This is a genomic window from Streptomyces sp. NPDC051662 (assembly GCF_040681655.1).
Classification (GTDB): Bacteria; Actinomycetota; Actinomycetes; order Streptomycetales; family Streptomycetaceae; genus Streptomyces.
Genome location: NZ_JBFAZD010000038.1, coordinates 1 through 57,671, shown reverse-complemented (window position 1 = coordinate 57,671; position 57,671 = coordinate 1). Strand labels below are relative to the sequence as shown.

The 57,671-nt window shown below is 69.9% G+C and carries 49 protein-coding genes and 2 pseudogenes (1 of these 51 running past the window's edge); 32 read left to right on the top strand and 19 right to left on the bottom strand.

The genetic code is table 11. The annotated features are described in order from the left end of the window. Both AB0M67_RS37615 and AB0M67_RS37610 read left to right on the top strand, forming a co-directional pair. Positions 1–288, top strand: the 3' portion of a protein-coding gene (locus tag AB0M67_RS37615; RefSeq protein ID WP_365752146.1) for an STAS domain-containing protein. 81 nt of this gene lie to the left of the window's left edge; only the last 288 of its 369 coding nucleotides appear in the window; its start codon lies off the left edge, out of view; it ends in the stop codon at positions 286–288. A gap of 204 nt (positions 289–492) precedes the next feature. Continuing rightward, complete coding sequence (locus tag AB0M67_RS37610) at positions 493–981, top strand: ATP-binding protein (RefSeq protein WP_365752144.1); 489 nt, start codon at positions 493–495, stop codon at positions 979–981. Positions 982–1,083: 102 nt separating this feature from the next. On the opposite strand, the gene AB0M67_RS37605 is transcribed toward AB0M67_RS37610, so the two are convergent. After that, complete coding sequence (locus AB0M67_RS37605) at positions 1,084–2,607, bottom strand: oligopeptide:H+ symporter (protein WP_365752142.1); 1,524 nt, start codon at positions 2,605–2,607, stop codon at positions 1,084–1,086. A gap of 337 nt (positions 2,608–2,944) precedes the next feature. Between AB0M67_RS37605 and AB0M67_RS37600 the strand changes: the two genes are divergently transcribed. Together AB0M67_RS37600 and AB0M67_RS37595 are read left to right on the top strand one after the other, a co-directional pair. Further along, positions 2,945–3,622 carry a response regulator transcription factor gene (locus AB0M67_RS37600; RefSeq protein WP_030351003.1) on the top strand — a complete coding sequence of 226 codons (678 nt, stop codon included), beginning with the start codon at positions 2,945–2,947 and terminating at the stop codon, positions 3,620–3,622. Positions 3,623–3,628: 6 nt separating this feature from the next. Next, positions 3,629–4,903 carry an ATP-binding protein gene (locus tag AB0M67_RS37595; RefSeq protein WP_365752139.1) on the top strand — a complete coding sequence of 425 codons (1,275 nt, stop codon included), beginning with the start codon at positions 3,629–3,631 and terminating at the stop codon, positions 4,901–4,903. Positions 4,904–4,934: 31 nt separating this feature from the next. Here AB0M67_RS37595 and AB0M67_RS37590 read toward each other — a convergent pair whose 3' ends face one another. Next, complete coding sequence (locus tag AB0M67_RS37590) at positions 4,935–5,468, bottom strand: GtrA family protein (protein WP_365752137.1); 534 nt, start codon at positions 5,466–5,468, stop codon at positions 4,935–4,937. A gap of 191 nt (positions 5,469–5,659) precedes the next feature. On the opposite strand from AB0M67_RS37590, the gene AB0M67_RS37585 reads away from it, so the two are divergent. From AB0M67_RS37585 to AB0M67_RS37575, 3 genes are read left to right on the top strand one after another with little or no spacing between them, the layout of a single operon-like run. Then, a complete protein-coding gene (locus AB0M67_RS37585) occupies positions 5,660–6,811 on the top strand; it encodes a 5-(carboxyamino)imidazole ribonucleotide synthase (protein WP_365752135.1) in 1,152 nt (383 codons plus the stop codon). Next, complete coding sequence (gene purE / locus AB0M67_RS37580; RefSeq protein ID WP_365752134.1) at positions 6,808–7,335, top strand: 5-(carboxyamino)imidazole ribonucleotide mutase; 528 nt, start codon at positions 6,808–6,810, stop codon at positions 7,333–7,335. Before AB0M67_RS37585 ends, purE begins: the two co-directional genes overlap by 4 nt. Positions 7,336–7,346: 11 nt before the next feature. After that, complete coding sequence (locus AB0M67_RS37575; RefSeq protein WP_365752132.1) at positions 7,347–8,549, top strand: dipeptidase; 1,203 nt, start codon at positions 7,347–7,349, stop codon at positions 8,547–8,549. A 252-nt stretch (positions 8,550–8,801) separates the two neighbouring features. On the opposite strand, the gene AB0M67_RS37570 is transcribed toward AB0M67_RS37575, so the two are convergent. Further along, positions 8,802–10,148 (bottom strand): UDP-glucose/GDP-mannose dehydrogenase family protein, encoded by a 1,347-nt coding sequence (locus AB0M67_RS37570; RefSeq protein ID WP_365752131.1) that lies wholly within the window; start codon positions 10,146–10,148, stop codon positions 8,802–8,804. Positions 10,149–10,332: 184 nt separating this feature from the next. Here AB0M67_RS37570 and AB0M67_RS37565 point away from each other — a divergent pair, with 184 nt between their 5' ends. Beyond that, the gene (locus tag AB0M67_RS37565; protein WP_365752129.1) at positions 10,333–11,505 is read left to right on the top strand and encodes an acyl-CoA dehydrogenase; all 1,173 of its coding nucleotides are present in this window, start codon (positions 10,333–10,335) and stop codon (positions 11,503–11,505) included. 266 nt (positions 11,506–11,771) lie between these two features. Here AB0M67_RS37565 and AB0M67_RS37560 read toward each other — a convergent pair. Together AB0M67_RS37560 and AB0M67_RS37555 are read right to left on the bottom strand one after the other, a co-directional pair. Then, positions 11,772–12,639: pseudogene (locus AB0M67_RS37560) on the bottom strand (helix-turn-helix transcriptional regulator). Further along, entirely contained in the window at positions 12,636–13,223 is a 588-nt protein-coding gene (locus AB0M67_RS37555; protein WP_365752126.1) for a DUF6879 family protein, read from the bottom strand. The pseudogene AB0M67_RS37560 and the gene AB0M67_RS37555 overlap by 4 nt, the downstream one beginning before the upstream one ends. 220 nt (positions 13,224–13,443) lie before the next feature. Here AB0M67_RS37555 and AB0M67_RS37550 point away from each other — a divergent pair. From AB0M67_RS37550 to AB0M67_RS37525, 6 genes and pseudogenes are all read left to right on the top strand, one after another. Further along, positions 13,444–13,621: pseudogene (locus AB0M67_RS37550) on the top strand (IS5/IS1182 family transposase); the annotation flags it as partial. A 41-nt stretch (positions 13,622–13,662) separates the two neighbouring features. Next, entirely contained in the window at positions 13,663–14,109 is a 447-nt protein-coding gene (locus tag AB0M67_RS37545) for a GNAT family N-acetyltransferase (protein WP_365752124.1), read from the top strand. Positions 14,110–14,179: 70 nt separating this feature from the next. Then, complete coding sequence (locus AB0M67_RS37540; RefSeq protein ID WP_365752123.1) at positions 14,180–14,905, top strand: class I SAM-dependent methyltransferase; 726 nt, start codon at positions 14,180–14,182, stop codon at positions 14,903–14,905. Positions 14,906–15,109: 204 nt separating this feature from the next. Continuing rightward, positions 15,110–15,358, top strand: coding sequence for a hypothetical protein (locus AB0M67_RS37535; protein ID WP_365752122.1), 249 nt, complete (start codon positions 15,110–15,112; stop codon positions 15,356–15,358). A gap of 264 nt (positions 15,359–15,622) precedes the next feature. Further along, complete coding sequence (locus AB0M67_RS37530; protein WP_365752119.1) at positions 15,623–15,916, top strand: metalloregulator ArsR/SmtB family transcription factor; 294 nt, start codon at positions 15,623–15,625, stop codon at positions 15,914–15,916. Then, positions 15,913–16,299, top strand: coding sequence for a VOC family protein (locus AB0M67_RS37525; protein WP_365752117.1), 387 nt, complete (start codon positions 15,913–15,915; stop codon positions 16,297–16,299). Before AB0M67_RS37530 ends, AB0M67_RS37525 begins: the two co-directional genes overlap by 4 nt. 111 nt (positions 16,300–16,410) lie before the next feature. Here AB0M67_RS37525 and AB0M67_RS37520 read toward each other — a convergent pair whose 3' ends face one another. From AB0M67_RS37520 to AB0M67_RS37505, 4 genes are all read right to left on the bottom strand, one after another. After that, the gene (locus AB0M67_RS37520; RefSeq protein ID WP_365752115.1) at positions 16,411–17,100 is read right to left on the bottom strand and encodes a class I SAM-dependent methyltransferase; all 690 of its coding nucleotides are present in this window, start codon (positions 17,098–17,100) and stop codon (positions 16,411–16,413) included. Positions 17,101–17,324: 224 nt separating this feature from the next. Beyond that, positions 17,325–18,920 (bottom strand): hypothetical protein, encoded by a 1,596-nt coding sequence (locus AB0M67_RS37515; protein ID WP_365752114.1) that lies wholly within the window; start codon positions 18,918–18,920, stop codon positions 17,325–17,327. A gap of 92 nt (positions 18,921–19,012) precedes the next feature. Further along, a complete protein-coding gene (locus tag AB0M67_RS37510; protein ID WP_365752112.1) occupies positions 19,013–19,456 on the bottom strand; it encodes a cytidine deaminase in 444 nt (147 codons plus the stop codon). Next, complete coding sequence (locus AB0M67_RS37505) at positions 19,456–20,715, bottom strand: LCP family protein (protein ID WP_365752111.1); 1,260 nt, start codon at positions 20,713–20,715, stop codon at positions 19,456–19,458. Before AB0M67_RS37505 ends, AB0M67_RS37510 begins: the two co-directional genes overlap by 1 nt. 172 nt (positions 20,716–20,887) lie before the next feature. Between AB0M67_RS37505 and AB0M67_RS37500 the strand changes: the two genes are divergently transcribed. After that, on the top strand, positions 20,888–21,442 hold the full coding sequence (locus tag AB0M67_RS37500; protein WP_365752110.1) for an acyl-CoA thioesterase: 555 nt from the start codon (positions 20,888–20,890) through the stop codon (positions 21,440–21,442). A 73-nt stretch (positions 21,443–21,515) separates the two neighbouring features. Here AB0M67_RS37500 and AB0M67_RS37495 read toward each other — a convergent pair whose 3' ends face one another. Beyond that, positions 21,516–23,066 (bottom strand): LCP family protein, encoded by a 1,551-nt coding sequence (locus AB0M67_RS37495; protein ID WP_365752172.1) that lies wholly within the window; start codon positions 23,064–23,066, stop codon positions 21,516–21,518. 256 nt (positions 23,067–23,322) lie between these two features. On the opposite strand from AB0M67_RS37495, the gene AB0M67_RS37490 reads away from it, so the two are divergent. Then, entirely contained in the window at positions 23,323–24,357 is a 1,035-nt protein-coding gene (locus tag AB0M67_RS37490; protein WP_365752109.1) for a glycosyltransferase family 2 protein, read from the top strand. A gap of 71 nt (positions 24,358–24,428) precedes the next feature. Here the strand turns inward: AB0M67_RS37490 and AB0M67_RS37485 are convergent, their stop codons facing one another. From AB0M67_RS37485 to AB0M67_RS37470, 4 genes are all read right to left on the bottom strand, one after another. Next, complete coding sequence (locus AB0M67_RS37485) at positions 24,429–26,171, bottom strand: LCP family protein (RefSeq protein ID WP_365752107.1); 1,743 nt, start codon at positions 26,169–26,171, stop codon at positions 24,429–24,431. A gap of 45 nt (positions 26,172–26,216) precedes the next feature. Then, complete coding sequence (locus AB0M67_RS37480) at positions 26,217–28,043, bottom strand: LCP family protein (RefSeq protein ID WP_365752106.1); 1,827 nt, start codon at positions 28,041–28,043, stop codon at positions 26,217–26,219. A 222-nt stretch (positions 28,044–28,265) separates the two neighbouring features. Then, positions 28,266–29,564: an LCP family protein gene (locus AB0M67_RS37475; RefSeq protein WP_365752105.1), complete on the bottom strand. Its 1,299-nt coding sequence runs from the start codon at positions 29,562–29,564 to the stop codon at positions 28,266–28,268. Positions 29,565–29,832: 268 nt separating this feature from the next. Further along, positions 29,833–30,585, bottom strand: a complete 753-nt coding sequence (locus tag AB0M67_RS37470; RefSeq protein WP_365752104.1) for a TIGR03089 family protein — start codon at positions 30,583–30,585, stop codon at positions 29,833–29,835. Positions 30,586–30,712: 127 nt separating this feature from the next. Here AB0M67_RS37470 and AB0M67_RS37465 point away from each other — a divergent pair, with 127 nt between their 5' ends. The 3 genes from AB0M67_RS37465 (at position 30,713) to AB0M67_RS37455 (ending at position 34,359) form a co-directional block, all read left to right on the top strand. After that, positions 30,713–32,023, top strand: coding sequence for an N-acetylmuramoyl-L-alanine amidase (locus AB0M67_RS37465; protein WP_365752102.1), 1,311 nt, complete (start codon positions 30,713–30,715; stop codon positions 32,021–32,023). Positions 32,024–32,120: 97 nt separating this feature from the next. Next, positions 32,121–33,203 (top strand): NDP-sugar synthase, encoded by a 1,083-nt coding sequence (locus AB0M67_RS37460; protein WP_365752100.1) that lies wholly within the window; start codon positions 32,121–32,123, stop codon positions 33,201–33,203. Positions 33,204–33,444: 241 nt separating this feature from the next. Further along, on the top strand, positions 33,445–34,359 hold the full coding sequence (locus AB0M67_RS37455) for a DNA-3-methyladenine glycosylase 2 family protein (protein WP_365752170.1): 915 nt from the start codon (positions 33,445–33,447) through the stop codon (positions 34,357–34,359). 53 nt (positions 34,360–34,412) lie between these two features. On the opposite strand, the gene AB0M67_RS37450 is transcribed toward AB0M67_RS37455, so the two are convergent. Genes AB0M67_RS37450 through AB0M67_RS37440 form a run of 3 tightly spaced genes read right to left on the bottom strand, consistent with a single transcriptional unit; the run spans position 34,413 to position 37,172 of the window. Next, complete coding sequence (locus tag AB0M67_RS37450) at positions 34,413–35,705, bottom strand: coenzyme F420-0:L-glutamate ligase (RefSeq protein ID WP_365752099.1); 1,293 nt, start codon at positions 35,703–35,705, stop codon at positions 34,413–34,415. After that, complete coding sequence (gene cofD, locus AB0M67_RS37445; protein ID WP_365752097.1) at positions 35,702–36,658, bottom strand: 2-phospho-L-lactate transferase; 957 nt, start codon at positions 36,656–36,658, stop codon at positions 35,702–35,704. Before cofD ends, AB0M67_RS37450 begins: the two co-directional genes overlap by 4 nt. A 13-nt stretch (positions 36,659–36,671) precedes the next feature. Continuing rightward, positions 36,672–37,172, bottom strand: a complete 501-nt coding sequence (locus AB0M67_RS37440; protein WP_365752095.1) for a cysteine dioxygenase family protein — start codon at positions 37,170–37,172, stop codon at positions 36,672–36,674. Between the two features lie 708 nt (positions 37,173–37,880). On the opposite strand from AB0M67_RS37440, the gene AB0M67_RS37435 reads away from it, so the two are divergent. From AB0M67_RS37435 to AB0M67_RS37425, 3 genes are all read left to right on the top strand, one after another. After that, positions 37,881–38,144, top strand: a complete 264-nt coding sequence (locus AB0M67_RS37435; RefSeq protein WP_014046372.1) for a WhiB family transcriptional regulator — start codon at positions 37,881–37,883, stop codon at positions 38,142–38,144. 240 nt (positions 38,145–38,384) lie between these two features. Further along, positions 38,385–42,332 carry a glycosyltransferase gene (locus AB0M67_RS37430; RefSeq protein WP_365752094.1) on the top strand — a complete coding sequence of 1,316 codons (3,948 nt, stop codon included), beginning with the start codon at positions 38,385–38,387 and terminating at the stop codon, positions 42,330–42,332. Beyond that, positions 42,329–43,888, top strand: coding sequence for a DUF5719 family protein (locus AB0M67_RS37425; RefSeq protein WP_365752093.1), 1,560 nt, complete (start codon positions 42,329–42,331; stop codon positions 43,886–43,888). Before AB0M67_RS37430 ends, AB0M67_RS37425 begins: the two co-directional genes overlap by 4 nt. A 102-nt stretch (positions 43,889–43,990) precedes the next feature. Here AB0M67_RS37425 and AB0M67_RS37420 read toward each other — a convergent pair whose 3' ends face one another. Next, positions 43,991–44,419: a metallopeptidase family protein gene (locus AB0M67_RS37420; RefSeq protein WP_249952721.1), complete on the bottom strand. Its 429-nt coding sequence runs from the start codon at positions 44,417–44,419 to the stop codon at positions 43,991–43,993. 275 nt (positions 44,420–44,694) lie between these two features. Here AB0M67_RS37420 and AB0M67_RS37415 point away from each other — a divergent pair, with 275 nt between their 5' ends. The 9 genes from AB0M67_RS37415 to AB0M67_RS37375 all read left to right on the top strand — a co-directional run bounded on the left by AB0M67_RS37415 (position 44,695) and on the right by AB0M67_RS37375 (position 55,058). Next, the gene (locus tag AB0M67_RS37415) at positions 44,695–45,120 is read left to right on the top strand and encodes a DUF3499 domain-containing protein (protein WP_365752092.1); all 426 of its coding nucleotides are present in this window, start codon (positions 44,695–44,697) and stop codon (positions 45,118–45,120) included. A gap of 191 nt (positions 45,121–45,311) precedes the next feature. Then, positions 45,312–46,928, top strand: coding sequence for an L-lactate permease (locus tag AB0M67_RS37410; protein WP_365752091.1), 1,617 nt, complete (start codon positions 45,312–45,314; stop codon positions 46,926–46,928). Between the two features lie 156 nt (positions 46,929–47,084). Further along, positions 47,085–48,443 (top strand): phosphomannomutase/phosphoglucomutase, encoded by a 1,359-nt coding sequence (locus tag AB0M67_RS37405; RefSeq protein ID WP_365752090.1) that lies wholly within the window; start codon positions 47,085–47,087, stop codon positions 48,441–48,443. Positions 48,444–48,677: 234 nt separating this feature from the next. Beyond that, the gene (locus tag AB0M67_RS37400; protein ID WP_351415551.1) at positions 48,678–48,860 is read left to right on the top strand and encodes a Trm112 family protein; all 183 of its coding nucleotides are present in this window, start codon (positions 48,678–48,680) and stop codon (positions 48,858–48,860) included. A gap of 77 nt (positions 48,861–48,937) precedes the next feature. Further along, positions 48,938–50,161 (top strand): SIS domain-containing protein, encoded by a 1,224-nt coding sequence (locus AB0M67_RS37395; RefSeq protein ID WP_365752089.1) that lies wholly within the window; start codon positions 48,938–48,940, stop codon positions 50,159–50,161. Between the two features lie 150 nt (positions 50,162–50,311). After that, positions 50,312–51,481, top strand: a complete 1,170-nt coding sequence (gene manA, locus AB0M67_RS37390; protein ID WP_365752088.1) for a mannose-6-phosphate isomerase, class I — start codon at positions 50,312–50,314, stop codon at positions 51,479–51,481. A gap of 88 nt (positions 51,482–51,569) precedes the next feature. Then, positions 51,570–52,547 carry a cation diffusion facilitator family transporter gene (locus AB0M67_RS37385; RefSeq protein WP_365752087.1) on the top strand — a complete coding sequence of 326 codons (978 nt, stop codon included), beginning with the start codon at positions 51,570–51,572 and terminating at the stop codon, positions 52,545–52,547. A 282-nt stretch (positions 52,548–52,829) separates the two neighbouring features. Then, positions 52,830–54,287 carry an adenosylhomocysteinase gene (gene ahcY / locus AB0M67_RS37380; RefSeq protein ID WP_365752086.1) on the top strand — a complete coding sequence of 486 codons (1,458 nt, stop codon included), beginning with the start codon at positions 52,830–52,832 and terminating at the stop codon, positions 54,285–54,287. Between the two features lie 156 nt (positions 54,288–54,443). Next, positions 54,444–55,058: a hypothetical protein gene (locus AB0M67_RS37375; RefSeq protein WP_249952530.1), complete on the top strand. Its 615-nt coding sequence runs from the start codon at positions 54,444–54,446 to the stop codon at positions 55,056–55,058. A 19-nt stretch (positions 55,059–55,077) separates the two neighbouring features. Here the strand turns inward: AB0M67_RS37375 and AB0M67_RS37370 are convergent, their stop codons facing one another. Further along, positions 55,078–56,049 (bottom strand): RDD family protein, encoded by a 972-nt coding sequence (locus AB0M67_RS37370; protein WP_365752085.1) that lies wholly within the window; start codon positions 56,047–56,049, stop codon positions 55,078–55,080. Between the two features lie 161 nt (positions 56,050–56,210). On the opposite strand from AB0M67_RS37370, the gene AB0M67_RS37365 reads away from it, so the two are divergent. Then, positions 56,211–57,218, top strand: a complete 1,008-nt coding sequence (locus tag AB0M67_RS37365; RefSeq protein ID WP_365752084.1) for a stage II sporulation protein M — start codon at positions 56,211–56,213, stop codon at positions 57,216–57,218. The last annotated feature ends 453 nt before the right edge of the window (positions 57,219–57,671 follow it).

The window sequence follows — 57,671 nt, the reverse complement described above, 5'->3', positions numbered from 1 at the left end:
ACAGTGGCCGGTGAGTTGGATCACCACACGGCCGACCTGTTGCGGACACCTCTGGACGAAGCACTCGAACAGGGCCGGTCACGCCTCGTGATCGACTGTTCGCAATTGGAATTCTGCGATTCCACCGGACTCAACGTCCTGCTGGGCGCCCGCCTCAAGGCGGATGCCGCCGGCGGCGGGGTCCATCTCGCCGCGATGCTTCCCGTGGTGGCTCGCGTCTTCGAGATCACCGGCGCGGACGCGGTCTTCACCGTCCATGACTCCCTCGAAGACGCCCTGGCCGGCTGACTCCTGCCGCTACTCTGCACCCCGGGCCATCACCCGGACCCTCGCTCTGCCCTGTCCTGTTGCGCTCCTCACCATTTCCGGATCGGTGAAGTGGGTGTTGTCACGATTCGGAGGGGCAGAAGACCCCCGGCGGACCCAGCGGGAACCCGCACTCTCTGTAGACAAGAACTGGCTTATTCGGTGAATCGGTGAGGTGAAGCGCTGATGAGCACCACCCGGCAGCCTCCGCCGGGCGATCTCGGCCCCGAGCCGGACGGTGCGGGAACCGCTGCCGCGACGTCCGACGCGCGGGTACGGTCGCTCGCCCTGGCCGGCGCCAGCGGTGTCGTACCGCTCGCGCGCGACTTCACCCGTCAGGCGCTCTACGACTGGGGCTGGCTCCCCGCCTCGACCGCGGACCGGCGGGCGGCGGCGGAGGACGTGCTGCTGGTCGTCTCCGAGCTGGTCACCAACGCGTGTCTGCACGCGGAGGGCCCCGAGGGGCTGCGGGTCGCGCACACCGCCAAGGTGCTGCGTCTTGAGGTGACGGACCGCGGTACGGGCCAGCCGGCCCCCCGTACCCCGCACCGCGCGGGACGCCCCGGCGGCCACGGCATGTTCATCGTCCAGCGGCTCTGCCTCGACTGGGGCGTGGTCCGGGCGCCCGGCGCGGCCGGCAAAACGGTCTGGGCGGAGCTGGCCGCTCCGTCGTAACGCGCGTAGCCCACGCGAAGGGCCGCCGCGCCGTTACCCGGAGCGGCGGCCCCTTCACGTGCCGTACGGCCCTTGCGTGCTGTACGGCCCTTGCGCGCGCCGCTAGTGGATGTCGCCCATCAGCGCCCGTACCTTCCTGCGGTACATGAAGACCGCGAAGCCGGCCAGGGACGCCAGCAGCGCTTCCAGGGCCACCACGCCCGTCTTGCCCAGATCGACCCCGCCGATGGAGAGCAGACCGGTCACGGAGTCGCCCGCGGTGACCGCAAGGAACCAGACCCCCATCATCTGGCTCGCGTACTTCGCCGGCGCCATCTTCGTCGTCACCGACAGACCCACCGGGGAGACGCAGAGCTCGCCCACGGTCTGGATCAGATAGATGCCCACCAGCCACAGCGGGCTGACCAGCGTGCCGTCCGCCGCCATCGCCAGCGGGATCAGGAAGAAGAAGAACGAGACGCCGACGAAGAACAGCCCGGCGGCGAACTTCACGACCGTGCTCGGCTCCTGGCCGCGGCGGTTCAGCCAGAGCCAGAACCAGGCGAAGACCGGCGCGAGCGCCATGATGAACACGGGGTTCAGCGACTGGTACCAGGAGGACGGGAAGCCCAGCCCGAACAGCTCGCCCGAGGCCTTCGTCGTACCGAACGCCTGGACCGTGGAGCCACCCTGGTCGTAGATCATCCAGAACACGGCCGCGGCCACGAAGAACCAGATGTACCCGGACATCTTGGTCTGCTCGGTCTCCGACAGCTCCTTGTCGCGCTTGATCCGGATCAGCACGGCGGCCGGGATCGCGATGCCCGCGAGCGTCAGCGGGACCATCGCCCAGTTGAGCGTGAAGTTGCCGCTGAGACCGACGGCGCCATAGAAGACGGCGGCGATCAGCAGCCAGGTCATGCCCTTGCGCAGCCAGGTGACGCGCTCCTCGCGGGAGAGCGGGGTCGGGACGCGGCTGCTCCGCGGGCTCAGATGCTTCGTGCCGAGCAGGAACATGATCAGGCCGATGCCCATGCCGGCCGCCGCGAGGGCGAAGCCCAGATGCCAGTTGTAGGTCTCGCCGACGGTGCCGATGATCAGCGGGGCGAAGAAGGCACCGATGTTGATGCCCATGTAGAAGATGGTGAACCCGCCGTCACGGCGCGGGTCGTTGGGGCCGTCGTAGAGATGGCCGACCATCGTGGAGATATTGGCCTTCAGCAGACCCGAACCGAGCGCCACCAGCGCCAGACCGGCGAAGAAGCTCCCCGTCCCCGGCAGGGCAAGGGTGAGATGGCCCAGCATGATCGTGCAGGCCGCGATCGTGACGGTCTTGCGCGGCCCCCAGACCCTGTCGCCCAGCCAGCCACCGGGCATCGCCAGCAGATAGACCATGGACAGATAGATGGAGTAGATGGCCGTGGTGGTGGCCAGATCCATCCCGAGCCCGCCGCCCTGAAGCCCCTTCGAGGCATCGGGGCCACCGGAGATCAGATAGATGGTGAGCAGGGCTCTCATGCCGTAGAAGCTGAAGCGCTCCCACATCTCGGTCATGAAGAGCGTGGCCAGTCCGCGGGGGTGGCCGAAGAAGGTCTTCTCGGGTCCGGCGGGTGCGCTGGGCGAGTCCTTCGTCAGGCTGGACGCCATGGGTCGATCCTTGCTTGCTCGGGACGCGGCGCTGGGTCAGCGGTGACGCGCCCGGTGTGGGGGGCGGGCCGGGGAGCGGGACATGCCGTCCCCGGCGCGGAGACGCGAAGAGGAGACCCTTGGCGCTCGGCAGGCCAAAGATCTCCTAGTGGTACTACAGGCGTCTCAACACCATACGACATGACAGAGACCCATATGGAAGGACTTGAGAGATGGATCACAGGTTCTGATGGAACCAGACTCTTATATTCGAAGGTAGATCATCGGATCGCACATGAACTCGAAGGCGTTGTCGAGCAAGGCCCAAGCGCCGCCCCGTGCGGTCTACCATCACCCCATGACCCGTGTACTGCTCGCCGAGGACGACGCTTCCATCTCGGAGCCGCTGGCCCGCGCCCTGCGTCGGGAGGGTTACGAGGTCGAGGTCCGCGAAGACGGTCCGACCGCGCTGGACGCCGGCCTCCAGGGCGGTGTCGACCTGGTCGTACTCGACCTGGGCCTGCCAGGGATGGACGGCCTCGAAGTCGCCCGCCGACTGCGCGCCGAGGGCCACGCCGTGCCGATCCTGGTGCTGACCGCCCGCGCCGACGAGGTGGACACCGTGGTCGGCCTGGACGCCGGCGCCGACGACTATGTGACCAAGCCCTTCCGGCTCGCGGAGCTGCTGGCACGCGTACGGGCCCTGCTCCGGCGCGGCGCCTCGGACCCCGTGCCCGCCCCCGCCACCCATGGCGTACGGATCGATGTCGAGTCGCACCGCGCCTGGATGGGCGACGAGGAACTCCAGCTCACCGCCAAGGAGTTCGACCTGCTGCGGGTCCTCGTCCGGGACGCGGGCCGGGTCGTCACCCGCGACCAGCTGATGCGCGAGGTCTGGGACACCACCTGGTGGTCGTCGACCAAGACCCTCGACATGCATATCTCCTGGCTGCGCAAGAAGCTCGGTGACGACGCCGCCAACCCGCGCTATATCGCCACCGTGCGCGGGGTCGGCTTCCGGTTCGAGAAGAGCTAAGGCACCTTGCGCCGTCGTCTGATCAACTCCACGCTCGCCGTGGTGCTCGTCGTCATCGCCGTCTTCGGGGTATCGCTGGTCATCGTCGAGACCCGCACGATCAGCAGCAGCGCCCAGGAGAGCGTGGACTCCGAGGCGGTGCGGCTGGTGAGCATCGTCGACAGCCGCCTCCTCGGCGGCGACCACATCAGCGCCAAGGTGCTGGCCGAACAGATCAACCAGACGCGCTACGCCCGGATCGAGATCCCGGGCCGACCCGTCGTCGAGCTCGGCGAGCGGCCGACCGGCAGCGTCATCCGGGGCAAGGCGAAGGGCGAGGAGGGCGAGACCGTCATCGTCGAGGAGCCCCGCTCCTCCGTGACACGTGAGGTCGGCCGCACCCTCCTGATCATCGGCGCGGTGGCGCTGCTCGCGGTCATCGCCGCCGTACTGCTCGCCGTGCGCCAGGCCAACAAGCTGGCCTCACCGCTCACCGATCTCGCGGAGACCGCGGAGCGCCTGGGCTCCGGCGACCCGCGCCCCCGGCACAAGCGGTACGCGGTCCCCGAGCTCGACCGGGTCGCCGATGTCCTCGACTCCAGCGCCGAGCGCATCGCCCGGATGCTCACCGCCGAGCGGCGGCTCGCCGCGGACGCCTCGCATCAGCTCCGTACGCCACTGACCGCCCTCTCGATGCGGCTGGAGGAGATCTCCGCCACCGACGACCTGGAGACGGTGAAGGAGGAGGCGATGGTCGCGCTGGCGCAGGTCGAGCGACTGACCGATGTGGTGGAGCGGCTGCTCACCAACGCGCGCGACCCGCGTACCGGCTCCGCCGTCGCCTTCGATCTCGACGAGATCGTCAAACAGCAGATCGAGGAGTGGCGCCCGGCCTACCGCAGTGCCGGGCGCGCCATCGTCTGCTCGGGCCGGCAGGGGATGCGGGCCGTCGGCACGCCGGGCGCGGTCGCCCAGGTGCTGGCCGCGCTGATCGAGAACTCACTCATGCACGGGGGCGGTACGGTCGCCCTGCGCACCCGCGTCACCGGCAACCAGTCCGTCATCGAGGTGACCGACGAGGGCCCCGGCGTTCCGGCGGACCTCGGGGCGCGGATCTTCGAGCGCACCATCAGTGGCCGCAACTCCACCGGGATCGGCCTCGCCGTGGCCCGCGACCTGGCGGAGGCGGACGGCGGCCGGCTGGAGCTGCTCCAGCAGCAGCCGCCGGTCTTCGCGCTCTTCCTGAGCCGGGAGGCCGGTACCCGCAAGGCCCCGAAATCCCCGGAGCGGCCGGTCCGCTGACCGGGTGGGGCACCTCCTCCTCGGGGCTTCCTCAGCCGCGGATCCGGTGGGGCCGCGGGCGCTCGTGCTTCTCTTCCCCTTCGCCTGCCCGCTCCAGGAACGATTCGTCCGGCAGTCCCACGGCCGCGGCGGCGGGCTGGGCGCGGAACACCCAGGTGCGGTACGACCAGAAGCGGAAGAGCGTCGCGATCCCGATGCCGAGGAACTTGAACACATTGCTCTGGAGCGGGCTGTCCCAGTCGAAGCCGTACGTCGCGGCGTAGAGCACCCCGTTCTCGATGACCAGGCCGACCACGCTGAACAGCAGGAAGAGCGTCAGCTCCTTCGTGCGGCGGCTCTTGTCCCGGTCCCGGTAGGTGAAGTAGCGGAAGCCCACGTAGTTGAAGGCGATCGCGACGACGGTGGCCAGGATGCTGGCCCGCACCACGGGGAGCGTGGTCGTGTGCCGTACGAGATTGAAGACCAGCAGGTTGACCAGCAGCCCCGCGCCGCCCACCGCGCCGAACTTGACCACCTCGCGGACGAGCCGGTCCAGTCGCACGCGGAGTGCGCCCCGTTCGCTCATATGCCCGTTCAGCCCCGTCCGGTCGATGTCGGTTCCGAACCATGCTAACCAGCGGCCCCTTCGGCCGCCTGGGGGACCGTACGTCACACTCGGTCACGGTCGGTGGCGCCCGTACGGGGGACGCCCGTACGGGAGGGGGGCCCGGCCGAGCTCGGGGACGGCCACCTCCGGGCGGCGGATACCCTGGGGGCGTGACGTTCCCGGTAGTCGGCATGGTCGGCGGCGGTCAGCTCGCCCGTATGACCCACGAGGCGGGCATCCCCCTCGGCCTCAGATTCAAGCTCCTCAGTGACACCCCGCAGGACTCGGCGGCCCAGGTGGTGAGCGATGTCGTCGTCGGCGACTACCGCGACCTGGACACGCTGCGTGACTTCGCGCGCGGCTGTGATGTGATCACGTTCGATCACGAGCATGTGCCGATCGAGCATCTGCGCGCCCTGGAGGCGGACGGAATCCCCGTCAGGCCCGGTCCTGACGCGCTGGTGCACGCGCAGGACAAGGGCGTCATGCGCGCCAGGCTGACCGAGTTGGGCGCGCCCTGCCCGCGCCACCGCATCGTCACCGGCCCGGCCGACGCGGCGGCCTTCGCCGCCGAGGTCGGCGGCTTCCCGGTCATCCTCAAGACGGTGCGCGGCGGCTACGACGGCAAGGGCGTCTGGTTCGTACGGTCCGAGGAGGACGCCGAGCAGCCCTTCCGCGCCGGGGTCCCCGTACTCGCCGAGGAGAAGGTCGACTTCGTACGCGAGCTGGCCGCGAACATCGTCCGCTCCCCGCACGGCCAGGCCGTCGCGTACCCCGTGGTCGAGTCCCGGCAGGTCGACGGCGTCTGTGACACCGTCATCGCCCCCGCGCCCGGACTGTCGGACGAACTGGCGGGCGAGGCCCAGCGGCTCGCGCTGCGGATAGCCGCCGAGCTGGGGGTCGTGGGCCATCTCGCGGTGGAACTCTTCGAGACCCGTGCCGACGACGGGACCCCCGGCATTCTCGTCAACGAGCTGGCGATGCGCCCGCACAACTCCGGGCACTGGACCCAGGACGGCGCGATCACCTCGCAGTTCGCCAACCATGTGCGCGCCGTACTCGATCTGCCGCTCGGCGACCCGCGCCCGCGTGCGCCCTGGACGGTCATGTGCAATGTGCTGGGCGGCGACTATCCGGATATGTACGCGGCCTATCTGCATTGCATGGCGCGGGACCCGCGGCTGAAGATCCATATGTATGGCAAGGACGTGAAACCCGGCCGCAAGGTGGGGCATGTCAACACTTACGGCGACGACCTGGACGACGTGCTGGAGCGCGCCCGCCACGCCGCCGGCTACCTCCGAGGAACGATCACCGAATGACTGTTGCTCCCCTGGTCGGCGTCGTCATGGGCTCGGACTCCGACTGGCCCGTCATGGAGGCCGCCGCGAAGGCCCTCCACGAGTTCGAGATCCCGTACGAGGTCGATGTCGTGTCCGCGCACCGTATGCCGCGCGAGATGATCGCGTACGGCGAGGAGGCCGCCGGGCGCGGGCTCAAGGCGGTCATCGCGGGCGCGGGCGGTGCGGCGCATCTGCCGGGCATGCTCGCCTCGGTGACCCCGCTGCCGGTGATCGGCGTCCCCGTACCGCTGAAGTACCTCGACGGCATGGACTCGCTGCTGTCCATCGTCCAGATGCCCGCCGGGGTGCCGGTCGCCACCGTCTCGGTCGGCGGCGCCCGTAACGCGGGGCTGCTCGCCGCCCGTATCCTCGCCGCCCATGACCCCGAACTCCAGGCCAGGATGCGGGAGTTCCAGCAGGAGCTGAACGACCAGGCGACGACGAAGGGCAAGCGGCTGCGCGCGAAAGCCGAGGGCGCGGACCACTTCGGATTCGGAAAGTGACGGTCGCGGCCATGGACTCCACGCCCTCCACGCCCTTCCTCGACGAGGCCCGTGCCCTGCTGGCCGACTTCCCCGTGGTCGACGGACACAACGACCTGCCGTGGGCGCTGCGCGAGCATGTGCGCTACGACCTGGACCGGCTCGATATCGCGGACGATCTGTCGGGGAAGCTGCACACGGACATCCCCCGGCTGCGGCGGGGCGGCGTCGGCGGCCAGTTCTGGTCCGTGTACGTACGGTCCGACATGGCCGGTGACGACGCGGTCAGCGCGACGCTGGAGCAGATCGACGTGGTCGGCCGGCTGCTGGCCCGCTACCCGGACCACCTGTTCCGCGCCCTGACGGCGGACGACATGGAGACGGCGCGCCGGCACGGCAGGATCGCCTCCTTGATGGGCGCCGAGGGCGGCCACTCCATCAACAACTCCCTCGGCACGCTGCGGGCCCTCCATACCCTGGGTGTTCGCTATATGACGCTCACCCATAACGACAATCTCGCGTGGGCGGACTCGGCGACCGACGCCCCGGGCGTGGGCGGGCTCTCGGCCTTCGGCCGCGAGGTGGTCCGCGAGATGAACCGGACCGGCATGCTGGTCGACCTCTCGCATGTCGCCGCCACGACGATGCGCGACGCGCTCGCCACGACGGGGGCGCCGGTGATCTTCTCGCACTCGTCGGCGCGGGCGGTCTGCGACCACCCGCGCAATATCCCCGACGACGTGCTGGAGAAGCTGCCCGCGAACGGCGGCGTGGCGATGGCCACGTTCGTACCGAAGTTCATCCTCCCCGCGGCGGTGGCCTGGACCCAGGCGGCGGACGAGAACATGCGGGCCCACGGCCTGCACCCGCTGGACACCACCGCGCGCGCCATGGAGATCCACCGGGCGTTCGAGGTGTCCCACCCCCGCCCGACCGCCACGGCGGCGACGGTCGCGGACCATCTGGACCATATGCGTGAGACCGCCGGCATCGACCACATCGGCATCGGCGGCGACTTCGACGGCACGGCCTTCACCCCGGCCGGCCTGGACGATGTCTCGGGCTACCCGAACCTGATCGCGGAACTCCTGGCCCGTAACTGGTCCACCGCGGACCTGGCGAAGCTGACCTGGCAGAACGCGGTACGGGTGCTGCGCGCGGCGGAGGATGTGGCGCGGGGGCTGCGGGACGAACGCGGCCCTTCGCTGGCGACGATCGAGGAACTGGACGGCTGAGATCCGCGCTCTCCCGTAGCGCGCGCGAGGACGGCGCCCCGGTGGGCTGAAAGAGAGCGCCGTGGCGCCACCCGCGGCGCGACCTGAGACGCGCGACGCCGAGGGAGCGGACATGCCACTCGATTCCTATGTCACCCTCGGCGGCGGTGGCGCTCGCCTGGGTGCGGGGCCGCCCCGGGGCCCGGCTCGGGCGGACCGTCGGCCCGGTTCGGGCTGACCGCCGGCCCGGCTCGGGCGGACCACCGGCCCCGCTCAGGCGCGCGGGCGCCCCATCGCTCGGTACGTCCAGCCCGCCGCGCGCCACCGCGCCGGATCCAGCGCGTTACGTCCGTCCAGGATCAGCCGGCGCGACGCCGCCTCGCCCAGGGCCGCCGGGTCCAGCTCGCGGAACTCGCGCCACTCCGTCAGATGCAGGACGACATCGGCGCCACGCACCGCGTCCAGCGCGGACGGCGCGTACCGCAGCGTCGGGAAGAGCCGCTTGGCGTTCTCCATGCCCTTGGGGTCGTACACCGTCACCTGGCCGCCCTGGAGGTGGATCTGCCCCGCGACATTGAGCGCGGGGGAGTCCCGTACGTCGTCCGAGTCCGGCTTGAAGGTCGCGCCGAGCACCGCGACACGCTTCCCCAGGAACGACGAATCGCCGCCCACGGCCTCGCGCGCCAGCTCCACCATGTGCCCGCGGCGCCGCATATTGATCGAGTCGACCTCGCGCAGGAACGTCAGCGCCTGGTCCGCGCCCAGCTCGCCCGCCCGCGCCATGAAGGCCCGGATGTCCTTCGGCAGACAGCCGCCGCCGAAGCCGATCCCGGCGCGCAGGAACTTCTTCCCGATCCGCTCGTCGTACCCGAGCGCCTCCGCCAGCTTCACCACATCGCCGCCGGCCGCCTCGCAGACCTCCGCCATCGCGTTGATGAACGAGATCTTGGTGGCCAGGAAGGAGTTCGCGGAGGTCTTCACCAGCTCGGCGGTCGGGAAGTCGGTCACCACGAACGGCGACCCCTCGCCCACGGGCGTCGCGTACACCTCGCGCAGCACCCGCTCGGCGTACTCGCTGCGTACGCCCACCACGATCCGGTCGGGGTGCAGCGTGTCCTGTACGGCGAAGCCCTCGCGCAGGAACTCCGGGTTCCAGGCCAGCTCCACCTCGCCGCCCGCGGGCGCCAGTTCGACGATGCGGGCCGCGAGCCGCTCCGCGCTGCCCACGGGCACCGTCGACTTGCCGACGACCAGCGCGGGCCTGCCCAGATGCTTGGCGAGGCTCTCGATCGCGGAGTCGACGTACGACATGTCGCAGGCGTACTCACCGTGCTTCTGCGGGGTGTTCACACAGACGAAGTGCACATCGCCGAACTCCGCGATCTCCGCCCAGTCCATGGTGAACCGCAGCCGCCCGGTCGATCCCTCGATCCCGGCGACATGTTTGCGCAGCAACTCTTCCAGGCCGGGCTCGTACATCGGGACCCGGCCCGTCGAGAGCAGTTCGATCTTCTCGGGGACCACATCGAGGCCGAGGACCTCGAAGCCCAGCTCCGCCATGGCCGCGGCGTGCGTGGCGCCGAGATAGCCGGTGCCGATCACGGTGATCTTGAGGGCCATGTGAGTGCTCCAGGGGGACGCGGGCAGGTGCGGGCCCGAGCATAGCCGCGCGTAGCGGGGGCTCCGCAGGGGCACTTCTTCCCGTATGGATTCGCTGTCGGCAAACTCACCTATCCCGGCGGCGCCTCGGCCCCCTAAAATTGTGTTACTTAACGGTAGTTAGCATCCTGGGGAGTGAAAGACCGTGGCCGGATCGGCTGATTTCGACCTGTACCGCCCCTCCGAGGAGCACGACATGCTCCGCGAGACCGTGCGCGCGCTCGCGGAGGCGAAGATCGCCCCGTTCGCCGCGGCGGTGGACGAGGAGGCGCGCTTCCCGCAGGAGGCCCTGGACGCGCTGGTCGCCTCCGATCTGCACGCGGTCCATGTCCCCGAGGAGTACGGCGGCGCCGGCGCCGATGCCCTCGCCACCGTGATCGTCATCGAGGAGATCGCGCGCGTCTGCGCCTCCTCCTCACTGATCCCGGCCGTGAACAAGCTCGGCTCGCTGCCGGTGATCCTCTCCGGCTCCGAGAACCTCAAGAAGACCTATCTGGGTCCGCTGGCCAAGGGCGACGCGATGTTCTCGTACTGCCTCTCCGAGCCGGACGCGGGCTCCGACGCGGGCGGCATGAAGACCAAGGCGGTCCGGGACGGCGACCACTACGTCCTCAATGGCGTGAAGCGCTGGATCACCAACGCCGGCGTCTCCGAGTACTACACGGTCATGGCCGTCACCGCCCCGGACAAGCGGACCAAGGGCATCAGCGCGTTCGTGGTCGAGAAGGGCGACGAGGGCGTCTCCTTCGGCGCCCCGGAGAAGAAGCTGGGCATCAAGGGCTCCCCGACGCGCGAGGTCTACCTCGACAACGTCCGTATCCCCGCGGACCGGCTGATCGGCGAGGAGGGTACGGGCTTCGCCACCGCGATGAAGACCCTGGACCACACCCGCATCACGATCGCGGCCCAGGCACTCGGCATCGCGCAGGGCGCGCTCGACTACGCCAAGGGCTATGTCCAGGAGCGCAAGCAGTTCGGCAAGCCGATCGGCGACTTCCAGGGTGTGCAGTTCATGCTGGCCGACATGGCCATGAAGCTGGAGGCGGCCCGCCAGCTCACCTACTCGGCCGCCGCCAGGTCGGAGCGCGTCTCCGCGGGCAGCGCGAAGGAGGACCTCACCTTCTTCGGCGCGGCGGCCAAGTGCTTCGCCTCCGACGCGGCCATGGAGATCACCACGGACGCGGTACAACTCCTCGGCGGGTACGGCTACACGCGCGACTACCCGGTCGAGCGGATGATGCGCGACGCCAAGATCACCCAGATCTACGAGGGCACGAACCAGGTCCAGCGGATCGTGATGGCAAGGAACCTTCCCTAGCCGGGTTTCGCAGGTCAGAAGCTGTTTCGAAGGTCCGGACGGACACCCTTGGTTTTCTGCCCGTTGCGGCCCGATCAGGGCCGTTCCTGGGCATCACACTGAGGGAACCCTGGGCAGATGCCGAGCCGAGAACACCCGCTGACCTGCACAATCAACACAGCCCCCGGCGCGACGCCGGGGGCTGTTGTCGTACGCGGATCAGGCGACCTCTGACGACTCCGTGGGGTCGTCGTGCTGGTGGGCCGTCATCCGGCTTTCTGGAAATTTCATACCTGTACACAGCCGAAGGAAGGCGCCCCGTGGTGGGTCTTATTCTTTCTCGAATGGGCATTACTCCAGGAACTCATAACCAGCCCCCGCATTTCGTCGCCGGCCAGCGCTACTCGCTCGAATCCTTCGAACTTAGCAACGTAGAGACCCACATCTCGCGGGTCCGTAACAACGACCTCGGCATGGACGGTTTCAACAGTCACCATGCGGTCGTCGCGGATGACGAAAGCATGATTCGCGATGTCGTGTTGTTGAGCCCGCAGGGGGGGCTATCCGGATGTCCACGTGGGAGAGCCGTGAAATAGACACGATGCGATCAAGCTGAGCAGCCATCATCTGTGGTCGCACGATGCGCCAGCGCAGAACAGGCTCAGTGATGATGAACCGCAGCGACTTCGTACTGTCGTAGAGAACTGCTTGCCGTTCAAGTCGCCCGTTGATCGTTCGCGTGAGTGCGTCTTCGCTCAGGTTGTGGCGTTGCAGAATGGCCCGGATGTACTCGGGGGTCTGGAGCAGGCCCGGAACCAGCGCGGGTTGGAACAGCCGTAGCACGGACATCTGGGCTTCCAACGCCTTGGCGGCCTGCTGGCCTTTGTGGACCCCGATCCGCTTGAGTAGGCGCCATGCCGTCGCCTCTGTCGCTGACACGCGTGCGGCCTCTGTGTACTCCGCCTTGACCTCGTCCGAGACACCGATGGCTGTCAGAATGCGCTCTACGTCTGTCGCGCTAGGTGCCAGCTTCACATTCTCGATCTTGGACAGCTTGGACGGAGACATGAGGGCGCTGCGAGCCACCGCTTTGGCTTCCTTGCCGGATGCCACTCGCAGGGCTCGAAGTGCGGCTCCAAGCTGTGCTCTGTTCACGCCCCGTACTTGGCCCACCATTCGGTGAACGGTTCCGCGTGCGCGAGTGCCGCGTCACGGTACCGTGCGAATTCCGCCGTTCGTTCCGGCGGTAGCACTTCAGACCCCAGGTACTTCCTGCTGCCGTCGTAGTTCATCACGGCCACGGATTCGGAGTCGAACAACCAGAAATCCTGAACGTTCTCCACGGGGTTGGGTTTGCCCGTGATATCGAGGATGAAGAACTCTTCGCCCCCGGTCGTGTTCTTCTGGTAGCCCCAGCCGAGTTCGAATCTAAGATAGTCCGTGAGCGGGCGGGACAGAACATGGACCCGGTAGACCCGCTTCCCCTTCTCTGTGTGCGAGCGCAGTTCTTCGACCCAGCCCGCGTTGTAGTCGTCCGGCTGTGGCTCCCCGGCCAGGAATGCCTGATAAGCGTCGACGCTCCCGGACTTGCTGTAGTCGTCCAGGGTTTCGCGCGCGGGAATCTGAAGCCCGTGGTCGGTCGGCGTCTCGCCCTGCACCAGGAAGGTGCCGCGATCCGTCGCGTAGATCGTCGGGCAGTCCTTGATGTCGCATGTGCTGACCAGCTTGGTGACCTTCATGGTCTGGGTTCCCCTCTCCCATGTCGCCGCCAGTACCCCGCATCTGGGTTGATGCTCCCGAGGGCCGGGCACACGGGTCAAGCGATCACGGTTGACGGAACGGGAAACCGCGTAACCTGCGCCTGAGGGCGCGTCTGCCGAAGTCCGTGAAGCAAGGCGGTCGTTGGGCGAGCCGTCGCAGGATCATCAACGGGATCCTGCGACGCCCGCGAGTGCCGGGAAAAGAACAACGCCCCGGCAACACCGCCCCGATGAGGGACTCGGGCGCTCCCGGGACAGGCTCACCCGCGAAATCCATCTCGCCGGAGAAGGCGGACGCCGCCCCCCTGGCCCCGCTGATCACACCGGGCCAGTGGGACGACGCCCCGCAGTTCATCCCCGTCATGAACCGCATCCGTGATGAGTTGACGCGCACGGCAGACACCGATTTGCTGCTCCGGTGAACGAGCTTCATATCCAAGCGGTGAACGACGACGCCTCGATCCGCGATTGGCAGTACGCCCACAACCTGATCGTTCCCGGCGACGTGCTGTCGCTCGACGATGTCCGTGCCCGCACCGGCCGCAACCGCATGGAGGTTGCCTACCTCGGCGACGTCCTGATCGGATGCACCACTGTGCGCCCGCCCACCAAGGACAACGGCGCCACCGCGACGGTCATCGCCCGCGTTCTTCCCCAGCACCGCCGCCGCGGCTTCGGCACTCGACTCTACGAGCGTGCCCTGGACCAGTCCCGTGCGCTGGGCGCTCAAGTGATCGAGACCGTAGTCCTGGCGTCCAATCCGGATGGGCTGCGCTTTGCACAACAGCGCGGCTTCGTCGAACTCGAACGCTATCTACTGCGCGAGGGCGACACCGTGCCCTGGATCGACCTGCGTCTGAACTGATCCGCCGGACAGGCCCTAGCCTGCTCGTCCACAGCGCTGTTCGGGCTCAGCTCCGCGTACGTTCGGCCGTATGGCTGACGACTGCTTCGCGCATCCACGACTCGCCGCGATCTACGATCCGCTCGACCCCGACCGCAGCGACCTCGATGCATACCTGCAGATGGCAGAAGAGTTTCAGGGACAACGAGTACTGGACATCGGTTGCGGCACAGGGGTGTTCGCACTTCTCCTGGCCGACCGCGGGACCGAGGTCGTCGGTGTGGATCCCGCTCAGGCATCCATCGATGTCGCTCGGGCCAAGCCGGGAGGTGAGCGAGTGCGCTGGATCTGCGGCGACGCGACGGACCTCCCACCGCTTCAGGTCGACCTCGCGACGATGACAGCGAACGTCGCTCAGGCCATTGCTGATCCGCAGGCATGGCAGAAGACGCTACGGGGAGCCTACGAAGCGCTGCGGCCCGGCGGGCATCTGGTCTTCGAGACGCGCGATCCGGCCGGACGCGCCTGGGACGAGTGGACCCGTGAGAACTCCTACCGCGTGACCGAGATCCCACACGTCGGCTCCGTCGAGAGTTGGGTTCAGCTGATTGAGGTGAGCCGGCCTCTGGTGACGTTCCGCTGGACCTACAGGTTCGCAGCGGACGGACAAGTACTGACGTCGGATTCGACGCTGCGCTTCCGCGAGCGGGAGGAAGTCGAGCGGGACCTGGACGCGCGCGGATACGTGGTGGATAACGTCCGCGATGCGCCCGACCGTCCAGGAAGGGAGTTCGTCTTCCTGGCGCGACGTCCGTGATCCGCGGTGATCCATGCCGCTCGACCTTCGATGACGCACGACCGGCCTGCGACGTTGTCCCGGAGAGGCCGCGCGGAGCGAGCGGACCCAGCAGATGCTGTACGTCGCCGTTCTGGCACTCCGTGTCCGCGAGGCTTCGGCCGTTCTCGTGACCCTGCGGCTGGGCTGCCGTCCTCCCGTCCGGGTGGCGGATAGCGTGACTGGATGAGAGAGGAAAGCCTTGAGCTGCGTGTGACGTACCGGCCCATCCCGCAGGACTCCGACGGGCCGGTGGATGACGAACGCGAGGAACTGTTCGCGTTCCCGGCCGGTCTCTGTGCGCAGCGGACCGACCCGGATGGCAAAGACCATCTGGTCGCGCCGCCCGTCGAGTATCTGAAAGCCGCGATCCGGGAACGGCACGGCTATGACGCCGTGGTGCTCTGGGCGCATCCGCCGGGACAGCTCGGTTAGGGCCCGGCCGGGCACGCTCTCCCGGTGGCCAAGATCTGAGAGGCCGGCCTGCCGGCGGTGGCGAGGGTAGCTGTCCAGGTGCTCCACGGTGCGCGGGCCGATGATCGCGGAGGTGACCGCCCGGCGCTCGGCGGCCCACTGGCTATCTCGAACCCATCCTCCGGACCGTGCTCGACGGCCTGCGCCCCCCCGGTCGACGCGGAGCCCGCTCCGTGCGGGCCGGCCACTTGATAGGCAAGCACTGACTTGCCTATTGTGTGGTTCGTGGCAGATGATGTTTTCAAGGCGCTGGCCGACTCCACTCGCCGGCGAATCCTTGACGAGCTGGCGGAACGAGACGGGCAATCCCTCTTCGAGATCTGCGCACGGTTGACGACCAAACACGGTCTGGGGCTGTCCCGCCAGGCGATCAGCCAGCACCTCGCCGTGCTGGAGTCCGTCGACCTGGTCCGGACTCGGCGCCAGGGCCGCTACAAATTCCACGATCTGAACACCGAACCGCTTGAGCGCATCGCTGTCCGGTGGCTCAGGCCGAAATCCCGGGAGAACAGCCCATGAGGATCCACCTGTCCAGTGTTTTCGTCGATGACCAGGACAAGGCCCTGCGTTTCTACACGGACGTACTGGGCTTCGTGAAGAAGACCGAGGTTCCCCTCGGCACGGACCGTTGGCTGACCGTGGTCTCGCCCGCGGACCCCGACGGCACGGAACTGCTGCTCGAACCCGATGGCCACCCGGCCGTCAAGCCGTACAAGACGGCGCTGGTCGAGGACGGTATTCCGGCCACATCCTTCGCCGTGGACGACGTACAGGCGGAGTTCACGCGGCTGAGCGGGCTGGGGGTGCGGTTCACCCAGGAGCCGGTGGAGATGGGCCCCGTCGTCACCGCGGTGCTGGACGACACCTGCGGCAACCTCATCCAGATCGCCCAGTACAAGTAGACCCCGACGCGGGGACCGGCCCTTTGTCCCGCCCAAGCCTCGCCGGCCCCCGAGCCTCGCCGGCCCCCCGAGCCTCAGCCGTCGTCCGGCGTCCGTCGTCCCTGCCCCGGCTCAGGCCGGGACAGGGGACTCTTTCGGAAGGCGCCGGGCCCAGAGATAGAGACCGGTCTCGGGCTGTCCTTCGGCTCCCTGCTCGGGGCAGAGGTTCAACTCGTCCACCCACAGCCCCGCCCGGCGGGCCCAGTCACCGAGATCTTCACGTCGGCACAGCGCGGGACGGTAGGTCGTGTCCATGAACCGCACCTCGTCGTCGGTGCGCCGCTCCGAGACGGCGACCAGCACCGTGCCGCCCGTGACCGTGAGATCCCGCAGTCTCTCCAGCGCGGCGATGAACGTGTCCGCGGGCAGGTCGACGAGGGCGTAGAAGCTCACCACAGCGTCGAACGGCCCGATATCCATGTCCTGGTCGAAGAGATCGGCCCTGACGAAGCGCGCTCCCGGAACCTGACGCCGTGCGTGGGCGAGCAGGCCCTCGGAGACATCGATCCCGGTGACGTCCATGCCGCCCTCGCACAACTGCCCGGCGGTGGGCAGTCCCGTGCCGCACCCAGCGTCCAGCACTCGGTCACCGGGATCCAGCCGGCTCATCAGGCGCTCGGCCGCCCGGATCTGAGACGTCTTCCTGCCGTCGAACGCTTTCTGATACCCGAGCCCCAGGGAGTCGAAGTACGCCGCCGCCTTCGCCGCCTGCGGCGCCAGCTGGACGATGTCCTCGGAACCTCCGTCCTGCGTCTGCCCCACGGTCCCTCCCCTCTCGTCGGCCGATCGCCGGTCGCTCCTGCTCTACCCGGCTTCCCCGAGGGCGCATTCCGCCCGATCGACACGATCACCTGAACGAGGGGTGGGCCCGGGACATCCGGGACCCGGGACATCCGGGACCCGGGACATCCGGGACCCGGGACATCCGGGACCCGGGATATCCGGGGCCCCACCTGGTTCGGGGCCCCCGTTCGGGGCCGGTGTCCTCAGCGGACGTCGACGTAGTCCTCACGACCGCTGGACGCGTAGTGCGTCTTCACCGTGTCGACGTAGCGCATCTGCCACGTGCCGTCCTGCTGCGCCGTGAACTGCTTGCTGAACGTGCCGTTGCTGAGGGTCGTGGCGCTGCCCAGCTCCTTCCAGGCCGCCCCCTTCGTGGCGGGCTTGAAGTAGACGCGGACCTTCTGGCCGGCGTACGCCTTCCAGGTGGAGCCGGACTTCTGCCTCAGCGTGCCCTTGGCCGTCAGCTTCGTGCCCTTGCGTACGCCCTCGGGCGTGACGTCGTCACTCCGGATCTCGGTGTACTGGCGGCCGAGCTTGTAGGCGCGGCTCTCCACGCCCGTGGCGCCCAGGTGGCGCAGGCGCCAGTAGCTGCCGGTCGAGCCCTTCAACGGAGCGGTCTGCTTGAACGCGGCCCCGTACGTGGCCGTGAACTGGCCCACGCTCGACCAGTTCTGGCCGTCAGAGGAGTGGTCGATGGAGACGCGCCCCGTCGTCCCGGCGGGGTACGAGCCCGACGTGACGCCCAGCTTGCCGCTGAAGGTGACCTTCCGGTACTTGTCCACAGCGGCTTCGACCGCCGAGAACGTGCTGGTCGCGGCCGTCTTGACCTGGAAGTCGTACGGGGATCCCGACTTCTCGAACCACGGCTCCTGGCCCAGCTCAAGGCGCGTGGCCCCGTACCGCGTGGCCGGGAAGGCTCCGGAGAAGGTGCCGTCGGCCTTGGTACTGGTGATGGGCCGGCCGTCGACCACGACGCCGACGCCGCCCGCCGGCTTCTCGGTGCCGTCGTCGGCCGTACGGGTCACCTTGCCGCGTGCGGGGACATCGCTGCCGTGGGGGGCCGTGACCGTACGGGCGGGGGCCTCCACCGCCAGTTTCAGCGGCTGCTTGCGCACCGCCACCGGGAACGACGCGTCGTTGCCCTGGAACGAGACGTCGAGCCGTTCGCTGGTCTCGTACCCGCTGAACTCGAAGGGCACGGAGAAGCGTCCCGTCTTGTCGACGGTCACTGTCCTGAAGTCCGGGGACTTGAACCAGGTGTAGACGCCGGCTCCCGCGAACGGTTTGATCTCGCGCGTGTTCGGGTCCTGCGCGAAGAGCGTGCCGTTCACCGTGACGACGCGGTGGTCGTACGACACCGACTGACGGTCGGCGGTGGCGGTCAGCTTCGGGGCGAGACCGTAGTTGACCTCACCGTTGTCGCGGTCGACGAGTTCGCCGGCCGTGCCTGCCCGGACCACGAGGTCCACGGTGTACACACCCAGCGCGGGCAGTTCGACCGGATCGGTCCAGAACTGCTGCTCCTCGCAGGCGGACGCGGTGGTGCAGCGCCCGGCGTCATTGAGGCCCAGCGTGGCGAGTACCGCGTCACCGCCCTTGGCGCGGACCCGGACAGTGACGTCGGACGGAAGCGAGTTCCGGTCCCAGTGCTCGTAGAGCACATGGATCTTGCCGTCCTTCTCGACGCTCCACGCGAACGACCGGAGGTTGACCTCCGCCGCCTGCGCGGCCGGCGCGGCGACCAGGGTGGATGCGGAGAGCGCGACGGCCGTGCCCACTACGGCCATGATCTTTCTCAAGGGTCCCCCATCGGAACATGCGGCATTGATCTACGGCACATTCGACCCTTGGTTTAGGGGGAAGGTTGTACGCGATGTCCGTCTGTGACGGACTACTGGTGGTCCGCCCAGACATAGGTCTCCGGCAGGAGCGCGGAGATCCGTACGGTGCGGAGCCGGTCGCCCGCGCCGACGATGACCTTCAGGTCCGGGAAGTAGTCGAACAGGAACTGCCGGCACCGGCCGCACGGCGGCGCCACCCCCCGGTCCCGGTCGCCCACCGCCACGATCGTGTCCAGGTCGTAGACGCCCCGCGCCGCCGCCGAGCCGACGAGGACCATTTCGGCGCAGGGGCCCCCGGTGAAGTGGTACGCGTTGATCGCGGTGACGACGCTGCCGTCGGCGGCGCGGGCCGCGGCGGCCATCGTGTGATGGTCGCCGCGGGACCTGGTCCTGGCGATCTCCGCCGCCGCCTCGATCAGTTCGTGGTCGACCGGCTCATCACCGACAGCGGGCGTACCGGGCACACCGGGCACCGGTGCGGAAGAAGTGGACATCAGTTACCGGTGACCGTGACCTTCTCGTCGTTGTTCAGCTGGTTCACCAGCTCCTTGACCTTGGCCTTGTCCCAGACCAGATTGCCGCCCACGCTGCCCGAGATCGGCATGTTCATGGACGTTCCGTCGCCGCCCGTGACGCCCTTCATCGCGAAGAACATCTGGCCCAGGGACCACAGCGACATGTCCTTGTCCACGATCAGCGTGTCCAGCCCGGCGCTCATCGTCGGATAGAACGCGAACGGGTTGAGGATCGTGCCGGGCGTCGCCGTCTGCGCGGCCAGGGCCGCGAGGAACTTCTGCTGGTTCTTCGTACGGTCCAGGTCGCTGTTGGCGAAGGCGTACCGCGTCCGTACGAAGGCGAGGGCCTGCTCGCCGTCCAGGGTCTGCTTGCCCGCCTGGAAGTCGGCGCCGGACTTCTTGTCCTTGAACGCCTTCGGGATGTCCAGCTCCACCCCGCCGATCGCGTCCACGATATTGGCGAAGCCCGCGAAGCCGATCTCGACGTAGTGGTCGATGTGCAGGCCGGTGTTGAACTCGACGGTACGGACGAGCAGTTCGGGGCCGTCCTCGGCGTATGCCGCGTTGAGCTTCGTCTGCCGGCCCGTGGCCGGGAACATCTTGCCGGACTCGGAGCCGCGGAACGACGGGATCGTCACGTTCGAGTCGCGCGGCAGCGAGATCAGCGTCGGACCGTTCGACCCGTCGTGCAGGATCATCATCGAGTCGGTGCGCTTGCCCTCGGCGGAGCCCGTGTGGAGCTTCTTCTTCTCCTCGTCGGACATGCCCTCGCGGCTGTCCGAGCCGACGATCAGATAGTTCGTGCCGTCGCCCGCCTCCGGCCGTTCGATGACCTTGGAGAGATCGACCTCGCGCTTGAGCTTCCCGTCCGCCCAGAAGTAGGTGCCGATGGAGACGACGAGGACCACCACGACCAGCGCCAGCGCGCCGACCTTGATACGGCGGCGCCAGTCCGGCGCCTGCCCCGGCCCGCGAGGGGCGCCGGGCGGCGGACCGCCGTAGCCGCCCTGTCCACCGCCGCCGCCGGCGGGCGAGCCGTAGACCTGGCCCGTGTTGTACCCGCTGTCGTACCCGGGCTCATGGCCCCGGTCGTACCCCTGGGACTGCTGAGGGACACCGCGGGGCTGCACGTGCGGCATCACGCGCGCGCCCTCGGGCTGCGCGCCCGCGCTGCCGCGCCCGTAGCGGTTGCTCCGCTCGCGGCGGTCGCCGGTCCATCCATCGGGCCAATCATTCATGCGGAACAGTGTGCCGGTCCGGGCCCCGCGCCAGACAGGGGAGGTGGGAAATCGGGTCGGTGCTGTTGCCAAGCTGATGCAATGCGGACCACGCCGGGGCACTGGTGTCGCCCAGGGTGACCACCCGGGCTCCCCCCGGGGTCCGGGAGAGCCCCCGCATAGGGTGGACGACATGACAGCTCAGGTCCCACCCCCGGATAGCGATATTCCGGGTAAGCCCACCTCCGCCTCGCGCACCACGCTCAGCCACATCATGACCGGCGGCGACACCAACCTCCTCGGTACGGTGCACGGCGGCGTGATCATGAAGCTGGTCGACGACGCGGCGGGCGCCGTCGCGGGACGCCACTCCGGCGGCCCCGCGGTCACCGCCTCGATGGACGAGATGGTCTTCCTCGTGCCGGTACGGGTCGGGGACCTCGTCCATGTCCGCGCCCAGGTCAACTGGACGGGGCGGTCCTCGATGGAGGTCGGCGTACGGGTCATGGCCGAGCGCTGGAACGAGTCCACCCCGGCGACCCAGGTCGGCAGCGCCTATCTGGTCTTCGCCGCCGTGGACGCGGACGGCAGGCCCCGGACCGTACCCCCGGTGATCCCGGAGACGGAGCGGGACAAGCGGCGCTTCCAGGAAGCGCAGATCCGGCGCACACACCGGCTCGCCCGGCGACGGGCGATCACGGAGCTTCGGGCGAAGCGCGCGGCGGAGGGCATCGACGACCACCGCTGATCAGCGGCGCACCCGGCTCCCCGGCTCCCCGGCTCCCCGGCTCCCCGGCTCCCCGGCTCCCCGGCGGCCCTGGCTACGGGCAGACCATCTGGTCGCCGGTCGTCGCGCCGAACCGGCCCTTGGGAGCGTCCTGCGCACGTACCGGCCTCACCGCCGTGAAGTCTGTGCCCGCCATCACCTTGAGCGTCGCGCCCTGCTGCTTCACCGCGCGCAGTTCGCTGCCTGGCAGCGCCGCCGCCAGGGACTTGGCCGAGCGGTCCCAGCGCGGGTCGTACATCACGACCGTGCGCCGCAGGTCCGGCCCGTCGGAGTTGAGCGGGGTACGGGTCGTGTTGAAACCGGCGGCGTGCAGACCGTCGTCGATCCGCTTGCCGAGTCCGTCCGTTCGCGTGCCGTTGTAGATCTGCACCCGGATGTCCTGCGGCATCACATCGACCGGCTCGGCGGACTCGGCCGGCTCGGCCGACTCGCCCTTCCCGGTCGGCTCCGCCTGTTTCGCCGACTCCCCTTGCTTCGCCGAGTCCGGTCCCGAGCCCGATTCCCGTCCCGAGCCCGATTCCCGTCCCGGCTCGGGCCCCGCGGCCGACTGCGGGGCCGCCGCCTCCGAGGCCGCCGGCGAGGCGGCCGGCCGCGGGGCCGCCGGTCCGTGCGCCGATGCCAGCGGTCTGTCCTCGCGCAGCGCGCGGAACAGCTCCCGCGACTTCACCGGATCCCACTTCACCGTGGCGCCGACCCCCTTGACCGAGACACCGTCACCGACCAGCGGCACCGACGTGAACTCCGACGAGGAGGGCGAGAAGCCGCGCATCGCCTCGTTGAGGGCGAGCAGCTGCTCCGTACCGAAACCCGCGTCCGCCCGTACCGAGGCGAGCATGGTCGAGGAGACCTCCTTGAACCGCACCGGGTTCAACAGGACTCCGCTGCTGGTGGCCCGCTCGATCAGAGCGGCCAGGAAGCGCTGCTGGCGCTGCATCCGTCCGAGGTCGGCCGCGCCGTCGATATGCCGCGACCGTACGTACTGGAGCGCCTGGCCGCCGTTCATGCTGTGCGTGCCCGGGGCCAGATCGAGCCCGGTGTACGAGTCCTTCAGCGCCCGGGGTGTACAGATCTCGACGCCGCCCAGGGCGTCCACCGTCTTCATGAAGCTGGTGAAGTCGACCTCCAGATAGTGGCTGATCTTCACCCCCGTCATGCGTTCGACGGTGCTGACCGTCAGATGCGGCCCGCCCTCCGCGTACGCCGCGTTGAGCTTCACCGCGTGCGGCTCATGACGTTTGCCGGTGGCCGCGTCGGTGTGTTCGGGAAGCTCCGCGTAACTGTCGCGCGGCACGCTCACGACGCTGGCGCGCTCACCGTTCGCGGACAGATGCACCAGCATGACCGTGTCGGTGCAGTGGCAGGGCTCGCCACCGAGCCGGTACTTCTGCCGCTCCTCCTCCGTGATCTTGTCACGGCCGTCCGTGCCGACCAGCAGGAGATTGAGACCGTGGCCCGCGGACGGGCGGTTCTTCATGTCCTTGAACGGATCGACCCGGTCGATGCCGGTGTCGAGGCTGGTCATCACCGCGTGGCCGATCCCGCCGGCCCCCAGAACGAGTACGGAGAGGGTCGTCGCCATCCGCATTCCCCAGCGTGGCCGCTGCGGTGTCCCCGGCCGCCGGGAGGGGGCCGGGCGGCGGGTGGTGCGGGGCGGCGTGGGCACGGGAAACACCTCCGCGTGAACAGGGATCGTGCGTGAAGGGGGTGGTGAGGGGACCGTGTGCACGGTAGGCCCATACGATCAGCGACACCGGGCCGCAACCGGGCGGCGCGCGTCGCTGTCCCCCGTTCGCGGTAACGTGGGCCGTCATACCGCCGCCGAAGGACCCTTGAAGGACCACATGCCTGCCCTGCCGCCCGCGGTCTCCGTGATCATGCCGGTGCTCAATGAGGAACGCCATCTGAGGAACTCCGTCCGGCACATCCTGGAGCAGGAGTACGACGGCGAGATGGAGGTGGTGATCGCGCTCGGCCCGTCCACGGACCGTACGGACGAGATCGCCGCGGAGCTGGTACGGGAGACCGCGTCCCATGAGCGCGCCCGCGTCAAGACGGTACCCAACCCGACCGGCCGCACCCCGGCCGCGCTGAACGCCGCGATCAAGGCGTCCAAGCACCCCGTCGTGGTACGGGTCGACGGGCACGGGATGCTCTCGCCGAACTACATCGCGACCGCCGTCCGGCTCCTGGAGGAGACGGGCGCGCAGAACGTCGGCGGCATCATGCACGCCGAGGGCGAGAACGACTGGGAGAACGCGGTCGCCGCCGCCATGACCTCGAAGATCGGCGTCGGCAACGCGGCGTTCCACACCGGAGGCGAGGCCGGGCCCGCCGAAACCGTGTATCTGGGTGTCTTCCGGCGTGAGGCGCTGGAGCGGCAGGGCGGCTACAACGAGGAGTTCATCCGCGCCCAGGACTGGGAGCTGAACTTCCGTATCCGCGAGTCGGGCGGCGCCATCTGGTTCTCGCCCGAGCTGCGCGTCCAGTACCGTCCGCGGCCCTCGGTCCGGGCGCTCGCCAAGCAGTACAAGGACTACGGGCGCTGGCGCCATGTCGTCGCCCGTTACCACTCGGGCTCGATCAATCTGCGCTATCTCGCCCCGCCGACGGCCGTCTGCGCCATCGCCGCGGGCATCCTGGTCGGCGCCCTGCTGACGCCCTGGGGCCTGGTCGTACCGGCCGGCTATCTCGCCGCGATCGCGGCGGGCTCCGTCCCGGCGGGCAAGGGACTGTCGCCGAAGGCCCGGCTACAGATCCCGGTGGCGCTGGCCACCATGCACATGTCGTGGGGTTACGGCTTTCTGACCAGCCCGCGGTCGCTGGCGAAGAAGGTCATCGCGAGCCGCCGCCCGGCCGCGCAGCCGGTCGAGGCGTAACTCGCCGACAGAGACATGAGCGCCGTCCGGCGGACCACCACCGGACGGCGCTCATGTCTCCGCGGAGCCTTCTAGAAGCGGTACGGCGCGTAGACGTCCATGCAGGCGTCCTTCTTCGCGCCGTTGAGCGCGTCCGCCGTGTCCGGGACGCCGCCCGCCTCCGGTTCGGCCTCCTTCGGGAAGGACGAGCCGCTGCGCCAGTCGGCGCCCACGACCACCGTGACCCCCGAGACGTCCGTCGACTTCGTCACCGACGTCAGCGGAATGCCGAGAGCCTTGGCCACCGCCTGGGCGTCCCCCTCCATGTCCGCGCTCGGATAGTTGACCGTGCTCGTCTCCTGCGGGGTCTGCCGCGAGTCGGCCTTGGCCAGGGTGTAGCCCTTGCCGTTGAGCGTGCTCGCGATATCGGCCGCGCGGCGCGGCACCGGGCTCTGCGCGCCGCCCGTGCCGTTGCGTACGATCACGCCGGTGTCGCCCGGCTCCGCCGACGGGTCCTTCGTGGCCGACTCGGCCGGCTTCTTCTTGCCGCTCTCCGCCTTGTCGCCGTTGCTGTCGAAGGCCACGTCGTCGCGGAGCATCGCCCACAGCTTGCGGGAGTCCGTCTCGGCCGCGACCAGATGGTTCACGTCCTGCGGATCCTGCACGGTCGGCATCGTCGTCATCGTGAGACGGTTCGTCGGCACGCTCTTGAGCTGCATGGCCAGATCGAACAGCTTCTTGACCGTGTCGATCTCCTCGGAGACCTCCAGCGACTTCGTAACCGCCTCCGCGAGACCGGTCAGCCGAGGGGTGTCGGTGAAGACACTCTGCGACTTGAGCGCGCGGATCATCGAGTTCATATACATGTGCTGGGCCTTGGCGCGGCCGAGGTCGCTCTCGAAGGCGTGCCGGGTACGCAGCCACTGGAGCGCCTGCTTGCCCTGGATCTGGTGCGTGCCCTTCGTGAGCTTCAGCCCCGAGCCTCCCGGGACGCCGGGCAGCGGCCGGTCCCAGACGTTGTCGTTGACGCAGACATCGACACCGCCTATCGCGTCGGCCATCTTCACGACGCCCGCGAAGTCGATCGTCATCCAGTGGTCGATATAGACGCCGGTCAGCTTCTCCCAGGTGGACAGGGTGCAGCCGGGGCCGCCGCGGGCCAGCGTCTCGTTGATGATGGCGTTGGTCCGCGGATAGGTCTTGCCGGTGTCGGCGTCCTTGCACTCCGGGATGTCGACCCGGGTGTCACGCGGGATGCTCACGACCGAGGCGTTCTTCCGGTCGGCGGAGACATGGACGAGCATCTGTACGTCGCCGAGCGGCGGGTTGCCCGCGGTGTCCTTGCTGCCGCCCAGTTTGACGTTCTCGGGGTCGGCCCGGCTGTCGGACCCGATGAGCAGGATGTTCAGTGGGGTCTGGCCAGCCGAGTTGGCCGCGGGCTTGTCCAGGCCGCTGGTGCCGTTGCTGCGCTCGCCGCTGCGGATATTGCTGTTGAGATGCCGGTAGTAGAGATAGCCGGCGCCGGCCGTCCCGAGCAGCAGCAGTGACAGCCCGGCGGCGACCCAGCGAAGTATTCGCCAGGGGCCGCGTTTCGCGCGTCCGCGCGCTCTGCCACCGCGCCCGCCCTTGCCGCGCCCGTTCTTACCGGGCCGGCCCGGGCCGGCGCTGTCGTCGTCGCCGCTCCCGTCTGCGTGTCCGCCGCCGGGGCCGCCCTCCGCGGGCGCGCCGTCCGGCCGTGCTCCCCCGCCGTCGTACAGGCTGTCGTCCCAGCCCAACTCCCCGGCGTGCGAGACGCCTTGGCGCGCCCCCTCCCGTCGTACGCTGCTCTGACCCATCCAGACTCCCTCTTCAGGCCGTCCGTATGGGCCGGCGCTCCGGCGTTACTTGGCGCAGACCTGCTTGTCCGCTTCCACTTTCTGCACACCTTCCGGCGCCTTCGCCGCTCCGGTGATGGGCACTCCCGCGCCCTTGAAGTCCTTTCCGAGGGTCAGCGTCATCGCCTCAAGCCCCTCGGCGTCCACGGTGCCCGGCTTCATCCCCGTGGCGGGCAGCCCCATCATCTCCGCGAGCGCCCGTGCCTGGTCGGCCTGGTTCGGCGCGTACTCCAGGGTCGTCTTGGCCACATCCGCGGGGGCGTTGCCCTTGTTGGTGGACTTCAGTACGCCCTCGGTGTTCTGCAGCCAGCTCAGCGTCTCCTGCGCGGAGCCCTGCGGACCACCGCCGTTGAACACATCGACCCGCACGTCGGACGCGTCGGCCTTGGTCCCCTTGAGGAGCGCTTCCTGCTTGCTCTTGGCGGCCTTCTGCGCCGCCTCCTCCTTCTGCTGCACCTCGGTGAGGGAGACATCGTTCTGCATCATCGAGAACAGCGGGTCGGCCTTGGCCTCATTGACCACCACCGTGGCCTTGACGACCTCCGCCGGATTGTCGAGCACCGGCAGCGTCGTGAAGGTGATGTTCTTCGGGTCGACCTTCGCCAGCTCCATGGCCAGATCGCTCAGCTTCTGGATGCTGCCGATGCCGGTGTCGACCGTCAGCGCGTCGGTCGCGGCCTCCGCCAGCTTGAACAGCTTGCTGGGGCTGGTGAGCGTGTCGCCCGACTTCATCTTCCGGATCATCGAGCTGAGGAACTGCTGCTGGGTCTCGATCCGGGTCAGGTCGCTCTCGTTGCCGAAGGCGTGCCGGGTACGGACGAAGGCGAGCGCCTGCTCGCCCTCGATGGTGTGGGTGCCCTTGCTCAGCTTGAGATGCGACTTCGGGTCGTCGACGTCCTTGGCCACACACACCTCCACACCGCCCACCGCGGTCGACATCGTCTTGACCGCGTTGAAGTCGGCCATCATGAAGTGGTCGACCGTGAGCCCGGTGAGCTCCTTGACCGTGAGCATCGTGCAGCCCGGGTCCCGCTCGTCCTGGCCGAGGCTGGTGTTGAAGCGCGCCTGCGAGGTGCCCGGGATGACCTTCTTGCCCTCGGAGGTGTTGGTCTCGCAGTCGGGGATGTCGGTGATCAGGTCACGCGGGATGGAGAGCACCGTCGCGTTCGTACGGTCCTTGGAGACATGGAACAGCAGGGTCGTATCGGCGTGGCCGACGCTTCCCGTGTCGCCGTATCCCTCGTTGCCCGCGCCGGTCCGCTTGTCCGTGCCGATCAGCAGGATATTGACGGGCTGGTCCTTCTTGAAGCCGCCACTGCCCGCGCCCTGCACGTCGATCGTGTCGATGTTGCCGTTGAAGTGCTGGTAGACGAAGTACCCGCCGACGGTGAGGCCCACGAGGAGGAACGCCATCACACCGCCGGTCCACACCAGCGCCTTCTTCTTGCGCGACTTCTGGGGCTTGCGCTTGCGGCGGCCGACGGCGGTGTTCGCCGCCTCGGCCTGGCCCTTTCCCGCGCGACGGCTCCGCTGGCCCGGTACGTTGGCGCGCGGCCCACCGCGACCGCGCCCCCCGGAACGGGGTTCCGTACGCGAATCCGCGCGGGATTCCACGCGCGGTTCTTCTCGCGTCCGCGGTCCCTCGTCGGCGGAAGGGCGCGCGGGCTCCTTGCGCGGAGCGCCCGCTCTTCTGGAGCCACGAGGCTGGGGGGCGGCGGGCGGCTGCCCTGTGGAGTGGTCCAGTCGCAGTTCGTAGTTACCGGTCTGCGGGTTGAGGACCCACTGGTCGGCGGGGTCGAATTCGTCCGCCTGTCCACGGCTATGCGCATCCACGGTTGCTTGAATCCTCCGTCGGTGCCACGCGAGGCGCCTTCCCCCGAAGACGCTCGGTCTTTCGATCCTGTAGTGCGCGACCTGGCGGCCGGATGCACCGGATCGCGTCACACTATCCGTCCAGTTCGACGTCGAGCGACGCCAGTGACAAATTCCTCATCCCTTACAAGCGGGCAATCTGCCCAATCTTCATGGACTGAAGAGCTGCCTTTGGGTCCGGCTTTACCCGCACATGCCCTCCGCGGCGTTTGAACCCTGGAAAGTGGGGGCCGGAGAAGGGCTCCCCGTCGCCGGGGTGCCGCTGCCGCCGTCGCTGCCATTCCCCGAAGTCTTCACGGAGTCGTCACTCTTCTCCTCGTTCTTCTTGTCCTGTGTGGCCGTCTCGTCCGGAGAGAGCGAAACGGGGTTGTCCTCGCGCAGCTGCTCGAAGAGGCTCTTCGCGGCGGGCTGGACGAGTTCGTCGCGATTCGGGTCCTGGACGTACGGCTGTCGCGGCACGGTCAGGAATTGCACCTTTTCCATCGGTACGCTCCGCATGGAGCGTGCCAGTTCGTAAAGGTCGCTGAGAGAGTTCAGCCCCGAGTCGGTGGTGAGGGACTTCGTCGCCGCGTCCAGCACCGGATAGAGCCGGGCCGGATTGAGCAGCACCCCATTGCTCTGCACCTTCTTGAAGAGCGCCCCCAGGAATCGCTGCTGGCGGTCCATGCGCTGGGTGTCACTGCCGTCGCCGATGCCATGGCGGGCCCGTACGAAGCCGAGGGCCTGCTCGCCGTCGAGGGTCTGCCGGCCCGCGGGCAGTTCGAGCCGTGCCTGGACGTCCTTGACCGGCTCGTCGAGGCAGACCTCGACCCCGTCCACCGCGTTCACCATGTCCGTGAAGCCGCTGAAGTCGACCACCATGTGGTGATCGACGCGGATGTCGGTGAGCTTCTCGACCGTACGGATCGTGCAGGCGGCACCGCCGGTCTCGAACGCCCAGTTGAACTGTGCGAACCGGGCCTGGCTCCGGGTGTCGTCGGGCTTGGCGCAGCTGGGTATCTCCACCATCAGGTCGCGCGGTATGGACATGGCCGTCGCGCTCTTCCGGTCCGCCGCGAGGTGCAGCAGGATCGTGGTGTCGGAGCGCTGCGAACCGCCGTCGTCCCGCCCGTACTTGCTGTTTCCGTCGCCGGAGCGGCTGTCGGAGCCGATGAGCAGGATGTTCTGCGCGTCGAGGGCGACCGGGGTGGGGCGTTCCTTCTCGTACGTGTGCAACTCGGCGGCCGCGGAGGTGTCGGTGGTGATGTTTCCGTCGAGCTTCCGGTAGAACCACCAGCCGGCTCCGGCGGTGGCCAGGATGGCGACGGAGGTACCCAGCGCGACCCAACGCAGCCAGTGGCGCTTGGGGTTGGGGCCCGCGGGCGGGGCGGCGGCTTCGGTGTCCTCGCCCTCGGGCCCGGGCGCTCCGGTCGACGGCTGTCTGCCGGACTCGGTGTCCGGTTCGGTCGCCGTGCCAGCACTGTCGGTCACGTCTGCGTCCATCCTTCAAGGCGTCGGCGACGCACTGGGTCGCCGGTTGCAGGGGTAGACGGGCGAGCACCGCGCTTGGTTGTGCCACGGGTCGCAGGTATCGCCGATCACGTAACCGAGGTTGAGCGACGACCCTGGATACAGGGTCCGTTATGTGCCGGATAATATGCTTTGTATGGGTGCTTTCTCAGGTGATTCTCAGCTGGAGCGCCCCCACTTCCGTACTTCCCGCGAGGGCGGGCAGGTTTGGCCGATAGAGGTCTTGCCCACCCGCCACGCGTCACATCGCCCTGTCGGTCACGCGTTCGCTCGTGACGCGCTGTTCGAGCGCCTCCGCCGACAGCTTCCCGGGATTACGGCAGAGCACAACGGATCCGCCCGCCGCCAGCGGCGCGTACAGCCCGGCCGACAGCCCGTCCCAACTGTCGTACGCCAGCCCCGACAGCAGCCGCGAGCCCGGCGTGAGACCGCGCTCCACGGCGTCCGCGCCCGCGCGCGCCACGAGTTGGGCCGCGGACAGCTCCGTACCGCCGACGATCAGCGCGGACTCGTCCGGATCCACCGGCGCGAACGGCGCGAACTGGTCGCCCTGGCCCGGCACCTCGACCGCGTAGTCCACGAAGCCCTCGGGCGGCTGCGGAAAACGGCCGCCCAGCGGACGCAGCGCGAGCGCCACCCGCTCGCCATGACACGCGCGCGCCGCGTCCAGTGTGTCCGGGCCGCTGACCACCAGATCGGCGTCGGCCGGATCACCACCGATCTCGACCGTCACACCGACCGAGGAACAGGCGAGCAGCCACACCGCGCTCTGCCAGTGCGCGGGAAGCAGCAGTGCGAGCCGGTCGCCGGGCGCGGCGGCGAGATCACCCTGGAGCAGATTCGCGGTCTTGGACACCCAATTGGCGAAGGTGGCCACGGACAATTCGACGCGTTCACCGGTGGCATCGTCGTAGAACGTGACCAAGGGGCGGGCCGGGTCTGTGGCGAGAGCGGATCGCAGCAGGTCGGCGGGGGTACGGTCGCTGGAGTTCACCCGGGAAAGGGTACGCCGGGGAGCCGGACGGCCGCCGCCGTACCGGTGACGGGGTACACCGGTTGGACCGACGGGCCGTCAGTTTTCCCGACGGGCGTGGTGGTCGGGTCGCACCCAGGATCGGCACATGCGTGCCTCACTTGTAACCTCGATCGGCGTCGCGTGCACCGCCGCCCTGGTCCTCCCGCTCTCCCCGTCGGGCGCGATGGCCGCCCCACAAGTCCCACAGGCCACACAGCACACGGGGACGCCCGCCGAACCGGGCTCCACCCAGTCGCTCCCCCTGAGCGCGGTCGGCTCGGACCGGTCCTTGGGCGCCGCCGCGGAACAGGGCGTGACCCGGCGCGACGTCAGTCCCTTCTCGCTGCTCGGAGTGGTCTGGGACGACGCCGACGCCGAACTTCACGGCACGGTCCAGGTCCGTACCCGCGCGGCCGGTTCACACCTCTGGTCCGACTGGCAGGAGCTGGAGACGCACAACCACGAGCACGGCGCCGACCTCGGTACGACGGAGGGGGACTCGGGCCACACACGCGGCTCCACCGCCCCGCTCTGGGTCGGTGGCTCGGACGGTGTGGAACTGCGCGTACGGGCCGCCGAGGAGGACGGGAGCGGACGGACACACGCACCGCTGCCGCGCGGGCTACGGCTCGAACTGATCGACCCGGGAGAGGATCCCCAAGGCGCTCAGGACGCCCAGGGCGACAGCGAGCCCGTACCCGACACCGCCATCTCCCCCGAGGGCAGCGGCGATTGGCCCGCACCCGAGGACGCGTACGCGCCGCCGACCAGGGCCGGCACACCGCCCGGTCTCCCCGGCTCCGCGAGGTCGTACGCCGGACCGCGCCCGCGCATCATCTCGCGCAAGGGCTGGGGCGCGGACGAGAGGCTCCGCGAGAAGCAGCTCGGATACTCAAGGACCGTCAAGGTGGCCTTCGTCCACCACAGCGCCACGGGCAACAACTACAGCTGCAAGCAAGCGGCCTCCGTCCTGCGCGGTATCTACCGCTACCACGTCAAGAGCAGTGGCTGGCGCGACATCGGCTACAACTTCGCCATCGACAAGTGCGGAAACGTCTACGAAGGCCGCGCCGGGGGAGTGACGAGGCCCGTACGGGGCGCCCACACCCTCGGTTTCAACACCAACAGCGTGGGCATCGCCGTCCTCGGAACGTACGGCGGCACGAATCCGCGTACCGCCGCGACGACCGCCGTCGCCAAGCTCGCCGCGTGGAAGCTCGGACTGCACGGCGTCAACGCACGCGGCAAGGTCACGCTGACATCCGGGGGCAGCGGAAAGTACGGCAAGGGCAGAAAGGTCAGGCTCAACGCCATCTCCGGGCACCGGGACGGATTCTCCACCGACTGCCCGGGAAACCGGCTCTACGGGAAGCTCAGCGCCGTACGCAAGTCGGCGGGCGGATACCAGCGCCGCTGACGCGAGCGGTCGCGAACACTGGTCGGTTCTGTGTGCGCGTACGTGTATGCATGTACGGACGGAAGCGCCGACCCCAGCAGGAAGCGGAGACGACACGGTGACAGAAGCGATCCTCCTGGTCGGCGGCAAGGGCACCCGGCTACGGCCGCTCACCGCCCGCACCCCCAAGCCGATGGTGCCGGCCGCCGGCGTCCCGTTCCTCACGCACCAGCTGGCACGGGCGCGCGCGGCGGGCGTCGAACACATCGTCCTCGCGACGTCCTATCTCGCCGAGGTCTTCGAGCCGTACTTCGGCGACGGTTCGTCCCTCGGTCTGAGCCTGGAGTACGTGACCGAGCGGGATCCGCTCGGTACGGGAGGCGCCATCCGGAACGTCGCCTCCCGGCTGCACTCCGGGCCCGACGACCCGGTGCTGATCTTCAACGGCGACATCCTGACGGGCCTCGACATCAGGGCGCTCGTGCGGACCCACGCGTCGTCCGGCGCGGAGGTCTCGCTGCATCTGACACGCGTCGAGGACCCACGCGCCTACGGTCTGGTGCCGACCGACGCGAACGGGCGGGTGACGGCCTTCCTGGAGAAGCCGCAGACGCCCGAGGAGATCGTCACCGACCAGATCAACGCGGGCGCCTATGTGTTCCGGCGCTCGGTGATCGACTCCATTCCCGAGGGCCGGCCGGTCTCGGTGGAACGGGAGACCTTCCCGGACCTGCTGGCCGCGGGCGCGCATCTCCAGGGCATGGTCGACTCCACGTACTGGCTGGACCTGGGCACCCCCCAGGCGTTCGTCCGCGGCTCGGCGGACCTCGTCCTCGGCCGCGCCCCGTCCCCGGCGGTCCCGGGCCAGTGCGGCGAACGCCTGATCCTGCCCACGGCCACGGTCGCCCCGGACGCCAAGCTCACCGGCGGCACGGTGATCGGCCAGGCCGCCCTGATCGGCGACGGCGCGCGCGTCGCGGGCAGCGCGATCCTGGACGGCGCGATCGTGGAACCGGGCGCGGTGATCACGAACTCGCTGATAGGCACGGGGGCGCGGGTGGGGGCGCGGGCGGTGCTGTCGGATGTGGTGGTGGGGGACGGCGCGGTGGTGGGAGCGGACAATGAGCTGAGGCAGGGGGTGCGGGTGTGGTGCGACGCGGTGCTGCCGGCGGGGGCGGTGCGGTTCTCCTCCGACGTGTAGGTCCGCTGACGTGTAGGTCTGCGCGGTGAGCCTTCCGGCGGGGGCCGTTGTCCACATGTACCCGCACCTCGCCGGAGGCGCGTCGCCGGAGGTGCACCGTCGGACGGCGAAACGGCGAACCCTTAGTCTCGGGGGTGACCCCGACGCCCCGAGGACCGTGACCGTGGCTGGACGCTTCGCACAACGACCCGTACCCGCTCCCCGCCGCGGGCCCACGACGCACACCGATCACGGCCCCGGGCTGCGTCGCCGGTGGACGCCCCCCGACCCCTACGACCTCGGGCTCGTGCTCGGGCCGCTCAGGCGTGGACCCGCCGATCCGACCTTTCGCGCGTACCCGGACGGTTCCGTGTGGCGGGCCTCCCGGACGCCCGCCGGGCCCGGCACGTTGCGGGTCGTGCGCAGTGGTGGCGTCGTGGAGGCCGAGGCGTGGGGCGAAGGCGCCGCGTGGATGCTGGAGCAGCTCCCGGAGCTGCTCGGCGCGGGCGACGACCCGGACGCGTTCGTCCCCAGGCACCGTCTCGTCGTCGAGGCCCAGCGGCGTCGGCCGGGCCTGCGGCTCTGCCGCACCGGGCTGGTGCTGGAGTCGCTGATCCCGTCCGTGCTGGAGCAGAAGGTCACCACCGTCGAGGCATACCGCGCCTGGCGGATCCTGGTGCGCGAGCACGGCGAGCCCGCCCCGGGGCCGGCCCCGGGACCCGCGCACGAGCGGCTGTACGTCATGCCCGACGCCCGGACCTGGGCGCTGATCCCGTCCTGGGAGTGGCACAAGGCAGGTGTCGACGCCAAGCGCTCCTCGACGATCCTGCGCGCCGTCCGGGTCGCGCGCCGGATGGAGGAGGCCGCGGCGATGGAGCCGGAGCGCGCCGCCGCCCGGCTGGAGCTGATCCCCGGGATCGGCCCGTGGACCGCCGCCGAGGTCGTGCAGCGTTCCAACGGCGCCCCCGACGCGGTCACCGTCGGCGATCTTCATCTCCCCGGCATCATCGGCCACGCGCTCGCGGACGACCGGGACGCCGATGACGCGGCGATGCTCGAACTCCTCGCCCCGTACGCGGGTCAGCGGCACCGCGCGACCCGGCTGATCCTGCTCAGCGGCCGGACCCCGGCCCGCCGGGCGCCCCGGATGGAGGTCCGGAACATCGCCCGGCTGTGAGAACCCGGCTGTGAGAACCCGGATGTGCAAAGACCGGTTACCGCGAAGACCGGCTATCGCACCGTGAGGAAGGACTCCGGCGACCGCGCCGGGCGGTCCTTCGGCGGAGCTGCCGCGTGGCCCACCGCCACCGCGCCCATCGGGTCCCAGTCCGCCGGCAGGTCGAGCACGTCCCGTACGACATCCCGGCAGAACATCGTCGAGGAGACCCACGCGGAGCCGAGCCGCTCACCCGCCAGCGCCACCAGGAAGTTCTGCACGCCCGCGCCCATGGCGACCACGAACATCTCCCGCTCCGCGCCGTCGCGCCGGGCGTCGCCGTAGGTGTGCGCGCCGTCGGTCACCAGGCACGGCACCACCAGATACGGCGCCTTGCGCAGAAGGTCGCCGCGGCGTACCCGTTTGGCGATGGACTCCTCCGGCTTGCCGTCACGGCGCAGGTCCGCGACCCAGGCGTCGCGCATGGCGTCGAGGAGGCGCAGCCGCGACGCGGGTGACTCCAGGAGGACGAACCGCCACGGTGTCGTGTGATGCGGCGCCGGGGCGGTGACGGCGGCCGAGATCGCGCGCCGTACCGCGCCCGGGTCGACCGGCTCGTCCGTGAACTCCCGGACCGTACGGCGCTGGGTGACCGCTTCCCGTACCGCCTCGGACGTGCCGAGCCGGAACATGTCGTCGGCGGCGACCCGCACCATCGCCCGCGCGTCCGTCTCCGTGTCGCCGACGAGGTGGCCCAGGCCGCTCACGACGGCGACCGGCAGCCCCTCGGCCTTGCCTTTCACCAGGTCACCGGCGGCGGCCAGTTCGTCGGCGAGGGCGATGACGGTCGCGTTCAGCGGATTGCCCTGGGCATCGGTACCGCCGCGCAGATCCTCCAGCACGCGCACGCCCGCGGCCCCGATCGCCACATCGGTGAGGCCGTTGCGCCAGGGCCGCCCGAACGTGTCGGTGACGATCACCCCGACGTCCACACCGAGCGCGTCCCGCAGCCCCTCCCGTATCGCCCGGGCGGAGGCGTCGGAGTCCTCCGGCAGCAACAGCACTGTTCCGGCGGTGGTGTTGGAGGCGTCGACCCCGGCCGCCGCCATGACCAGACCCTGCTTGTTCTCGACGATACGGAGGGGCCCGCGCCGCGCGACGACCCGTACGGTCTCCGCGTCGATGGCCGCCTCACGGTCCGTGGCCGTGAGTATCCGGCCCTCCGCCTTGGAGACGATCTTCGAGGTGACCAGCAGGACATCGCCGTCCACCAGCCCGGGCCCGGCGGCCACCATCAGCTTGACGAGGTCGTCGCCCGGCCGGACCTCCGGCAGTCCTGGCAGGGCACGGACGCGGTACGACGTCATGCCCGTACCTCCTCGGCCAGCGCCAGCGCCTCACGGGCCATCGCGGCGGTCGCGTCCAGGTCCGTCATCATCAGGGGGACGGCCCGGCTGCGGATCCCCGCGCTCTCGATCCCGGCCACGGCCGCGGAGTCCACGGTGTCGACCAGCCAGCCGTCGAGCAGCCCCGAGCCGTAGTGCAGGGCGACGGCCTGGGCCGTCGCCTCGACGCCGATCGCGGCGAGCACCTTGTCGGCCATCCCGCGCACCGGCGCGTTCCCGACGATGGGGGAGAGGCCGACGACCGGGACGCCCGCCTCGGCGATGGCCTCCCGGATACCCGGCACGGCCAGGATCGTGCCGATGCTGACCACGGGGTTGGACGGCGGGAAGAGGATGACGTCGGCCGCGGCGATCGCCTCCAGCACCCCCGGCGCCGGCTTGGCCTGGTCGGCGCCGACCGGGACGACCGCCTGGGCGGCCACGGACGCCCGCATCTTCACCCAGTACTCCTGGAAGTGCACGGCCTTGCGCTCGCCGTCCACATCGACGGCGACATGCGTCTCGACGCGGTCGTCGGACATGGGCAGCAGCCGTACGCCGGGCTTCCAGCGGGCACAGAGCGCCTCGGTGACGGCGCTCAGCGGATAGCCCGCGCCGAGCATCTGCGTACGGACGATATGCGTGGCGAAGTCGCGGTCGCCGAGGCCGAACCACTCGGGGCCCACGCCGTACGCCGCCAGCTCGGTCTTGACCTGGAACGTCTCGTCCGTACGTCCCCAGCCCTGTTCTTCATTGATGCCACCGCCGAGGGTGTACATCACCGTGTCGAGGTCGGGGCAGACCTTCAGCCCGAACAGATGGATGTCGTCACCGGTGTTGCCGATCACCGTGACGTCCGCGTCCGGCGCGGCCTGCTTGAGGCCGCGGAGGAAACGGGCGCCGCCGATACCGCCGGCCAGAACCACAATGCGCATGCCCCAAAGGATGTCAGGCCGGTACGACATCCTGCGCCGCCGGGGCGCAGCGCGCGGAATGCATGGGCATCTCGGTCAGACCCGGGTAGTAGATATGCAGACTCACGGCCGGTTCGATCGCGTCATTGACCACCTCATGGACATAGCCCGGCGCGAACACCCGCTGCGCGCCCGGCGCGAGGGTGCGGCTCCCGCTCCCCGAACGCTCCGTCAGCTCACCCGCGAGCACGGTCAGTACACCCGAGGACCGGCCGTGGTCATGTGATCCGCTGCTCTGGCCGGGCACCCAGGAGAGCAGCCACACCTCATAACCGGGACCCGTGCGCAGCCGGTGGTACCAGCGGCTGGTGGCGTCGTACTGGACGAGCGGGGCCCACTGCGCGCGGTCGGCGGCGAGGGCGCGCGCGAGGCCCGCGAACTCGGCCACCGTCGCCGGGTGCTCCCGGGCGGGCTGGAGAAGGTGCGGGACCTCAAGGAGGTCGCCGGCGATCTGGAGGTCGCTGTCGCTGTTCATGGGGCGGTGGTTCCTCGGCAGTAAGAAAGGGGCTGCGGCGGGGACGCGACGGGTGCGCGGAATCGCACGGGAGACGCGGGGAAGACGCATGGGAGATCACACGAGGGTGATCAGCGGGAGTGGAGTGGAGCGGACGGCCGGAGCCCGGAGGCGTCAACAGCAGACGGAGCTGGAACAGCGACAGCGGGCCCGGAGAGCGCTGCGGTATCCACGGAGGTGGGTCGCGGTGGGCGCGGGGTTCGCTGACATGGATCCAAAGGTTGCGAATCCGGTTACGGATGTCAACTCAATGTCCGATTTGGCCGCAATGTTTCACCTCATCCGGTTGATCCGGTCGCGGAGTGGTTTGCATGGCGGTGGACGCGGACACATCGGGCAGCGACTGTGCTCGTAAACACCTTCGCGCCCCTCGTGATCAGACTGTGATCCGGATCGCTTCCGGGGGGTGATCCGCAACAAGGTTGCGGTTTTCGACGTCTCTCCTGTCGAGAAGGAGGTGGGTGCGAACAGGCCAGTGGCATGTGTCAGGTTTTTGGTGATTTGAACACTTTCCGCATAGCCTTGGTTCCGCAGAGTGAATACCGGGCCCAATAGCAGATCTCGGCTTGACCTGGCCGGAGCCACACACTTGTAATTTCACTCGTGTCGTTCGGCCGAAATCGATAGCGGCCACATCACGGGGACGCAAAAGACAGACGAGGGGCGCACATGACCGAGCTGTTCCAGCAACTGCTGGTCGAGGACGCGGACGAGGAACTCGGCTGGCAGGAGCGCGCCTTGTGCGCCCAGACAGATCCCGAGTCCTTCTTCCCCGAGAAGGGCGGTTCCACGCGTGAGGCCAAGAAGGTCTGTCTCGCCTGTGAGGTCCGATCCGAATGCCTTGAGTATGCCCTTGCCAATGACGAGCGATTCGGTATCTGGGGCGGCTTGTCGGAACGTGAACGGCGCCGACTGAAGAAGGCCGCGATCTGACCGCCGCCTTGCCGGTCCGGTCGCGGTGGCCGGGGCCGAAGACCGGCCGGTCGCCCGGAACGACCGGCACCACTTCCTACGTATGGCACGGTCCGCAGTCTGCACCTCCCCGCAGACGGCGGACCGTTGTGTTTCCCGCCCGTCCGCCGCCCCTCCCCCCTACCGTTAGTGTGGGGCCCCGTCCGAGACGCTCCCACGCCCCTTCGGGGCGACCCCCCGGCCGGAGGGCCCGCTACCTCAATGTCCCCCACCACCGCCGCGTTCGTTTCCGCCACCGCCAGCGCCCCCGAGTTCCCGCGGCACGTCGTGACCGCGGTGCTCGTCGCCCACGACGGTGCGCGCTGGCTGCCCGACGCCCTCGCCGGGCTGCTGGGCCAGGAACGACCCGTACAGAACGTCATGGCAGCCGACACCGGCAGCGCCGACGACTCCGCCCGGCTGCTCACCGAAGCGCTCGGCCAGGACCGCGTCCTGCATCTCGCGCGCCGGTCCGGATTCGGTACGGCCGTGGAGGAGGCGGTACGCACCGCCGGGGTGCTCACGCCCGACGACCTGCCCTATCTGAAGCGGCCCAGCGGCTGGGACCCGGTGACCCGGAGCTGGCGCGACGACACGTACGACATGCCCGAACTGCCGCACGGCGAACCGGTGCAGTGGCTCTGGCTCCTCCACGACGACTGCGCGCCCGACCCCGACGCGCTCGCCGAGCTGCTGCGCGTCGCCGACTCCGACCAGTACGCGGCGGTCGTCGGACCCAAACTGCGCGGCTGGTACGACCGCAAGCAACTCCTCGAAGTCGGCGTCTCCATCGCCAACAGCGGACGCCGCTGGACCGGACTCGACCGGCGCGAACAGGACCAGGGCCAGCACGACCAGGTCCGTACCGTCCTCTCCGTCTCCAGCGCCGGCATGCTCATCCGGCGCGACGTCTGGGACGAACTCGGCGGCTTCGACCGCCGGCTCCCGCTGATGCGCGACGATGTGGACCTGTGCTGGCGCGCGCACGCCGCGGGCCACCGGGTGCTCGTCGCCCCAGACGCCGTCCTGCGGCACGCCGAGGCCGCCGCCCGGGAGCGCCGTACGGTCGACTGCGCGGGCCGCTCCGTCGTCAACCCGCACCGCGTCGACAAGGCCGGCGCCGTCTACACCATGCTCGTCAACGCGCGGGCCACCGTCCTGCCCTACGTACTGCTCCGTCTTGTCGTCGGCACCCTGCTGCGCACCCTCGCCTATCTCGTGGGCAAGGCGCCGGGCCAGGCCGTCGACGAGGTGATGGGGCTCTTCGGGACCCTGCTGCGGCCCGGCCGGATCATCAGCGCGCGACGGCAGCGCGGCAAGGGCGTCGTCGAGGCGGCCGAGCTGCGTCCGCTCTTCCCGCCGCCCGGCGCCACGGTCCGGGCCACCGTCGAGCAGATCGCCGGCAGCCTCGGCGGCGACTCGGACGCCGACGCGGGCGGCTCACGGCACGGCGCCGTTGAGTCGGGGCCCGGCGGTGACGAAGCCGACTTCATGGAGATCGAGCAGTTCGCCCGGCTGAAGAAGCTCGCGCACAAGCCGGGCCCCGTCCTCTTCGGGATCCTGCTGCTCGTCTCGCTCATCGCCTGCCGCGGACTCTTCGGCGGCGGCGCGCTCGCGGGCGGGGCGCTGCTGCCCGCGCCCGCCGAGGTCGCCGACCTCTGGTCGCGCTACGCCGACGGCTGGCATCCCGTCGGTACGGGCGTCACCGAGACCGCGCCCCCCTATCTCGCCGTACTCGCCGCGCTCTCCGCGCTGTTCCTCGGCTCCACCGGCTTCGCGCTGACCCTCCTTCTCGTCTGCTCGGTCCCGCTGGCCGGAGTCACCGCCTACTTCGCCTCACGGCCGCTGGTCGAATCGCGGCTGCTGCGCGCCTGGGCGAGCATCGCGTACGCCTTCCTGCCCGCCGCGACCGGCGCACTGGCCACCGGACGGCTCGGTACGGCCGTACTCGCCGTCCTGTTGCCGCTGATCGCCCGGTCCGCTGTCGCCGCCTACGGGATGCGCGGCGGGGCGGGCGGCGTCGCGAGCGGGGAGAGCCGCGGCAGCTGGCGGGCCACCTGGGCGTACGCCTTCCTGCTGACGTTCGCGATGGCCTTCACCCCGGTCGTATGGCCCGTGGCGCTGCTGCTCGGCCTCGGTGTCCTGGCGCTGCGCCGCGACGACCTCGCCGCGTACGGGCCGCGGGTGCTCGCCGGGCTCGGCACACCACTGCTGCTGCTCGCGCCCTGGTCGCTCTCGCTGCTCACCTCGCCGTCCGCCTTCCTCCAGGAGGCGGGGCTGGAGTTCGGTACGGGAACGGCCTCCGCGCTCGATCTGCTCGGTATCAGCCCCGGCGGTCCCAAGGCCGCCGGCGGCATTCTGCTGATCGGGATCGTGCTCGCCGCGCTGGCGGCGCTGCTGCGCGGTGAGCGGCAGTTCGCGATCCGCTCGGCCTGGGTCGTCGCGATCCTCGCGCTGGTCTTCGCCGTACTCACCAACAACTCCGGCTGGGCCGGACCCGCCACGCTGCTCTACGGACTCGCGCTGATCGCGGCGGCCGTGCTCGGCGCGGACGGCGCCCGGGAGCGCGTCGCCGCGGAGAGCTTCGGCTGGCGCCAGCCCGTCGCCGTACTCATCGCCGTCGCGGCGGGCCTCGCCCCGCTGCTGGCCGCCTTCGGCTGGATGATCAGCGGCGCGTCCGGACCGCTGGAGCGCCGCGACCCGGTCCAGGTCCCCGCGTTCGTCGCGGAGGAGAGCATCACCCGCGACCAGCCGCGCACGCTCGTCCTCGGCGGTACGTCGGCGGCCGAGGTCTCGTACTCGCTGGTGCGCGGCTCGGGCGGGCGGCTCGGTGACGCCGAGCTGACCGCGTCGGGCGGCGGCGATCCCCGGCTCGACAAGGTCGTCGCCAACCTCGTAGCGGGCTCCGGCGCCGACCAGACCGACCAGCTCAGTGGCTTCGCGATCCGCTATGTACTCGTACGGGACGGTGTGCCGCGGCAGACCAGCCGGGTCCTGGACGCCACCCCGGGGCTGACCCGGCTGAGCCAGCTGGACGGCAGCGCGCTGTGGCGCGTCGACCGGCAGATCTCACGGGCAACGATCGTCGACGGCAAGGGCGAGGGCGAGCCGCTGGCCGTCGCGTCCGAGCCGGTCGAGGCACACACGAAGATCCCGGCCGGCGCTTCCGGACGGGTGCTGCGGATCGCCGACCGGGCCGCCGAGGGCTGGCAGGCCACGCTCGACGGCAAGGTGCTGACGAAGAAGACCGTCGACGGCTGGGCCCAGGGCTTCGAACTGCCCGCCGAGGGCGGCCGTCTGGACCTCACCTACGAGGACCCGATCACGCACACCGCGTGGATCTGGGCACAGGGCGCGCTCGCCGTCGTCCTGCTGGTGCTCGCTCTGCCGGGACGTCGCCGGGAGATCGACGACGACCTGCCCGACGAGGACATCGAGATCCCGGCGCAGGCGTTGGCGGGCGACGGCCGGCGCGCGCGCAGGCTGCGTGCGGCGGCGGAGGCCGAGGCGGACGGACCGGGCCCGGAGTCCGGGCCGGGAGCCGAAACGGGCGGGACGGTCAGGACGGGCGGGATGGCCGAGACGAGGGAGACGGGGGAGACCGGCGAGTACGCGACCGCGCAACAGCCGGCCGTTCCGCCGGCGCCCGCCGCGCCCGGGGCGCCTGTTGAGGAGCCGTACGGCGGCGGGCAGGGCCAAGTCGGCCGGGACGAGCAGCAGTCGGCTTACGGGGCCGTGCCCGAGCAGCCCGCGTACGGCGAGTGGGACGCCACCGCCTACTCGGGCGCGGAGTACCCGCAGGGCCAGGCCCAGTACCCGAACGAGCAGCAGTACGGCGAGCAGTACGGCGAGGGCCAGTACCAGCAGCCGTATCAGCAGTACCCGGCGGACCCGTACCAGGAGGGCCAGTACCCCGCCGGCCAGTATCAGGAGGGCCAGTACCAGGGCGGACAGCACCAAGCCGGCCAGTACCAAGGGGAGGGCCAGTACCAGGGGGAAGGGCAGTACCAGGGAGGGCAGTACGACCCCTCGCAGTACGACCCGTACGGCTACGGGCAGCAGCCCCCGCAACCCCAGCAGCCCCCGCAACCCCCCGGGCCCCAGCAGCCCTACGCCGACGGCACGGAGAACGCACAGCGCCAGCGCCCCGACGGGAGCAGTAACCAGTGAACCGTACGACCCTCTCCCTCATCGCGGCCGCCACCGCCCTCGCCGCCGTCACCGGCTTCGCCGCCCTGTCCGCGCCCGACACGGGCGGCACGGCGGCTGCCCTGACCGCCGCCCGGCTGCCCGTGGAGCGCACCAGCCAGCTCTGCCCGGCGCCGAGCGTCTCGGACGTCGCGGAGACGACGTACACCTCCATCACACCGGCGGGCACGGCGGACAGCGGTACGGGCGGCTCGGCCGAACTGGCCGAGTCCGTCGTCACCTTGGTCGACGCCGCCGACACGGGCGCCTCCGACGACAAGGCGAAGGACGGGACGGACGCGGAGGGCGCGAAGAAGGACCCGGCGAAGGACAAACCGTTCGTCAGTCTGAAGGAGCCCGGCACACCCGTCTCCGTCGAGGCGAGCGGCGCCGAGGCACCCGCTCTCGTCGGCACCGCCACTGGCCGGTTCGCGCCCGGCTGGACCACCCAGCAGACCACCACGGTCGGCGTCGGTGACGCGCGCGGAGTGCTCGGCCTGAGCTGCACCGCCCCGGACACGGACTTCTGGTTCCCCGGCGCGAGCACGGAGAGGTCGCGCCAGGACTACGTCCATCTCACCAACCCCGACGACACCGCGGCCGTCGCCGACATCGAGCTGTACGGGAATGACGGCGCGGTCAAGTCGGAGGTGGGCGAGGGCATTCCGGTGCCCGCCAGGTCCAGCGTGCCGGTGCTGCTCTCCACCCTGACCACCGCGGCCGCGGCCGATGTGACCGTCCATGTCACCACCCGCTCCGGCCGGGTCGGCGCGGCGGTGCGCGTCGCGGACGCGGCGGGGGGCAGCGACTGGCTGGCCGCCGCGGCGGATCCGGCGGCGCGGCTGGTACTGCCCGGAATCCCGGCGGACGCCACCGACGTAAGGCTCGTGGCGTTCGCGACGGGCTCCGACGACGCCGATCTGAAGGTGCAACTGGCGGGCGCCGAAAGCACGATCACCCCGGCGGGCAGCGAGAGTCTGCATATCAAGTCGCAGATGACGGCGACCCTCGAACTGGCGGACATCACCAAGGGCCAGGCCGGTTCGCTGATCCTCTCCCCGGCGGAGGGCGCGCGTCCGGCCCCGGTGGTCGCGGCGCTGCGTGTGGTGCGCGGCAAGGGCGAGAAGCGGGAGATCGCGTTCATCCCGGCGACCGCGTCGATCGCGTCGCGGTCGACCGTCGCCGACAACCGGGCCAAGGGCTCGACGCTCTCGCTGACCGCGCCGGGCGCGACCGCGAAGGTCAAGGTCACGGCCTCGGCGGGTACCGGGGGCGGCGAGCCGGCCGAGAAGACGTACACGGTCAAGGGCGGTACGACCCTGGCGGTCACACCGCCGGTGCCGGGCGGGCTGAAGGGCTCGTACGCGCTGACGGTCGAGCCGGAGCCGGGCGGCGGCCCGGTCCACGCGGCGCGCACGCTGGAGCTGCCGGAGGACGGTGTCCCGATGTTCACGGTCCAGACGCTGCCGGACGACCGGGGGACCGTGTCCGTACCGAAGGCCAGGGAGGACCTGTCGATCCTGGACGACGGCAGCTAGGCCGGGGCCTGGACAACCGGCAGCCAGGTCAGGGCCTGGACGAGTAAGTCCGAAGCAGCGTCGTCCGCCCGGGGGCGGGCCCGGTGGCGTCCGGGTCCGCCCTCACTCCTGTCCGTACCGGGGATCGACGGACTCGGGCGCCAGCCCCAGCAGTTCCGCGACCTGCTCGACCACGACCTCGTGCACCAGCAGCGCGCGGTCGTCGCGGTTCTTCGTACGGATCTCCACGGGCCGCCGGTAGATCAGGATCCGCGCCGGGTGGTCCTTCCCGGCCGGGACCGAGCTGCCGAGCGGCACGGTGTCGTCCTGCGGGGTCGGCACCTCCATGACCAGGAAATCCACCTCGGCCAGCTGGGGCCAGCGCCGCTCAAGCCGGTCCACCGAGTCCCGCACGAGATCGCGGAAGGACTCGGAGCGGCTGGTCGACAGCGGCACCTGGGGCGGGGCGACGGGCCCACGCATACCGCGGCCGTGACGGTCGCGGCGGCGCGGCCGTGGTTCGGTCGGGCGGGGCGGTACAGGACTGTCCATCACTGACGCAGGGTAGCCCTCCCCGCGCCGCCGATATCGCGGCTACCGCCCGCCTCGTACGGCATGTCGCATATTGAGCATTCCGGCCAAGCTTGCGCTCGATTCCAGGCGTCCCCGCGATCACCGCCCTCGCTGTCATTGACGGCTTTTGTCCCAAGTCATGACTGTGTAACGGAGTGTCGCCACTCGGTCACTTCTCTTTCCATGCAGGTCAGGGCAGTTACTTCCGGCCAAGTTGGGTGGGATATCACGCCGCGACACGGGGGAGTGACCTGGTGGAGAGTCGTCGCGGCCCGCTCAAGAGTGCGGTACCGTCCAACATCGTGAGCCCTGTACGTCGCTGTTCGCGCACCGCGTGCGGCCGCCCTGCTGTCGCGACACTGACGTACGTCTATGCCGACTCGACCGCGGTCCTCGGCCCGCTCGCCACCTACGCCGAGCCCCATTGCTACGACCTGTGTGCGGAACACAGTGAGCGGCTGACCGCTCCGCGTGGCTGGGAGGTCGTCCGCCTGACGGACGGCTCGGCCCCGGCGCGCCCCAGCGGTGACGATCTGGAGGCGCTCGCCAACGCCGTACGCGAGGCGGCGCGTCCGCAGGAGCGCGCGGCGGGGGGCGGTGGCAACGGCGCGCGCGGGGCGGATTCGACCGAGGGCGGGCGCCGGGGGCATCTGAGGGTGCTGCGCTCTCCTGAGCCCTGACCTCGCCGGGCTCCGAGTCCCGCTGGTCCTGAGCCTCGGGTCCTGAGTCCTGGCCGTCGGGCTCGTCGCCTCATCGGCATCTTTTCCGGTACGGATCCTGTACGGACCATTGACCTCACCTTGGCATGGACACGAGCATTCCTCCAGCCGTGAGAGATCAGTTTCCGTATCGCGGAATCCGGAGGACTGTCGTGTACGTACAGCAACTGGAACCCGTCGCCGATTCGCTCGCCCTCTCCGCCCTTGTCGCCGCCCTCCCGCTGGCCACCGTACTGATCCTGCTCGGTGCCCTCCGGATGAAAGCCCATCGCGCGGGGGTCATCGGTCTCGCCGTCGCCGTGGTGGTGGGCTGGATCATCTTCGGTATGCCTCTCGGCCAGACCCTCTCGGCCGGTGCCCAGGGAGCGCTCTTCGGGCTCTTCCCGATCATGTGGATCGTCGTCAACGCCCTCTGGGTGTACCGGATGACGGTCCGTACGCAGCACTTCGACATCCTGCGGCGGTCCTTCGGGCGTCTCTCCGACGACCCCCGTATCCAGGCACTCGTCATCGCCTTCTGCTTCGGCGCGCTGCTCGAAGCGCTCGCGGGCTTCGGGGCGCCGGTGGCCATCTGTTCGGTGATGCTGGTGGCGCTCGGCTTCTCGCCGGTCAAGGCCGCCGTCGTCTCGCTCGTCGCCAACACCGCGCCCGTGGCGTTCGGCGCGATGGGCACCCCCGTGGTGACGCTCGCGCAGGTCACCGATCTGCCGCTGGACACCGTCGCCTCGGTCGTCGGCCGGCAGACCCCGCTGCTCGCGCTCGTCGTACCGCTCGTACTGGTCTGGCTCGTCGACGGCCGGCGGGGGCTGCGCGAGACGTGGTTGCCCGCCCTGGCATGCGGAATCGCCTTCGCCGCCGCGCAGTTCGCCGCCGCCAATTACGTCTCCGCCCAACTCGCCGACATCGGCGCCGCGCTGGCCGGAGCGGCGGCGCTGGTGGCCGTCCCCTCGGCGCGTCGGCCCGCGGCGGAGCCGGTGCGCGCCGCGGTGCTCACGGGCGTACGGAGCGAGGACCTGGACCGCGAGGACCCGCGCCCCGAAGTGCTGCGCGCCTACGCTCCGTACGCACTGATCGTGGTGATCTTCTCCGTCGCACAGATCCCGCCGGTCAAGGAGACGCTGGCCAAGGCGACGAGGGTGTTCGACTGGCCGTTCCTCGACGCCGCGGACCCGGACGGGAACCGCGTCGGCGCCAATGTCTTCTCCCTGCCCCTCGTCGCGACCGGTGGCACGCTCGTACTGCTTGCCGGACTCTTCACGGCTGTCGTCCTCGGCGTACGCGCGGGGGACGCGGCGCGGGAGTGGGCGGCGACCGTGTACGAACTGCGGTACGCGATCCTCACCGTCACGTCCGTACTGGCCCTCGCGTACGTCATGAATCTCTCCGGACAGGCGGGCACCATCGGCCACTTCGTCGCCGCGGCGGGCGCGGGACTCGCGTTCCTCTCGCCGATCCTGGGGTGGTTCGGCGTCGCGGTCTCGGGCTCGGACACCTCGGCCAACGCCCTCTTCGGCGCGCTGCAGGTGACGGCGGCGGCCCAGTCCGGCCTGTCGCCCGAACTGCTGGCCGCGGCGAACAGCTCCGGGGGAGTGCTCGGCAAGATGATCTCGCCGCAGAACCTGACGATCGCGTGCGCGGCGGTCGGACTCGCGGGCAAGGAAGGGGATCTGCTGCGCAAGGTACTGCCCTGGAGCCTGGGGCTGTTGCTGGTGATGTGCCTCATCGTGCTGGGGCAGAGCACCGCGGTGCTGGGGTGGATGCTTCCTTGAGGGCCTTGAGGGCCTGGTGCGTGTCGCCGAGGTTTAGGGACTTACGGCTGTCCGCCGGACCGTCGACAGGTCGCCGACGGGTAGTTTGAACCGACCGCAGCGGATCGCGGCGGGCCCCGCTGACCGCGGTGACAGGAACTTCTGGAGGCGTTGGCCGTGGCCGATTTGTCGCAGATCGTGAAGGCGTACGACGTGCGAGGGGTGTACCCGGATCAACTGGACGACCGCCTCGCGGAACTCTTCGGCGCCGCCTTCGTCGAGGTCACCGGCGCCGAGGCGATCGTGATCGGCCATGACATGCGGCCCTCCTCGCCCGGTCTGGCGTCGAGCTTCGCCCGGGGCGCCGTCTCGCGCGGAGCCGACGCCACGATCATCGGACTGTGCTCCACCGACCAGCTGTACTACGCGTCGGGGGACATGGATCTGCCGGGCGCGATGTTCACCGCCTCGCACAACCCCGCCCAGTACAACGGCATCAAGATGTGCCGGGCCGGCGCGGCGCCGGTCGGCCAGGACACGGGGCTGGCGGAGATCCGCGCGCTGGCCGAGGGCTGGCTGGCGGACGGCGCCCCGGCCTCGGCCACCAAGCCGGGACACCTCAGGCAGCGGGACACGCTCACCGACTACGCCGGGTATCTGCTGTCCCTGGTCGATGTTTCGGCGATCCGCCCGCTGAAGGTCGTCGTGGACGCGGGCAACGGCATGGGCGGGCACACCGTCCCGACGGTCTTCGCGGAGCTGCCGCTCGATGTGGTGCCGATGTACTTCGAGCTGGACGGTACGTTCCCGAACCACGAGGCCAACCCGCTGGACCCGAAGAACATCGTGGACCTCCAGGCCCGCGTCCTGGCCGAGGGCGCCGACCTGGGACTCGCCTTCGACGGTGACGCCGACCGCTGCTTCGTCGTCGACGAGCGGGGCCACGGCGTCTCCCCGTCGGCGATCACCGCCCTGGTCGCGGCGCGCGAGCTGGCCAAGCACCCCGGCGGCACGATCATCCACAACCTGATCACCTCCTGGTCGGTCCCCGAGGTCGTCAGGGAACACGGCGGCACGCCCGTGCGTACCCGCGTCGGACACTCCTTCATCAAGCAGGAGATGGCCGCCAGGGGAGCGGTCTTCGGGGGCGAGCACTCCGCGCACTACTACTTCCGCGACTTCTGGAACGCCGACACGGGCATGCTCGCGGCGCTCCACGTCCTGGCGGCGCTCGGCGGCCAGCGGGCACCACTGTCCGAACTGGTCGCCTCGTACGACCGCTACGCGGGCTCCGGCGAGATCAACTCCACGGTCGACGATCAGACGGCCCGCACGGCGGCGGTACGCGCGGCCTTCGCCTCCCGCGACGGCGTCACGTTCGACGAACTGGACGGACTGACGGTGACGGCCGCGGACTGGTGGTTCAACCTCCGCGCCTCCAACACGGAGCCGCTGCTGCGCCTGAACGTCGAGGCGCGCGACGAGGCGACGATGGAGCGCGTCAGGGACGAGGCGCTGGCGCTGATCCGCGCGTAGGCCGCCGCCGGCCCGCACGTCCTCAGCGGTCGGTCCCGGTCGGCGCGTCCGCGGACGTCGGTCTTCCGCCGTCGGCCCTCGGGCCCGGTCTCCGGGCCGGGGGGCGCGTCCTCTTCCCCTGTCCCGTTCCCCGTCCCGGACCGCGTACGGCGCACGACGGCCGGTCCCCGCCTGACAGCGCCCGGCGGTACGCTGACATGGCCCGATCCACCCGCACGAAGGGACCTCATCCCCATGCCGCTCGAAGCCGGCCTTCTGCAGATCCTCGCCTGCCCGGCCTGCCACGCGCCGCTCAGCGACCGCACCGCGGCCGAGACCCCCGAGCTGATCTGCACCGGCGAGGACTGCGGCCTGGCCTATCCGGTACGGGACGACATCCCGGTCCTCCTCGTCGACGAGGCACGCCGCCCCGCCTGACCAAGCAAGCGCTGCCCACAACGCCCCGCGCCCCGTGCCCGCGAGGCCCCGCGCCCGGCGATCGGAGGCCCATCCCCATGCTCGACGAGTCGTTGCTCGACGCTCCCGACGCCCTGGCGCGAGCCGACCGCGACGGTCTGCTGCGCGGCGCCGCTGAGGCCGGAGCGCGAGTACGCACCGCCCTCCGGCACACCGCGGAGGCCGGCATCGCCGGACTCGCGCCGGAAGGCCGCCCGCGTGCCGTACTGATCGCCGGTTCCGGTGCCGCCGCGACCGGCGTCGCCGATCTGATCACCGCGCTCGCCGCGAACGCCGCGCCCGTCACCCGGCTCCGCCCCACCGGCGTCGCCGCCGCGGCGGGCGCGCTGCGCTGGGCGCTCCCGGGCTGGGCGGGCCCCGTGGATCTGCTGCTGATCGCCACCACGGAAGGCAGCGAGCCGGGCCTCTCCCTCCTCGCCGAGCAGGCCTACCGCCGCGGCTGTACGGTCGTCGCCGTCGCCCCGCGCCAGTCGCCGCTGAGCGAGATCGTCGGCGGGACGCACGGACTGATGGTCCCGATGGCGACGGCACCGAACGGCCAGAACGGCGCCTACGGCCAGAACGGCTCGTACGGTCAGTCCGTTGAGCCCGGCCAGTACGGACGCGACGGCTCCGATGAGCCGTACGAGCCCGAAGGGACGCCGGCGGCCGGCCCCGGCGCGCTCTGGGCCCTGCTCGTCCCGCTGCTCGCGCTCCTGGACCGGGTCGGGCTGCTCACCGCGCCGGCCGAGACCCTCCAACTCGTCGCCGACCGGCTGGACCGCACCGCCGAACGCTGCGGCCCGGCCATCGTGACGTACAGCAACCCGGCCAAGACCCTCGCCGCCGAGCTGGCCGACAGCCTCCCGCTGATCTGGACGGAGGGCCCGGTCGCCGCCCCCGCGGGGCGCCGCTTCGCCGCCGTACTTGCCGAACTGACCGGCCGTCCCGCCCTCGCAGCCGAACTGCCCGAAGCCCTCACGGCGCACAGCGCGCTGCTCGCCGGTCACTTCGCGGGCGGCGCCGCCGACCCCGACGACTTCTTCCGCGACCGGGTCGAGGAGCCCCAGGCGTGGCGCGCCCGTGTCATCCTGCTCCGGGACCGCCCGGCCGGCGGACTGACCGCGGCCCCCGCCGCCCGCGAACTCGCGCTCGGCCATGACACGGCCATCAGCGAACTGGAGCCCGAGGAGGGCAGCGAGCTGGAGGCCCTGGCCGAGCTGGTCGCCGTCACCGACTTCGCCACGGTCTATCTGGCCCTCGCCGGGGCCGCCCCCGAGTAAGCCGGATCCGGCTCCGCGCGACCATGAGCCCCACTCGGACCCGGAACCAGACCCGGACTCACTTTCACCTTCACCACACCTTCACTGTCGCCACATCCATGCGCCACCGCGTGTCGTCGCTCCGTCACCCCGTACGAGAAAGCTCACCCCATGGACCGCCTCTCCAACACTGTGCGCCCCTACGCCTGGGGCTCGACGACCGCCATCCCGGAGCTGCTCGGCACCGCTCCCACGGGCGAGCCCCAGGCCGAGATGTGGATGGGCGCCCACCCGGGAGCGCCGTCCCGACTCGACCGGGGGCATGACTCCGGTGAACAGGCGCTCTCCGCCGTCATCGACGCCGACCCCGAGGCGGAACTCGGCGCGGCGGCGGTCAGGAAGTTCGGCCCCCGGCTGCCGTTCCTCCTCAAGCTCCTGGCCGCCGGCTCCCCGCTCTCCCTCCAGGTCCACCCCGACCTCGCCCAGGCGAAGGAGGGGTACGAGGCGGAGGAGCGGCGCGGCGTCCCGATCGACGCGCCCCACCGCAACTACAAGGACGCCAACCACAAGCCCGAGCTGATCTGCGCGCTCACCCCCTTCGACGGCATGTGCGGCTTCCGCGCCCCGGAGGCGAGCGCCGAACTGCTCGCGCGGCTGGCCATCGACTCGCTCAAGCCGTACGTCGATCTTCTGCGCGCCCACCCCGAAGAAGCCGCGCTGCGCGAGGTGCTGACCGCCGTCCTCACCGCCGATCCGGACGAGATGGCCGCCACCGTCACCGAGGTCGCCGCGGCGGCGGACCGGCTCGGCGGGGACTACGCCCCGTACGCGTCGATCGCCCACCACTACCCGGGCGACCCCGGCGTCATCGCCGCCATGCTGCTCAACTACGTACAACTCCAGCCGGGCGAGGCGCTCTTCCTCGGCGCGGGCGTCCCGCACGCCTATCTCAGCGGTCTCGGCGTCGAGATCATGGCCAACTCGGACAACGTCCTGCGCTGCGGACTCACCCCCAAGCACGTGGACGTGCCCGAGCTGCTCCGTATCGTCCGCTTCGAGGCGAGCGACCCCGGCGTCCTGCGCCCGGAGGCGTCACCCTCGGGCGAGGAGCTGTACGAGACGCCCATCGACGAGTTCAGGCTCTCCCGCTACACCCTCGCGCCCGGTGCCGAGCCGCGCGACCTCACCGCCGCGACGCCCCAGATCCTGCTCTGCACGGCGGGCACGCCGCAGGCGAACGACATCGAGCTCGCCCCAGGCGGTTCGGTCTTCGTCGCGGCGGGCGAGAAGGCCGAACTGTCCGGTACGGGCACGGTGTTCCGGGCCACAGTGGTGGTCTGATGTACCGGCCGTCCCGGCGGCTGCAACAATGTCCCGCCGTACCGCGGCGCCAGGGCCGCGCCACCGATGAAGGGACACCTCGCACCCAATGAGCGCGTCAGGCGGAACCAAGGCGATCGTGGCGGCGCTCGGCGCCAACTTCGCGATCGCAGTAGCCAAGTTCGTGGCGTTCCTCTTCAGTGGTTCGTCCTCGATGCTCGCGGAGAGCGTGCACTCCGTCGCGGACGCGGGCAACCAGGGGCTGCTGCTCCTCGGCGGCAAGAAGGCGAAGCGCGAGGCGACCCCGCAGCACCCCTTCGGCTATGGCCGCGAGCGCTATATCTACGCCTTCCTCGTCTCCATCGTGCTGTTCTCGGTCGGTGGCATGTTCGCCATCTACGAGGGCTACGAGAAGATCAAGCACCCCCACGAGATCGAGGCCTGGTACTGGCCGGTGGGTGTGCTCGTCTTCGCGATCATCGCGGAGACGTTCTCGTTCCGTACGGCCATCAAGGAGTCGAACCTCACGCGCGGCTCGCTCTCCTGGACGGAGTTCGTCCGCCGCTCCAAGGCCCCCGAACTCCCCGTCGTGCTCCTGGAGGACCTCGGTGCGCTCGTCGGTCTGGTTCTCGCCCTGGCCGGTGTGGGGCTCGCCCTGGGGACGGGCAACGGCGTCTGGGACGGCATCGGCACCCTCTGCATCGGCGTCCTCCTCATCCTGATCGCGCTGGTACTGGCGGTCGAGACGAAGTCCCTCCTCCTCGGCGAGGCCGCGGGCACCGAGGACGTGGAGAAGATCAAGAACGCGCTCGTCGACGGCGAGGTGGTGACCGGCGTCATCCACATGCGTACGCTCCACCTCGGCCCCGAGGAGCTGCTGGTCGCCGCCAAGATCGCGGTCGAGCACAACGACACCGCAGGCGAGGTCGCCCAGGCCATCAACGCCGCCGAGGCCCGGATCCGCGAGGCGGTCCCGATCGCCCGGGTGATCTATCTGGAGCCGGACATCTACAGCGAGTCGGCCGCCGCCGCGGGCACCAACCCCGCCAAGGAACAAGGCGGTCCGGCCTCCACTACCACCCACTGAGTCCCGGTCCTTTCCTCCCTCCACTTCCCCTCCCCTCCTTCTGATCCCTTCATGATCCATTTCCCGTTCGGCTGTGGGCCCATGGGCCGGTCGGTGTAGATTCGTCTGGAGAGCCAGACGTCGCTGCTGATGGCGGTCGGGCGGCCCGCGATTGCGGACCGGCCGAGGGAGAGAGGGCCTCCGACGGACTGTGCTGCGGGGTCTCGGGCATTCGTATGCCCGACGCCGCAGAGCCAGCCGTACGTACCCACCCTCGACCCGATTTACGAGGAGCAGCTCGTTATGACGACTGTCGCCAACCGACAGGACTTCAAGGTCGCCGATCTCTCGCTCGCCGAGTTCGGCCGCAAGGAGATCACCCTCGCCGAGCACGAGATGCCCGGTCTGATGTCGATCCGCAAGGAGTACGCGGCCGCCCAGCCGCTGGCCGGCGCCCGTGTCACCGGCTCCCTGCACATGACCGTGCAGACCGCGGTCCTCATCGAGACCCTGACGGCCCTCGGTGCCGAGGTCCGCTGGGCGTCCTGCAACATCTTCTCCACCCAGGACCACGCCGCGGCCGCCATCGCGGTCGGTCCCCAGGGCACCGTCGACAACCCCCAGGGTGTCCCGGTCTTCGCCTGGAAGGGCGAGACGCTGGAGGAGTACTGGTGGTGCACGGAGCAGGCCCTGACGTGGCCGAACACGCCCACCGGCGGCCCGAACATGATCCTCGACGACGGTGGTGACGCCACCCTCCTGGTGCACAAGGGCGTCGAGTTCGAGAAGGCCGGCGCGGCCCCCGACCCGGCCACCGCGGACAGCGAGGAGTACGGCTACATCCTCCGTCTGCTGAACCGCACCCTCTCCGAGAACCCGCAGAAGTGGACCCGTCTGGCGTCCGAGATCCGCGGTGTCACGGAAGAGACCACCACCGGCGTGCACCGGCTGTACGAGATGCACCGCGACGGCAGCCTCCTCTTCCCGGCGATCAACGTCAACGACGCGGTCACCAAGTCCAAGTTCGACAACAAGTACGGCTGCCGCCACTCCCTGATCGACGGCATCAACCGCGCCACCGACGTCCTCATCGGCGGCAAGGTCGCGGTCGTCTTCGGCTACGGCGACGTCGGCAAGGGCTGCGCGGAGTCGCTGCGCGGCCAGGGCGCCCGCGTGATCATCACGGAGATCGACCCGATCTGCGCCCTCCAGGCGGCGATGGACGGCTACCAGGTCTCCACGCTCGACGATGTCGTCGGTATCGCCGACATCTTCGTGACCACCACGGGCAACAAGGACATCATCATGGCCTCGGACATGGCCAAGATGAAGCACCAGGCGATCGTCGGCAACATCGGTCACTTCGACAACGAGATCGACATGGCCGGCCTCGCCAAGATCGACGGCATCGTCAAGGACGAGGTCAAGCCGCAGGTCCACACCTGGACCTTCCCGGACGGCAAGACGCTCATCGTCCTGTCCGAGGGCCGCCTGCTGAACCTGGGCAACGCGACCGGCCACCCGTCCTTCGTGATGTCCAACTCGTTCGCGGACCAGACGCTGGCCCAGATCGAGCTGTTCACCAAGCCGGAGGAGTACCCGACCGATGTCTACGTGCTCCCCAAGCACCTGGACGAGAAGGTCGCCCGGCTCCACCTCGACGCGCTCGGTGTGAAGCTGACGACGCTCCGCCCGGAGCAGGCCTCCTACATCGGCGTCAAGGTCGAGGGCCCGTACAAGCCCGACCACTACCGCTACTGACACACCTCCGTAGGCACCTGTAGCTACCTGTAGGTACCTCCGCGGTAGTACCCCGCTGCAACGGACAGGCCCCCGCACCCCCGTGTCGGGGGCCTGTCCCGTGCGTGGCGAGGAAGAGTGTCAGACGCCGAGGCTCCGAAGGACCGGAAAGACCCCATGCCCCGCGGCCGTTATTCGCTCCATGATCCGCACGATCACACCCCTCTCGGTGACGAACACTTCCACTGCGCGCCCGGCCCCTCCGGCTGGCGCTATGTCTCCCAGATCACCACTCCCTCCGGCGACCACTCCGGCTCCGTCGATCTGGCCCTCGACGAGCTCGGCCGCCCCATCCGCCTTCAACTCCACGCCGCGAGCTGGCAGATCCGTGGCGCCGCACTCGACGGCGTCACCTGGGTCCGTACCGACCCCACCGGCACCCATGCCACCGAAGGCAACGTCCGCGCCCATGCCTTCACCGGCACCTCCCCCGCGTTCCTTGTCGCGACCGCGCGACTTCTGCGTCTCACGCCCGGCTCCCCCGCGACCCGCGTACGCCTTGTGGCCTTCACGGATCCCGTCCTCGCTCCCCGTACTCTCGATCAGTCCTGGGCCCTGGTGAACAGTGAAGCGCACGGCACTGACAACGGACCGCTGACAGTGGACGAGTACCAGGTCAGCGCCCTGGACACGGGCGAGCAGCACACGGTTCACCTCGCCGGCGACGTGGTGCTCTCGGCCCCCGGCATCGAGCTCGAAGACCTGGAATCCCCGCCGTCCGTCCTGCCCTGACGCGGGCCGTGCCCGATGCCTACGCCGGCGGGGCGAACCCGGTGGCCGGGGGCGCCACGGCTTCGGACGGCGCGGGCGCGGGTGCGGGGGACGGAACCGGTGAGGCGGCCGGGGCTTGGAAGGCCGGAGCTTGGAAGGACGGGGCCTGGAAAGGGGCTGGAGCAGTGGCCTGGTCCGGGACCGGTATCGCCACCGGAGCAGCAGGGGCCGGATCCCGGCTGGGAACCGGGGCCGGGCCGGGAGAGGCGCCGAAGGCCCGTCGCGCGTCCCGCGCCTGCCGCTCATGCACGACGGCGGCCAGAAAAGCGCCGGCGGGGATCCCCTGCGGCGCCGGAGCCCCGGTGCGCGCCGCCAGATCACCCGCGAGCCGCTCGGCCATCGACCAGCTCACTCCGGCGTCGAGCTGCCCCATCCGCGTCAGGTACTGGCGTATGGCGAGCCACAGATCGTCCGGCACGGCGGACAGGTCCAGCTCCGCGAACCGTCCCGCGAGCGACGGCGGAGGCGGCGGGACCATGGCCGGGTGCGTCACCGGCACCCGCTCCCGTACGACGAGGGTCCCCGCGAAGACATCCCCGACCCGCCGACCCCGCGCCGAGACCAGCGACGCGATACAGGCGATGACTCCGAACGACAGCAGGATCTCCACGACCCCCATCGCCCCGCGCACGAGCGCGTGCCGGAACCGGACCGGCCCGCCGTCGTCCCGTACCACGCGCAGCCCACAGGCCAGCTTCCCCAGGGAACGTCCATGGCTGAGGGTCTCCACGGCGATCGGCCCGCCTACCAGGACCAGCAGAAACGTCGCGATGGACAGGGCCATGAGTGCCGCTTCGTCCAGGGAGCCGGCCGCGAGAGCGATTCCGACGGACACCAGCAGATAGGCCGTCCAGGCGACCACCATGTCGATCGCCAGCGCCAGCGCCCGGCTCGGCAGCCTCGCCGGGCGCAGCCCGAGTACCACCGCGTCGCCCGTCACAAGCTCATTCACCGGTGCCCCACCCATCGCCGGACCTTCTCTGCCCCTGAAGTCCTCAGTCTGCCAAGCTGGCCCGCAGCGCGTCGCGGCAGTGGCCATGGCCCTGGCTGCGACGCGCTGGCCGCGCAGTAGTACGGACCGTACGCACCCAGTGCCTGGAGCAGCAGCCGACCATGGACCTCGATGTCTTCGTGACAGCCCACCGTGCCGAGTGGGACCGCCTGGATCATCTCCTGCACCGCGGGCGCCACCTCACCGGAGCCGAGGCCGATGAACTCGTCGCTCTCTACCAGCGCACCGCCACCCATCTCTCGCTGATCCAGTCCACCGCCCCGGACCCGGCGCTCACCACGCGTCTCACCCAGCTCGTGGCCCGAGCCCGTGCCACGGTCACCGGAGCCCGCCGGGCCACCTGGCGCGACGCCGCGCGCTTCCTCACGGCCGGCTTTCCCGCGGCTGTCTACCGTTCCCGGCGCTGGTGGATCCCGACGGCGATCCTCTCCACTCTCCTGGCCGCCCTCATCGGCTGGTGGATCGGAGCCCACCCGGAGGTCCAGTCCGCGATCGCCGCTCCGGACGAACTGCGCCGGATGACCCGGCCCGGCGGTGAGTACGAGACGTACTACTCAAGCCATCCGGCGGCGTCCTTCGCGGCCCAGGTCTGGACGAACAACGCCCAGGCCGCCGCCATGTGCCTCGTCCTGGGCGCCTTCCTCTGTCTGCCGGTCATCTGGGTCCTCTTCGTCAACGTGCTCAACCTGGGAGTGGGCATCGGTCTGATGTCCTCGGCCGGCCGCCTCGATATCTTCCTCGGGCTGGTCCTCCCGCACGGCCTGCTCGAACTGACAGCGGTCTTCGTCGCCGCGGGTACGGGTCTCCGACTCGGCTGGACACTGATCGACCCGGGCCCGTACAGCCGTCGCACCGCCATGGCCCAGCAGGGCCGCGCCGCACTCGGCATGGCCATCGGCCTGGCGCTCGTCCTCTTCGTGTCAGGTCTGATAGAGGGCTTCGTGACCCCGTCCGGCCTGCCCACCTGGGCCCGGATCGCCATCGGCGTGGCAGCTGAGGCGGCTTTCCTCGCTTACGTCTACATCCTCGGCGGACGGGCCGTACGGGCGGGGCAGACGGGTGACGTGGAAGCCGCGGACCGCAGCGCCGAACTTCCGGTCGCGGCCTGATGTGCGTATCGCGGCCGACACCTGTTAGTCTCCTCTTCGCCCCACAACGACCGTTGACACGGTTGGCGTGGGGAGGTAGATTTGAACGGTTGCCTCGAAGTTGGACAAGCTTCGAGAGCAGTTGATCATTTCTACGCGGCTCGCGGTGGGAATCGAATTCCCGCGCAGCCCTTCCGATTCGACATCCAGATCACCAAGGCCGATCAGATCGGTCCGAATGTTTCTGCTAAAGTCGGGTCAGCCGAAAGGCATAAGGCCAGTCCGCAGGCCATCGGAATTCATGAAGCAGAACACGCCGAATGAATCTGATAGAGTCGGAATCGCCGGAAAGGGAAAGCGCGAAAGCGAAGAACTGGAGGGCGGCCCCGCTCCGACGGGGAATCGGACACGAAAGAGTCTGATAGAGTCGGAAACGCAAGACCGAAGGGAAAAGCCCGGAGGAAAGCCCGAGAG

Bases quoted from the DNA above. Each gene is read 5' to 3' on its own strand.
- AB0M67_RS37610 (WP_365752144.1), top strand. From the start codon at position 493: ATGAGCACCACCCGGCAGCCTCCGCCGGGCGATCTCGGCCCCGAGCCG.
- AB0M67_RS37605 (WP_365752142.1), bottom strand. From the start codon at position 2,607: ATGGCGTCCAGCCTGACGAAGGACTCGCCCAGCGCACCCGCCGGACCC.
- AB0M67_RS37600 (WP_030351003.1), top strand. From the start codon at position 2,945: ATGACCCGTGTACTGCTCGCCGAGGACGACGCTTCCATCTCGGAGCCG.
- AB0M67_RS37590 (WP_365752137.1), bottom strand. From the start codon at position 5,468: ATGAGCGAACGGGGCGCACTCCGCGTGCGACTGGACCGGCTCGTCCGC.
- purE (WP_365752134.1), top strand. From the start codon at position 6,808: ATGACTGTTGCTCCCCTGGTCGGCGTCGTCATGGGCTCGGACTCCGAC.
- AB0M67_RS37575 (WP_365752132.1), top strand. From the start codon at position 7,347: ATGGACTCCACGCCCTCCACGCCCTTCCTCGACGAGGCCCGTGCCCTG.
- AB0M67_RS37570 (WP_365752131.1), bottom strand. From the start codon at position 10,148: ATGGCCCTCAAGATCACCGTGATCGGCACCGGCTATCTCGGCGCCACG.
- AB0M67_RS37555 (WP_365752126.1), bottom strand. From the start codon at position 13,223: ATGAAGGTCACCAAGCTGGTCAGCACATGCGACATCAAGGACTGCCCG.
- AB0M67_RS37540 (WP_365752123.1), top strand. From the start codon at position 14,180: ATGGCTGACGACTGCTTCGCGCATCCACGACTCGCCGCGATCTACGAT.
- AB0M67_RS37535 (WP_365752122.1), top strand. From the start codon at position 15,110: ATGAGAGAGGAAAGCCTTGAGCTGCGTGTGACGTACCGGCCCATCCCG.
- AB0M67_RS37525 (WP_365752117.1), top strand. From the start codon at position 15,913: ATGAGGATCCACCTGTCCAGTGTTTTCGTCGATGACCAGGACAAGGCC.
- AB0M67_RS37510 (WP_365752112.1), bottom strand. From the start codon at position 19,456: ATGTCCACTTCTTCCGCACCGGTGCCCGGTGTGCCCGGTACGCCCGCT.
- AB0M67_RS37505 (WP_365752111.1), bottom strand. From the start codon at position 20,715: ATGAATGATTGGCCCGATGGATGGACCGGCGACCGCCGCGAGCGGAGC.
- AB0M67_RS37500 (WP_365752110.1), top strand. From the start codon at position 20,888: ATGACAGCTCAGGTCCCACCCCCGGATAGCGATATTCCGGGTAAGCCC.
- AB0M67_RS37495 (WP_365752172.1), bottom strand. From the start codon at position 23,066: ATGCGGATGGCGACGACCCTCTCCGTACTCGTTCTGGGGGCCGGCGGG.
- AB0M67_RS37490 (WP_365752109.1), top strand. From the start codon at position 23,323: ATGCCTGCCCTGCCGCCCGCGGTCTCCGTGATCATGCCGGTGCTCAAT.
- AB0M67_RS37485 (WP_365752107.1), bottom strand. From the start codon at position 26,171: ATGGGTCAGAGCAGCGTACGACGGGAGGGGGCGCGCCAAGGCGTCTCG.
- AB0M67_RS37475 (WP_365752105.1), bottom strand. From the start codon at position 29,564: ATGGACGCAGACGTGACCGACAGTGCTGGCACGGCGACCGAACCGGAC.
- AB0M67_RS37465 (WP_365752102.1), top strand. From the start codon at position 30,713: ATGCGTGCCTCACTTGTAACCTCGATCGGCGTCGCGTGCACCGCCGCC.
- AB0M67_RS37450 (WP_365752099.1), bottom strand. From the start codon at position 35,705: ATGACGTCGTACCGCGTCCGTGCCCTGCCAGGACTGCCGGAGGTCCGG.
- cofD (WP_365752097.1), bottom strand. From the start codon at position 36,658: ATGCGCATTGTGGTTCTGGCCGGCGGTATCGGCGGCGCCCGTTTCCTC.
- AB0M67_RS37440 (WP_365752095.1), bottom strand. From the start codon at position 37,172: ATGAACAGCGACAGCGACCTCCAGATCGCCGGCGACCTCCTTGAGGTC.
- AB0M67_RS37435 (WP_014046372.1), top strand. From the start codon at position 37,881: ATGACCGAGCTGTTCCAGCAACTGCTGGTCGAGGACGCGGACGAGGAA.
- AB0M67_RS37430 (WP_365752094.1), top strand. From the start codon at position 38,385: ATGTCCCCCACCACCGCCGCGTTCGTTTCCGCCACCGCCAGCGCCCCC.
- AB0M67_RS37420 (WP_249952721.1), bottom strand. From the start codon at position 44,419: ATGGACAGTCCTGTACCGCCCCGCCCGACCGAACCACGGCCGCGCCGC.
- AB0M67_RS37400 (WP_351415551.1), top strand. From the start codon at position 48,678: ATGCCGCTCGAAGCCGGCCTTCTGCAGATCCTCGCCTGCCCGGCCTGC.
- AB0M67_RS37395 (WP_365752089.1), top strand. From the start codon at position 48,938: ATGCTCGACGAGTCGTTGCTCGACGCTCCCGACGCCCTGGCGCGAGCC.
- manA (WP_365752088.1), top strand. From the start codon at position 50,312: ATGGACCGCCTCTCCAACACTGTGCGCCCCTACGCCTGGGGCTCGACG.
- AB0M67_RS37385 (WP_365752087.1), top strand. From the start codon at position 51,570: ATGAGCGCGTCAGGCGGAACCAAGGCGATCGTGGCGGCGCTCGGCGCC.
- ahcY (WP_365752086.1), top strand. From the start codon at position 52,830: ATGACGACTGTCGCCAACCGACAGGACTTCAAGGTCGCCGATCTCTCG.
- AB0M67_RS37375 (WP_249952530.1), top strand. From the start codon at position 54,444: ATGCCCCGCGGCCGTTATTCGCTCCATGATCCGCACGATCACACCCCT.
- AB0M67_RS37365 (WP_365752084.1), top strand. From the start codon at position 56,211: ATGGACCTCGATGTCTTCGTGACAGCCCACCGTGCCGAGTGGGACCGC.